53 protein-coding genes (1 of these 53 only partly in view) are annotated in these 56,484 nt (G+C 71.4%); 31 read left to right on the top strand and 22 right to left on the bottom strand.

Annotated features, from left to right (window positions below):
- Positions 1-74: the end of an SDR family oxidoreductase gene (locus tag WA640_RS15780; RefSeq protein ID WP_335988834.1), read on the top strand. Its footprint begins 778 nt before the window's first position; only the last 74 of its 852 coding nucleotides appear in the window; its start codon lies off the left edge, out of view; the stop codon is at positions 72-74.
- A 12-nt stretch (positions 75-86) separates the two neighbouring features.
- Here the strand turns inward: WA640_RS15780 and WA640_RS15775 are convergent, their stop codons facing one another.
- From WA640_RS15775 to WA640_RS15765, 3 genes are all read right to left on the bottom strand, one after another.
- Positions 87-509 (bottom strand): hypothetical protein, encoded by a 423-nt coding sequence (locus tag WA640_RS15775; protein ID WP_335988833.1) that lies wholly within the window; start codon positions 507-509, stop codon positions 87-89.
- Between the two features lie 75 nt (positions 510-584).
- Positions 585-1,595: an S-adenosylmethionine:tRNA ribosyltransferase-isomerase gene (locus WA640_RS15770; RefSeq protein ID WP_335988832.1), complete on the bottom strand. Its 1,011-nt coding sequence runs from the start codon at positions 1,593-1,595 to the stop codon at positions 585-587.
- Positions 1,592-2,287 (bottom strand): SDR family oxidoreductase, encoded by a 696-nt coding sequence (locus WA640_RS15765; protein ID WP_335988831.1) that lies wholly within the window; start codon positions 2,285-2,287, stop codon positions 1,592-1,594. Before WA640_RS15765 ends, WA640_RS15770 begins: the two co-directional genes overlap by 4 nt.
- A gap of 124 nt (positions 2,288-2,411) precedes the next feature.
- On the opposite strand from WA640_RS15765, the gene WA640_RS15760 reads away from it, so the two are divergent.
- The 3 genes from WA640_RS15760 to WA640_RS15750 are packed head-to-tail and all read left to right on the top strand — an operon-like array spanning position 2,412 to position 5,275.
- Positions 2,412-3,551, top strand: a complete 1,140-nt coding sequence (locus WA640_RS15760; protein ID WP_335988829.1) for a GAF domain-containing sensor histidine kinase — start codon at positions 2,412-2,414, stop codon at positions 3,549-3,551.
- The gene (locus tag WA640_RS15755; RefSeq protein WP_335988827.1) at positions 3,544-4,164 is read left to right on the top strand and encodes a response regulator transcription factor; all 621 of its coding nucleotides are present in this window, start codon (positions 3,544-3,546) and stop codon (positions 4,162-4,164) included. The genes WA640_RS15760 and WA640_RS15755 overlap by 8 nt, the downstream gene beginning before the upstream one ends.
- A 58-nt stretch (positions 4,165-4,222) precedes the next feature.
- Positions 4,223-5,275: a hypothetical protein gene (locus WA640_RS15750; RefSeq protein ID WP_335988826.1), complete on the top strand. Its 1,053-nt coding sequence runs from the start codon at positions 4,223-4,225 to the stop codon at positions 5,273-5,275.
- A 50-nt stretch (positions 5,276-5,325) separates the two neighbouring features.
- Here the strand turns inward: WA640_RS15750 and WA640_RS15745 are convergent, their stop codons facing one another.
- From WA640_RS15745 to gmd, 3 genes are read right to left on the bottom strand one after another with little or no spacing between them, the layout of a single operon-like run.
- Complete coding sequence (locus tag WA640_RS15745) at positions 5,326-6,159, bottom strand: aldo/keto reductase (RefSeq protein WP_335988825.1); 834 nt, start codon at positions 6,157-6,159, stop codon at positions 5,326-5,328.
- Between the two features lie 52 nt (positions 6,160-6,211).
- Entirely contained in the window at positions 6,212-7,048 is an 837-nt protein-coding gene (locus tag WA640_RS15740; protein ID WP_335988823.1) for an aldo/keto reductase, read from the bottom strand.
- Positions 7,049-7,067: 19 nt separating this feature from the next.
- Positions 7,068-8,057 carry a GDP-mannose 4,6-dehydratase gene (gene gmd / locus WA640_RS15735; RefSeq protein ID WP_335988821.1) on the bottom strand — a complete coding sequence of 330 codons (990 nt, stop codon included), beginning with the start codon at positions 8,055-8,057 and terminating at the stop codon, positions 7,068-7,070.
- Between the two features lie 169 nt (positions 8,058-8,226).
- Here gmd and WA640_RS15730 point away from each other — a divergent pair, with 169 nt between their 5' ends.
- From WA640_RS15730 to WA640_RS15720, 3 genes are all read left to right on the top strand, one after another.
- Entirely contained in the window at positions 8,227-9,372 is a 1,146-nt protein-coding gene (locus WA640_RS15730; RefSeq protein WP_335988819.1) for an alkaline phosphatase PhoX, read from the top strand.
- A 124-nt stretch (positions 9,373-9,496) separates the two neighbouring features.
- On the top strand, positions 9,497-10,471 hold the full coding sequence (locus WA640_RS15725; protein ID WP_335988817.1) for an NAD(P)/FAD-dependent oxidoreductase: 975 nt from the start codon (positions 9,497-9,499) through the stop codon (positions 10,469-10,471).
- A gap of 101 nt (positions 10,472-10,572) precedes the next feature.
- Complete coding sequence (locus WA640_RS15720) at positions 10,573-11,538, top strand: NAD(P)H-quinone oxidoreductase (protein WP_335988815.1); 966 nt, start codon at positions 10,573-10,575, stop codon at positions 11,536-11,538.
- Between the two features lie 211 nt (positions 11,539-11,749).
- Here the strand turns inward: WA640_RS15720 and WA640_RS15715 are convergent, their stop codons facing one another.
- Positions 11,750-12,184 (bottom strand): MerR family transcriptional regulator, encoded by a 435-nt coding sequence (locus WA640_RS15715; protein WP_335988813.1) that lies wholly within the window; start codon positions 12,182-12,184, stop codon positions 11,750-11,752.
- Between the two features lie 203 nt (positions 12,185-12,387).
- Here WA640_RS15715 and thrS point away from each other — a divergent pair, with 203 nt between their 5' ends.
- The gene (gene thrS / locus WA640_RS15710; protein ID WP_335988812.1) at positions 12,388-14,424 is read left to right on the top strand and encodes a threonine--tRNA ligase; all 2,037 of its coding nucleotides are present in this window, start codon (positions 12,388-12,390) and stop codon (positions 14,422-14,424) included.
- Between the two features lie 50 nt (positions 14,425-14,474).
- On the opposite strand, the gene WA640_RS15705 is transcribed toward thrS, so the two are convergent.
- A complete protein-coding gene (locus WA640_RS15705) occupies positions 14,475-15,968 on the bottom strand; it encodes a potassium/proton antiporter (protein WP_335988811.1) in 1,494 nt (497 codons plus the stop codon).
- A gap of 81 nt (positions 15,969-16,049) precedes the next feature.
- On the opposite strand from WA640_RS15705, the gene WA640_RS15700 reads away from it, so the two are divergent.
- The 6 genes from WA640_RS15700 to pdxS all read left to right on the top strand — a co-directional run bounded on the left by WA640_RS15700 (position 16,050) and on the right by pdxS (position 20,875).
- Positions 16,050-16,589 carry an HIT family protein gene (locus tag WA640_RS15700; RefSeq protein WP_335988810.1) on the top strand — a complete coding sequence of 180 codons (540 nt, stop codon included), beginning with the start codon at positions 16,050-16,052 and terminating at the stop codon, positions 16,587-16,589.
- Positions 16,590-16,701: 112 nt separating this feature from the next.
- Positions 16,702-17,331, top strand: a complete 630-nt coding sequence (pgsA, locus tag WA640_RS15695; RefSeq protein ID WP_335988809.1) for a phosphatidylinositol phosphate synthase — start codon at positions 16,702-16,704, stop codon at positions 17,329-17,331.
- On the top strand, positions 17,324-18,208 hold the full coding sequence (locus tag WA640_RS15690) for a phosphatidylinositol mannoside acyltransferase (RefSeq protein WP_335988808.1): 885 nt from the start codon (positions 17,324-17,326) through the stop codon (positions 18,206-18,208). Before pgsA ends, WA640_RS15690 begins: the two co-directional genes overlap by 8 nt.
- 8 nt (positions 18,209-18,216) lie before the next feature.
- Positions 18,217-19,335 carry a glycosyltransferase family 4 protein gene (locus WA640_RS15685; protein WP_442904766.1) on the top strand — a complete coding sequence of 373 codons (1,119 nt, stop codon included), beginning with the start codon at positions 18,217-18,219 and terminating at the stop codon, positions 19,333-19,335.
- 43 nt (positions 19,336-19,378) lie between these two features.
- The gene (locus WA640_RS15680; protein ID WP_106365437.1) at positions 19,379-19,858 is read left to right on the top strand and encodes a hypothetical protein; all 480 of its coding nucleotides are present in this window, start codon (positions 19,379-19,381) and stop codon (positions 19,856-19,858) included.
- Between the two features lie 96 nt (positions 19,859-19,954).
- The gene (gene pdxS / locus WA640_RS15675) at positions 19,955-20,875 is read left to right on the top strand and encodes a pyridoxal 5'-phosphate synthase lyase subunit PdxS (RefSeq protein WP_106365436.1); all 921 of its coding nucleotides are present in this window, start codon (positions 19,955-19,957) and stop codon (positions 20,873-20,875) included.
- Between the two features lie 49 nt (positions 20,876-20,924).
- Here the strand turns inward: pdxS and WA640_RS15670 are convergent, their stop codons facing one another.
- Positions 20,925-21,344: an SSI family serine proteinase inhibitor gene (locus WA640_RS15670; protein ID WP_106365435.1), complete on the bottom strand. Its 420-nt coding sequence runs from the start codon at positions 21,342-21,344 to the stop codon at positions 20,925-20,927.
- Between the two features lie 60 nt (positions 21,345-21,404).
- On the opposite strand from WA640_RS15670, the gene WA640_RS15665 reads away from it, so the two are divergent.
- On the top strand, positions 21,405-21,704 hold the full coding sequence (locus WA640_RS15665) for a hypothetical protein (RefSeq protein WP_106365434.1): 300 nt from the start codon (positions 21,405-21,407) through the stop codon (positions 21,702-21,704).
- Here WA640_RS15665 and WA640_RS15660 read toward each other — a convergent pair.
- Both WA640_RS15660 and WA640_RS15655 read right to left on the bottom strand, forming a co-directional pair.
- Positions 21,701-22,315, bottom strand: coding sequence for a hypothetical protein (locus tag WA640_RS15660; protein WP_335988806.1), 615 nt, complete (start codon positions 22,313-22,315; stop codon positions 21,701-21,703). The genes WA640_RS15665 and WA640_RS15660 overlap by 4 nt on opposite strands.
- Positions 22,316-22,348: 33 nt before the next feature.
- The gene (locus WA640_RS15655; RefSeq protein ID WP_106365432.1) at positions 22,349-22,759 is read right to left on the bottom strand and encodes a hypothetical protein; all 411 of its coding nucleotides are present in this window, start codon (positions 22,757-22,759) and stop codon (positions 22,349-22,351) included.
- Between the two features lie 177 nt (positions 22,760-22,936).
- On the opposite strand from WA640_RS15655, the gene pdxT reads away from it, so the two are divergent.
- Together pdxT and WA640_RS15645 are read left to right on the top strand one after the other, a co-directional pair.
- Positions 22,937-23,551 carry a pyridoxal 5'-phosphate synthase glutaminase subunit PdxT gene (gene pdxT, locus WA640_RS15650; protein WP_335988805.1) on the top strand — a complete coding sequence of 205 codons (615 nt, stop codon included), beginning with the start codon at positions 22,937-22,939 and terminating at the stop codon, positions 23,549-23,551.
- A 40-nt stretch (positions 23,552-23,591) separates the two neighbouring features.
- On the top strand, positions 23,592-24,353 hold the full coding sequence (locus WA640_RS15645; RefSeq protein ID WP_335988803.1) for a YebC/PmpR family DNA-binding transcriptional regulator: 762 nt from the start codon (positions 23,592-23,594) through the stop codon (positions 24,351-24,353).
- A 54-nt stretch (positions 24,354-24,407) separates the two neighbouring features.
- On the opposite strand, the gene WA640_RS15640 is transcribed toward WA640_RS15645, so the two are convergent.
- Complete coding sequence (locus WA640_RS15640; protein WP_335988801.1) at positions 24,408-25,658, bottom strand: multidrug effflux MFS transporter; 1,251 nt, start codon at positions 25,656-25,658, stop codon at positions 24,408-24,410.
- A 282-nt stretch (positions 25,659-25,940) separates the two neighbouring features.
- Here WA640_RS15640 and ruvC point away from each other — a divergent pair, with 282 nt between their 5' ends.
- The 6 genes from ruvC (at position 25,941) to secF (ending at position 31,922) form a co-directional block, all read left to right on the top strand.
- Entirely contained in the window at positions 25,941-26,486 is a 546-nt protein-coding gene (ruvC, locus tag WA640_RS15635; protein ID WP_106365428.1) for a crossover junction endodeoxyribonuclease RuvC, read from the top strand.
- Positions 26,483-27,082, top strand: coding sequence for a Holliday junction branch migration protein RuvA (gene ruvA, locus WA640_RS15630; protein WP_335988799.1), 600 nt, complete (start codon positions 26,483-26,485; stop codon positions 27,080-27,082). Before ruvC ends, ruvA begins: the two co-directional genes overlap by 4 nt.
- A gap of 3 nt (positions 27,083-27,085) precedes the next feature.
- Positions 27,086-28,156 carry a Holliday junction branch migration DNA helicase RuvB gene (gene ruvB / locus WA640_RS15625; RefSeq protein WP_335988798.1) on the top strand — a complete coding sequence of 357 codons (1,071 nt, stop codon included), beginning with the start codon at positions 27,086-27,088 and terminating at the stop codon, positions 28,154-28,156.
- A 67-nt stretch (positions 28,157-28,223) separates the two neighbouring features.
- On the top strand, positions 28,224-28,700 hold the full coding sequence (yajC, locus tag WA640_RS15620; protein ID WP_335988797.1) for a preprotein translocase subunit YajC: 477 nt from the start codon (positions 28,224-28,226) through the stop codon (positions 28,698-28,700).
- Positions 28,701-28,862: 162 nt separating this feature from the next.
- Entirely contained in the window at positions 28,863-30,701 is a 1,839-nt protein-coding gene (secD, locus tag WA640_RS15615; RefSeq protein WP_335988796.1) for a protein translocase subunit SecD, read from the top strand.
- 6 nt (positions 30,702-30,707) lie between these two features.
- The gene (gene secF / locus WA640_RS15610) at positions 30,708-31,922 is read left to right on the top strand and encodes a protein translocase subunit SecF (RefSeq protein ID WP_335988795.1); all 1,215 of its coding nucleotides are present in this window, start codon (positions 30,708-30,710) and stop codon (positions 31,920-31,922) included.
- Positions 31,923-32,003: 81 nt separating this feature from the next.
- Here secF and WA640_RS15605 read toward each other — a convergent pair whose 3' ends face one another.
- Positions 32,004-32,195 carry a YtxH domain-containing protein gene (locus WA640_RS15605; RefSeq protein WP_106365423.1) on the bottom strand — a complete coding sequence of 64 codons (192 nt, stop codon included), beginning with the start codon at positions 32,193-32,195 and terminating at the stop codon, positions 32,004-32,006.
- 167 nt (positions 32,196-32,362) lie between these two features.
- Here WA640_RS15605 and WA640_RS15600 point away from each other — a divergent pair, with 167 nt between their 5' ends.
- Positions 32,363-33,550 (top strand): FAD-dependent monooxygenase, encoded by a 1,188-nt coding sequence (locus WA640_RS15600; RefSeq protein ID WP_335988794.1) that lies wholly within the window; start codon positions 32,363-32,365, stop codon positions 33,548-33,550.
- A gap of 48 nt (positions 33,551-33,598) precedes the next feature.
- Here the strand turns inward: WA640_RS15600 and WA640_RS15595 are convergent, their stop codons facing one another.
- From WA640_RS15595 to WA640_RS15580, 4 genes are all read right to left on the bottom strand, one after another.
- Positions 33,599-34,075 (bottom strand): hypothetical protein, encoded by a 477-nt coding sequence (locus tag WA640_RS15595; protein ID WP_335988792.1) that lies wholly within the window; start codon positions 34,073-34,075, stop codon positions 33,599-33,601.
- 54 nt (positions 34,076-34,129) lie between these two features.
- Positions 34,130-36,415: a RelA/SpoT family protein gene (locus WA640_RS15590; RefSeq protein ID WP_106365488.1), complete on the bottom strand. Its 2,286-nt coding sequence runs from the start codon at positions 36,413-36,415 to the stop codon at positions 34,130-34,132.
- A gap of 226 nt (positions 36,416-36,641) precedes the next feature.
- Positions 36,642-37,538 (bottom strand): peptidylprolyl isomerase, encoded by an 897-nt coding sequence (locus WA640_RS15585; RefSeq protein WP_146148169.1) that lies wholly within the window; start codon positions 37,536-37,538, stop codon positions 36,642-36,644.
- 32 nt (positions 37,539-37,570) lie between these two features.
- Complete coding sequence (locus WA640_RS15580) at positions 37,571-37,906, bottom strand: hypothetical protein (RefSeq protein WP_335988791.1); 336 nt, start codon at positions 37,904-37,906, stop codon at positions 37,571-37,573.
- 124 nt (positions 37,907-38,030) lie between these two features.
- Here WA640_RS15580 and WA640_RS15575 point away from each other — a divergent pair, with 124 nt between their 5' ends.
- Together WA640_RS15575 and hisS are read left to right on the top strand one after the other, a co-directional pair.
- The gene (locus WA640_RS15575; protein ID WP_335988790.1) at positions 38,031-38,699 is read left to right on the top strand and encodes an MBL fold metallo-hydrolase; all 669 of its coding nucleotides are present in this window, start codon (positions 38,031-38,033) and stop codon (positions 38,697-38,699) included.
- Between the two features lie 50 nt (positions 38,700-38,749).
- The gene (gene hisS, locus WA640_RS15570; protein WP_335988789.1) at positions 38,750-40,072 is read left to right on the top strand and encodes a histidine--tRNA ligase; all 1,323 of its coding nucleotides are present in this window, start codon (positions 38,750-38,752) and stop codon (positions 40,070-40,072) included.
- 49 nt (positions 40,073-40,121) lie between these two features.
- Here the strand turns inward: hisS and WA640_RS15565 are convergent, their stop codons facing one another.
- The 5 genes from WA640_RS15565 to WA640_RS15545 form a co-directional block, all read right to left on the bottom strand.
- On the bottom strand, positions 40,122-40,964 hold the full coding sequence (locus WA640_RS15565; RefSeq protein ID WP_335988788.1) for an SDR family NAD(P)-dependent oxidoreductase: 843 nt from the start codon (positions 40,962-40,964) through the stop codon (positions 40,122-40,124).
- Between the two features lie 96 nt (positions 40,965-41,060).
- On the bottom strand, positions 41,061-42,257 hold the full coding sequence (locus WA640_RS15560) for an NAD(P)/FAD-dependent oxidoreductase (protein WP_335988787.1): 1,197 nt from the start codon (positions 42,255-42,257) through the stop codon (positions 41,061-41,063).
- Between the two features lie 102 nt (positions 42,258-42,359).
- Positions 42,360-43,307, bottom strand: a complete 948-nt coding sequence (locus WA640_RS15555) for an RNA polymerase sigma-70 factor (RefSeq protein WP_335988786.1) — start codon at positions 43,305-43,307, stop codon at positions 42,360-42,362.
- 53 nt (positions 43,308-43,360) lie between these two features.
- Complete coding sequence (locus WA640_RS15550; protein ID WP_335988785.1) at positions 43,361-44,197, bottom strand: hypothetical protein; 837 nt, start codon at positions 44,195-44,197, stop codon at positions 43,361-43,363.
- Between the two features lie 135 nt (positions 44,198-44,332).
- Positions 44,333-45,277, bottom strand: a complete 945-nt coding sequence (locus tag WA640_RS15545; protein ID WP_335988784.1) for a hypothetical protein — start codon at positions 45,275-45,277, stop codon at positions 44,333-44,335.
- A 366-nt stretch (positions 45,278-45,643) separates the two neighbouring features.
- Here WA640_RS15545 and gltB point away from each other — a divergent pair, with 366 nt between their 5' ends.
- From gltB to WA640_RS15520, 5 genes are all read left to right on the top strand, one after another.
- Positions 45,644-50,122, top strand: a complete 4,479-nt coding sequence (gene gltB / locus WA640_RS15540; protein WP_335988783.1) for a glutamate synthase large subunit — start codon at positions 45,644-45,646, stop codon at positions 50,120-50,122.
- Positions 50,115-51,584 (top strand): glutamate synthase subunit beta, encoded by a 1,470-nt coding sequence (locus WA640_RS15535; protein ID WP_335988782.1) that lies wholly within the window; start codon positions 50,115-50,117, stop codon positions 51,582-51,584. Before gltB ends, WA640_RS15535 begins: the two co-directional genes overlap by 8 nt.
- A gap of 168 nt (positions 51,585-51,752) precedes the next feature.
- Positions 51,753-53,162 carry a pyruvate kinase gene (pyk, locus tag WA640_RS15530; protein WP_106365410.1) on the top strand — a complete coding sequence of 470 codons (1,410 nt, stop codon included), beginning with the start codon at positions 51,753-51,755 and terminating at the stop codon, positions 53,160-53,162.
- Complete coding sequence (locus WA640_RS15525) at positions 53,162-54,055, top strand: acyl-CoA thioesterase (protein ID WP_106365409.1); 894 nt, start codon at positions 53,162-53,164, stop codon at positions 54,053-54,055. Before pyk ends, WA640_RS15525 begins: the two co-directional genes overlap by 1 nt.
- 209 nt (positions 54,056-54,264) lie before the next feature.
- On the top strand, positions 54,265-56,445 hold the full coding sequence (locus tag WA640_RS15520; protein ID WP_335988780.1) for an acyltransferase family protein: 2,181 nt from the start codon (positions 54,265-54,267) through the stop codon (positions 56,443-56,445).
- The last annotated feature ends 39 nt before the right edge of the window (positions 56,446-56,484 follow it).

The following is a 56,484-nucleotide window of genomic DNA, read 5'->3' as shown; positions in this document are numbered from 1 at the left end:
GGGTCACCGACCTCGACGAGTACGCGGTCGTGCCGGGCACGACCGACTTCCAGCCTGACATCTACGTCGATTAGAGGCGCGGTCGGCTACGTGCGCGGGAAGTCCTCGTCGGTGAGCCGCTCCAGGGCCGCCAGCTCCTCGCGGCGCCGCTCGGCGACCTGCTTGGGGATGCCGGCGATCACGACGGCGGCGCCTGCGGCGAGGACGCCCGCGATCACGAGCCTGACGACGCCCCAGCCGGTCTCGCGGGTCTCCCACTCGCCGAGCTCGGCGCAAACGCCCATCTCGGTGCCGCCGTCGGGCGCGGGCGTCTCGCACAGCGCGGACGGGCTGACCCGCTCGCCGTCGTAGTAGAGGACCCGCTCCTCACCCGGCATCGCGGTGAGGAACAGGACCACGGCGAGCGCGAGCGTCACGGCCGCGGTGACCGCCGAGACCAGGGGCGTGTCGGGGATCGCGAACCGGCGCCTGCCGCTGCGGCCCTGGGGAGCTTGACCCCTGTTGAACATCCCGGCCCTCTCGCGTTCGGTCCGGCGGCCGGTGCGGCCGCCGGACCGATGGTAACGCGCAGGTCCGGGCCGGGTTCACGCGATGAGGTGGACGTCGCCGAACTCGTGCCACAGGTACTTCCCGCCGATCGCGGCCTCGTACGAGTCGCGCAGCAGCGCGGTCGGGCAGATCGCCTCCAGCATCGACAGGTGGGTCGAGCGCGGCTCATGGAAGCCCGTGAGCAGGCCGTCGACCACGGCCACCGGGTTCGCGGGGGAGATGATCCGCTCGGTGTGGCCTGAAGCGCCCACGACGCAGCCGTCCTGGACGGCGCTCTCCAGCGCCCGGACCACCGTGGTGCCGACGGCGATGACGCGCCCGCCCGCGGCCTTCGCCGCGTTCACGGCCCGCGCCGTGTACTCGCCGACCTCGAACCACTCCGGGTACGGGTCCTCGTCGCTCTCCAGCGACGCGACCCCGGTGTGGAGCGTGATGGGGGCGATCCCGACCCCGGCCGACACCAGGCGCGTCACGATCTCAGACGTGAACGGCCTTGCGGCGCTGGGCATCTCGGCCGATCCGGGGACCGTGGCGAACACGGTCTGGTAGGCGCCGATCGGCCACTGCTCCTCGACGTACGAGTAGCGGATGGGCCTGCCGTACCGCGCCAGGTAGTCGGGGACGGAGGCGAACGGCGGGCGGACCACCCACAGCCGCTTGCCGAAGCGCCGCTCCAGGTACAGCTGGTAGCCGCCGGGGAGGTCGACGATCCGGCCGAGGACGTCCCCGAGGTAGGGCTTGTCGCGGTCGCGCAGCTCCACGAGCCACGACCCGTCGGGCCGCACCGAGGAGAAGTGGACGCGAAGGCCCTGGCGGGTGACCACGGCGGCCGGGAGCGTCCCGGAGTTGTTGACGACGAGGAGGTCACCGGGGCGCACGAGCGCCGGAAGGTCCTCGAAGCGGCGGTGGGTGATCTCGCCGGTCTCCTTGTCGGTCACCAGCATCCGCACGTCGGAGCGGCCGGAGCCGCGCACCTCGGCAGGCCTGCGGGCCTCCAGGGCGGCGTCGAGCGCGAACGCGAACGGCTCGGACAACGTGGTGCTCATTCCCCTGTCCCTTCTCGGAAATCCTTGGCCTCGTAGCGGCCGCTCTCAGGTCTCGCCGCGATGAGCCGCACGATCGCGGCCGCCGCGTCCGCAGGGTCCCCGGCCTCGGCCGCGTCGGCCTCGCCCACGGCGTCGGCGAGCATCTGCGTGCGCATCTCGCCGGGGTCGACGGCCCACACGCGCACGCCCGGCTCCTCGGCGGCGAGCACGTTCGACAGCTGGTCGAGCGCGGCCTTGGACGCGCCGTAGACGCCCCAGGTCGCGTACGGGCCGGTCGCGGCGTCGGAGGTGATGTTGACGACCGCGCCGCCGCGTTCGCGCAGCGCGGGGAGCGCGAGCTGCACCAGGTGGAGCGGCGCGCGCATGTTCAGCTCGAACACCTCCGGCAGGCGCGACAGGTCGGCGTCGGCGAGGGTCGGGAGCGGCAGTTCGCCGAGCGTCGACGCGTTGTTGACGAGCAGGTCGATCCGCCCGTCGGCCAAGGCGATCAGGCGCTCGCGGTGCTCGGGGTCGTACGCGAGGTCGCCGGCGAGGTATGCGGCACCGAGGCGGTCGGCGGCCTCCTTGAGGCGCGCTTCGCCGCGGGCGGTGAGGATTAGGTGCCAGCCGTCGGCGGCGAGCCGCTCGGCGAGGGCCAGGCCGAGCCCGGCGGACGCCCCGGTGACGACGGCGGTTCGGGTTTCGTTGGTCATGGCAGCGACGCTATTGCCGCCCGGGGCCGCGCACATCGGCCCGAGGTCGCAGCCGGTCCCGGTCCGCAGGTCTTAAGACCAGCGACCGAGCCGCGGCCGCCCGATCCTGGGCTAGATTCGTGCCGTGACCGCCTCCCACTCTGATCCCGCCGCCCTGCTGCACGAGGTGTCGGCGGCCGTCGGCGCGATCACCAGGCACCTGTCCGTGCACCAGGTCCTCGAAGTGATCGTCTCCTCGGCGCGGCGCCTCGTGGGCGCCGACTACGCCGCGATCGGCATCCCCGACGACGACGGCGGGTTCGCGGAGTTCATCACCGACGGCATCGGCGAGGAGCAGCGCCTGGAGATCGGCCCCCTCCCGCGCCAGCACGGCATGCTCGCGGCGATCCTCGCCGAGACCGAGCCGATCCGCCTCGACGACCTGCGCCGCGACCCGCGCTTCCGCTGGTGGCCCAAGGCCCATCCCGCGATGGCCGCGCTCCTCGGCGTCCCCATCCGCGACGGCGACCGCATCCTCGGCATCGTCGTCCTCACCAACGACCTCGGGAAGCCCGGGTTCACCGAGGCCGACACCGACCTCATCGAGCTCCTCGCCTCCCACGCGGCCATCGCGATCACCAACGCCCGCCTCTACGAGCGCAGCCGCGAGCTCACCGTGGTCGAGGAGCGCAACCGCCTCGCCCGCGAACTCCACGACGCCGTCATGCAGCGCCTGTTCTCCCTGCGCCTGTCCGCCCGCGCCGCCGGGAAGCTCCTCCCCGAGGACCCCGCGGCCGCCCGCGAGCGCCTAGACGAAGTGGAGCAGCTCGCCGCCGAGGCCGTGGCGGAGCTGCGCGGCGTCATCGTCGAACTCCGCCCCGCCGACCTCGACGCCCACGGCCTCGTGGAGACGCTCCGGCGCCACACCGCGCTCCTCGACCGCCTCCACGACACCAGCGTCCACTTCGCGGTCCGCTCGCCCGTCGACCTCTCCCGCGACGGCGAGGTCGAAGTGCTCCGCCTCGTCCAGGAAGCCCTCGGCAACGCCTTCCGGCACGCCAAGGCCCGCAACGTGACCCTCACGATCGAGTCCGAACGCATCACCATCGCCGACGACGGCCTGGGCTTCGACGCCGACGAGGCCGCCACCCGCGGCCTCGGCCTCCTGTCGATGCGCGAGCGCGCCAAGGCCCTCGGCGGCGACCTCCACCTCGCCACCGCCCCCGGCGAAGGCACCGTCGTCACCCTGATCCTCGACACCGAAAGAGACGGCAGCGATGTCTGACCCGATCCGCCTCCTCCTCGTCGACGACCACCCCGTCGTCCGCCGCGGCCTGCGCGGCTACCTCGAACTCGAACCCGACCTGGTCGTCGTCGGCGAAGCGGGCGACGGCGAGGAAGCCCTCGCCGCCATCGCCGCCCTCGACCCCGACGTGGTCCTCCTCGACCTGAAGATGCCCGGCCTCGACGGCCAAGGGGTCCTCGACCGCCTCGGCGAGTCCCGGTCCCGCATCCTCGTCCTCACCTCGGCCACCGACGCCGAGCGCGTCCCCTCCGCGATCGCCTCCGGCGCAGCCGGGTTCGTCTACAAGGACATCGACCCCGACGCCCTCGCCAGCGCCATCCGCACCGTCCACTCCGGGCAGCTCCTCCTCTCCCCGGTCGCCATGCGCGGCTTGATGAACGGCTCCACCGCCCCCGCCGCCCCCAACCTCACCCCCCGCGAGAGCCAGGTCCTCGGCCTCATCGCCAAGGGCCAGACCAACCGCCAGATCGCCCGCGCCCTCGGCGTCTCCGAGAAGACCGTCAAGACCCACGTCACCAACCTCCTCCGCAGAATCGGCGCCGCCGACCGCACCCAGGCCGCCCTCTGGGCCGTCCGCCACGGCATCGGCTGACCCCGGACCGTGACCGTCTACTGAGTCATGACCGAGAGTGCTCGACTATCTTCACCGGGTGCAAACAACACAAGACAAATTCATCAAACCCCTCATCCCCCTCACCCTCCTCACGCTGGCCGCTTCGGGCTGCTCGCTCCTCGGCGAGAAGACCGAGGCCTACGAGCTCGTCACCGGCGATGGCGCCTCCGCGCTCTGCACCAACGGCGACGACCTGTGGTTCTTCGACCAGGACGCGGCCATCGTCGGCCCGCACTTCTCCCTCGCGCTCCTCTGCCACCACGCGGGCGCAGCGATCCCCGAGGCGCTGGCCGCGGCCGAAGGACTCGGTGAGCTGCCGGAAGCCGCGGGCGACGTGGAATGGCTCGTCAACCAGTTCGCGCTGTCGCCGGACCTGGTCGCCGAGTCGCAGATCGACCCTGACGACCCCGCGGCGCTGGAGTCCGAGGCGGTCGGGCTGGCCGCCTGGATCGAGGCGGGGGAGGAGCGGATCGAGCTCGACGCCGTCCCGGCGCCGGGCGCGCACCTCGCCGTGGCCGTGCCGGAGGGCGAGGACGCGGTCCTGTGGGTCGAGGAGGACGGCCGCGCCCAGGGCCTGAGCCTGCGCAGCGGGGAGCGGGTCGATCCGGTCGCCGCCTACTACGACGGCCGCACCCTCGGCCCGGTCATGGGCGACGAGTTCGGATACGAGGAGGTCGCGGTCGCCAACGGCGACAACGCGTGGCGCCTCACCTGCGGCAGCAGTTTCGTCGAGAGTGACCGCTCGGCCTGGCGGCCCGAGGAGGGCTGGGCCGAACCGGGCACGGTGTTCCTCGACGTCAGGTTCAACTGGTGCAGCTACGCCGACGCCGCGCTGCGCTGGAACCTCGACGAGTCCGCGCTGACCGTCCAGGCGGGCGGGGAGCCGGTCGCGGCGACCGCCTGGTCCTCCGAGGAGCTGCCGGACACCGACGGGACCATGCGGTACACGGCCGTGTTCGCCGTACCGGAGGACGCCGCGGGCGCGACGCTCGTGTTCACCCCGGTCGGCGACCTGGAGAACCTCGACGGCGGCGACGGCTACGCGTTCGTCGACACGCCCGCCGCGACCGAGCGCGAACTCGTGTTCTGACGGCGAACCGAAGGGCCCCGCGCATTCCGCGCGGGGCCCTTTTCTGTTCGCTAGTCGTTGCCGACGACGAGGGGGTCGCCGCCCTGGCGGACGCCCGTGTCGAGGGCGTCGATCGCGGCCAGGTCCTCGTCGGTGAGGGTGAAGTCGAGGACGGCCCAGTTCTCGCGGATGCGGTCGGGGGTCACCGATTTGGGGATGACCACGTTGCCGCGCTGGAGGTTCCAGCGCAGCGCCACCTGGGCGGGGGTGCGGCCGTGGGCTTCGGCGACGGCCTGGAGGGCCGGCTCGTCGAAGAGGGCGCCGCCGCGGAGGGCGAGCGGGCCCCAGGACTCGGTCGCGATGAGGTGCTCGGCGTGGTAGGCGCGCAGTTCGGGCTGGGCGAAGTACGGGTGCAGCTCGACCTGGTTGAGCTCCGCGGCCGCGCCGGTCTCCGCCTCGATGCGGTCGAGGTGCTCGATCGTGAAGTTCGAGACGCCCGCGGCGCGGATGAGGCCCTCGGAGCGGGCGTCGAGGAGCGCCCGCCAGGACTCGACGTACAGGTCCACGTTCGGGCGAGGCCAGTGCAGCAGGTACAGGTCGAGGTAGTCGGTGCCCAGCCGCTCCAGGGACTCGTCGAGGTTGCGGCGCACGTCGTCGTAGCCGTGCTCCCAGACCTTGCTGGTCAGGAACACCTCTTCGCGCTTGAGGCCGGACGCGGCGATGGCGCGGCCCACGCCCTCCTCGTTGCCGTAGCCGACCGCCGTGTCCAGGAGCCGGTAGCCGGTCTCCAGGGCGGTCTCGACGGCCGCCTGCGTGTCGCCGTCCTCGATCCTGAAGGTGCCGTAGCCGAACCGCGGGATGCTCGCGCCGCCGGTCAAAGTGATTGCCGTGCTCAGTTCGCTCATGTGCGCAAAGCTACTCACCTGCCGGCCGGTTTGCCCAGTCCGCCGCCGCGCCCTACCGCTCGCCGCTGGCGGGGTCGATGCCCTGCCGCCGCCCGGTCTCCAGGGCGCTGATCGCGGCCACTTCCTGCGCCGTGAGCTCGAAGCCGAAGACGTCGAAGTTCTCGGCGATGCGGCTGGGCTTCGCGGACTTGGGGATCACGATGCACCCGTTCTGGAGGTGCCAGCGGATGACGACCTGCCCGGGGGTCTTCCCGTGCGCCTCGGCGGCCGCGGTCACCGCGGGCTCGGCGAGGACCGAGCCGGTGCGCTGGCCCAGCGGCCCCCACGACTCGGTGGCGATGCCGCGCTCGGCCTGCCAGGCGCGCAGCTCCGGCTGGTTGAAGTACGGGTGCAGCTCGACCTGGTTGACCGCGGGCCACACCCCGGTGCCCTCGTGGATCCGCTCCATGTGCTCGGGCAGGAAGTTCGAGACGCCCGCGGAGCGGATGAGCCCCTCGTCCTTCGCCTGGAGCAGCGCCTCGTAGGTCTCGACGTACAGGCCCTGCTTCGCGTTGGGCCAGTGGATCAGGTACAGGTCGAGGTAGTCGGTGCCGAGGCGCTCCAGCGAGGCTTCGAGGGCTTCGCGGGCGGCCTTCGCGCCGTGGTGGTCGTTCCAGACCTTCGTGGTCAGGAACACCTCCGAGCGCGGGACGCCGGAGCCGTCGACGGCCCGGCCCACGCCGACCTCGTTGCCGTACATCTCGGCGGTGTCGATGAGCCGGTACCCGGTGGCGAGGGCCGCCTCGACGGCCTCCTGCGCCTCGTCGTCGCCGACCTTGTAGGTCCCGTACCCGAGCCGGGGCATCGACGCGCCGTCGTTGAGCTTCACCGTGTCGCTGAGCTGAGTCATGCCCGCGATGGTAGCCGCGTCAGGAGCCCTCGCGCAGGGCCTTGCGGTCGGCGTCGACCATGATGCGGGCCAGTTCGTCCCAGTGGACGCGGGCCCGCCAGCCGATCTCGCGGGCGATCTTGGCGGGGTCGCCGACGAGCTCGGGGACCTCGGCGGGGCGCTCGTAGCGGTCGTCGTGCTCGATGTGGTCGCGCCAGTCGAGCCCGGCGTGGGCGAACGCGGCCTCGGCGAACTCGCGCACGGTGGCGGCGCGGCCGGTGGCGAGCACGTAGTCGACGGGCTCGGTGTGCTGGAGCATGAGCCACATGGCCTCGGCGTACTCGGGCGCGTAGCCCCAGTCGCGCACGGCGTCGAGGTTCCCCAGGTAGACCTTCTTCTCCAGGCCGGCGGCGATGCGCGCGACGGCGCGCGTGATCTTGCGGGTCACGAACGTCTCGCCGCGCCGGGGGCTCTCGTGGTTGAACGCGATGCCGTTGACGGCGAACATCCCGTACGACTCCCGGTAGTTCACGGTGGCCCAGTGCGCGAACAGCTTCGCGACCCCGTAGGGGCTGCGCGGGTGGAACGGGGCGGTCTCGTCCTGCGGCGGGGCGGTGGTGCCGAACATCTCCGAGGTGGACGCCTGGTAGATCCGGGCGTCGATCCGGCTGGCGCGCACGGCCTCCAGGAGCCTGATGGCACCGAGCGCGGTGACGTTCGCCGTGTAGTCGGGCAGGTCGAAGCTCACGCGCACATGGGACTGCGCGGCGAGGTTGTAGATCTCGTCGGGCTCGATGTCGCGGATGAGGTTGACCAGGAGGCCCGCGTCCGTGACGTCGCCCTTGTGGAGGAACAGGCGCCGCCCCGACTCGTGCGGGTCCTGGTAGACCGCCTCCAGGCGGGAGGTGTTCGCGATGAGGGAGGACGCGTGCCGCACCACGCCGTGCACCGTGTAGCCCTTCGCGAGCAGCAGTTCGGCCAGGTAGGAGCCGTCCTGCCCGGTGATCCCGGTGATGAGTGCCGTCTTCACGGGCCTGAGTCTAGTTCGTGCCCGGGAGGACCCCGCGCGTTCAGGCGCAGGCCCGCAGCCCGTCACGCGAACGTTTCGTGAAAGCTACTCGCAAAAGCCGCAAAGTCCCTACGCTGGCCTGCGGCAGCGGTTCCGCTGCGTCCCATCCCGTCTCAAAGGACTGCCAACCATGCAACGACGGAACGTCATGCGCGCCGCGGTCGCCGGCGCCGGATCGGTCGCGCTCGGCTTCACCATGACCAGGCCCTCCTTCGCCTACCCCGCCGTCCCCGGCACCAGCCCGTACGGCGCCCTCCAGGCCGCCGACGCCCGCGGCGTCCAGCTGCCCGCCGGGTTCACCTCCCGGATCGTGGCCCGCTCCTCGCAGGTCGTCACCGGCACCTCGTACACCTGGCACGCCGCGCCCGACGGCGGCGCGTGCTTCGCCGACGGCAACGGCTGGATCTACGTCTCCAACTCCGAGGTCTCCACCGGCGGCGGGGTCGGCGCGCTCCGCTTCGACGCCGCCGGGAACGTCGTCGACGCCTACCGCACCCTCGACGGCACCCGCACCAACTGCGCGGGCGGCGCCACCCCCTGGAACACCTGGCTGTCCTGCGAGGAGGTCGACCGCGGCTACGTCTACGAGACCGACCCGTTCGGCGCCGACGCGGCCGTGCGCCGCGACGCCATGGGCCGCTTCAAACACGAGGCCGCCGCGGCCGACGCCGACCACGGCGTGATCTACCTGACCGAGGACGTCTCAGACGGCGCCTTCTACCGCTTCCGGCCCACCACCTGGGGGAACCTCGCCACCGGGACCCTCCAGGTCCTCACCCAGACCGGCTCGACGCTCGCGTGGGCCACCGTCCCCGACCCCGATGGCTCCCCGACCGCCACCCGCAACCAGGTCGCGAACACCAAGCGCTTCAACGGCGGCGAGGGCTGCTACTACCACGGCGGCATCTGCTTCTTCACCACCAAGGGCGACAACAAGGTCTGGGCCTACGACGCCGACGCGAACACCCTCGCCACGGTCTACGACGACAACGTCTCCGGCGCGCCGCTCACCGGCGTCGACAACATCACCGGCGCCTCCGGCTCCGGCGACCTGTTCGTCGCCGAGGACGGCGGCAACATGGAGATCTGCATCATCACCCCCGACGACGTGGTCGCCCCGTTCCTGCGCCTCACCGGCCAGAGCGGCTCCGAGATCACCGGCCCCGCGTTCAACCCCGCCGGGGACCGCCTCTACTTCTCGTCGCAGCGCGGCACCAGCGGCTCCTCCAGTGGCGGCATCACCTACGAGGTCACCGGCCCCTTCCGCGGCATCTGACCCCGAATCAGACCCGGCCTCCGACCCCGGCCGGGGCCGCACGCGAGCGATTTGTGCGGCCCCACCGGGCCTCCGCCGCCGCTAGGATCGTGGGAACTGCCGCCAACCCGAAGCCGGTGACGCCATGCCCCTAGCCACAGTGGACCTCGCGATCGTCGGCGCCGGGCCGACCGGCCTCTTCGCCGCCTACTACGCGGGCTTCCGGGGCCTGCGCACCGCCGTGATCGACACGCTTCCCGAAGCGGGCGGCCAGATCACCGCCATGTACCCCGAGAAGCAGATCTTCGACGTCGGCGGCTTCCCCGAGATCAAGGGCCGCGACCTCGTCGAGAACCTCCTGCGCCAGGCCGCCCCCTTCGAGCCGCTCTACCTCCTCGGCCACCAGGCCCTCAAGCTCCAGCACGTGGACGGCCTGCCCGTGCTCGACCTCACCGGCGACCTCCGCGTCGAGGCGAAGGCCCTGCTCATCACCGGCGGTCTCGGCAGCTTCACGCCCCGGCCCCTCCCTGCGGCCGAAGGGTTCCGCGGCGCCGGGATCGTCTACTTCGTCCCCGAGCTCGCCGCCCACGCCGGGCAGGACGTCGTCATCGTCGGCGGCGGCGACTCCGCGTTCGACTGGGCCCTCGCCCTCCACGGCGTGGCCCGCTCCACCGTGATCGTCCACCGCCGCGAGCGCTTCCGCGCCCACGCCGCCACGATCGACCGTGTGCGCGCCCTCGGCGTGCCGATCATCGTGAACGCCCAGGTCACCGCGATCCATGGCACCACGCATGTCGACGGCGTCGCGATCGACGTCAAGGACGAGGGCCCGCGCGAGCTCCCCGCCGACGCGATCGTCGCCGCGCTCGGCTTCACCGCCGACCTCGGGCCGCTGGGGGAGTGGGGCCTGGACCTCGACCACCGCACGATCAGCGTCGACTCCACGATGGCCGCGAGCCTCCCGCGCGTGTACGCCGCGGGCGACATCGCCGCCTACTCCGGCAAGGTCAAGCTCATCGCGACGGGCTTCGGCGAGGCCGCCACGGCCGTCAACAACGCCGCCGTCGCGATCGACCCGGCCGCGCACCTCTTCCCCGGCCACTCCAGTGAGAACCCGTAAACCGTTGTGGCACAAAGGAATCCGTCGATCTCTGGGGTCCTGATATGACTTACTGACGGGTATGTCGCTTTGGGCTCCAGCGGCAGTCATACTATGCGGGAATGCTTGCCATGACCGTGTCCGGCGGGAGCCTGACCGCCGCCCAGGTGCCCGAACCCGCGCCCGGCCCCGACGAAGTGCTCATCGAGGTCGCCGCCGCCGGCGTCAACCGCGCCGACCTCCTCCAGGTCGCGGGCCACTACCCGCCCCCGCAAGGCGCCCCGGCCTGGCCCGGCCTGGAGGTCTCCGGGACCATCGTCGACGTCGGCAGCGCCGACAACGCCACCCTCCTCGGCGCCGAGGTGTGCGCCCTGCTCCCCGGCGGCGGCTACGCCCAGTACGTCGCCGTCGACGCCGGGCTCGTCCTGCCCACTCCCGAGAACGTCGACCTCGTCGAGGCCGCGGGCCTGCCCGAGGCCGCCGCCACCGTCTACTCCAACCTCGGCTACCTGCTCGGACAGGACGCCCCCGGCAAGCGCCGCGTCCTCGTCCACGGCGGCGCGGGCGGCGTCGGCACCTTCGCCGTCCAGTTCGCCCGCAAGCTCGCCGACGCCGAGACCTGGACCACCGCCCGCGCCGAGCACGCGAAGAAGCTCGAAGCGCTCGGCGCCGACCGCGTCGTCGACTACCGCAGCGAGGACTTCGCCGCCCTCGCCCAGGAGGCCGGCGGCGCCGACGCGATCCTCGACGTCATCGGCGCCGCCTACTTCGAGCCGAACCTCAAGGCCCTGGCCCAGGACGGCCGCCTCGCCATCATCGGCCTCCAGCAAGGGAACGCCGCCCAGATCCACCTCGGCGGCCTCCTCGCCAAGCGCGCCACCATCACCGGCACCACCCTCCGCGCCCGCCCCCTGGAGCAGCGCCGCCAGATCCTCGCCGAGGTCTTCGAACGCGTCTGGCCCGCCCTCGACACCGGCGACGTCAAGCCCGTCGTCACCACCCGCCTCCCCCTCGGCGACGCCGCCGAAGCCCACCGCCTCATGAACGCGGGCGGCCACTTCGGCAAGATCGTCCTCACCGCGAAGTAGGCTGTCGGACCCGGCGGGCACCATCGAAGCCGGGGGCGCCTGCGAACGCCCGATTCGCGCAGAACCGCCGAGACACGCCCGAGGCCGGACCCGTTCGGGTCCGGCCTCGGTTCGCGTGCGGGCTACTTCTCGCAGCAGCCGTGGCAGCAGTCCTCGCCCGCGCACTTGCAGGCGTCGTCGTTGCAGCAGTTGCAGCACTCGTCGCTCATCATCACTCGCACTCACCTCCATCGACCGCTCTCGGGGGACACCAGTTCTCGGGCAGCGGGCCCTCACACGTGCCCGCCTCCACCGCGCCGAGCATCGCCGTCAGCTGCGAGCGCAGCGACTCCAGGCGCGCGATCTCCGCCGTCACCTCCGCGATGCGCCGCTCCAGGTGCGACCCGGCGGGCTCGCACGGGCACGCGCCCGTGTCGCGCACCGCCAGGAGATCGCCGATGTCGGCCAGGCGCAGCCCGGCGCGCTGGCACGCGCGGATGAAGCGGGCGCGGTCCAGCTCGGCGGGCCCGTAGTGCCGGTACCCGGCGGCGCTGCGCTCGGGCGCGGGGAACAGGCCTTCGCGCTCCCAGTGGCGGATGGCGTCGGTGGTCACGCCCGCCGCCTCGGCGAGACGGCCCACGGTCAACGGTGCTGTCGCGGTGGTCATGGAACGAAGGTAAACCCCGGTGCCGGGACCAAGGTCAAGTCCGATCCCGGAGTTTCCCCGGCCACGCCTCATCAACCTGCCCCGCCGACATGCCTCACCCGCCGGTAATGGGCTCGATCGCGCCCCCGGGCGGCGACTACCATGGACCCGAACGTCAAGCGCCGGCCGCTCGACCGGCCCATTCCCATTCCATGAGGAGAACCGTGGCTTCCGCAGCACCGAACCAGAGTCCAGTCGTCGTCGAACCCCTCTGGGTGACGGCCGGCACGACCGGTGCCGACGCGGTGGCCGAGGCCGGCCTGCCCGTCGCGGGCCCGAACGCCATCGTCGTCCTCCGCGACGCCGAGGGCCAGCTCCGCGACCTTTCGTGGGCCCCGGAGACCGACGCGAAGGTCGAGCCCGTCCCGCTGAACAGCCCCGACGGGCTCAACGTGCTGCGCCACTCGGCCGCGCACGTCATGGCCCAGGCCGTCCAGGAGCTCCACGAGGCCAAGCTCGGCATCGGCCCGCCGATCACCGACGGCTTCTACTACGACTTCGACGTCGCCGAGCCGTTCAACCCCGACGACCTCAAGGCCGTCGAGAAGCGGATGCTCCAGATCATCAAGCAGGGGCAGACCTTCCACCGCCGCAAGTACGCCTCCCTCGACGAGGCCCGCGCCGAGCTCGCGAACGAGCCCTACAAGCTCGAACTCATCGACACCAAGGGCGAGGGCACCGACGCCGACGAGGTCATGGAGGTCGGCGGCGGCGAGCTCACCGCCTACGACAACCGCGACCGTAACGGCGAGAAGGTCTGGTCCGACCTCTGCCGCGGCCCGCACCTGCCCTCGACCAGGCTCATCGGCGCCGTCAAGCTCATGCGCTCGGCCGCCGCGTACTGGATGGGCTCCGAGAAGAACCCGCAGCTCCAGCGCATCTACGGCACCGCGTGGCCCACCGTCCAGGAGCAGAAGGACTACCTCGCGCGCCTCGCCGAGGCCGAGAAGCGCGACCACCGCAAACTCGGCCAGCAGCTCGACCTGTTCTCGTTCCCCGACGAGATCGGCCCGGGCCTGCCGGTGTTCCACCCCAAGGGCGGCATCATCCGCTACGAGATGGAGTCCTACCTGCGCGAACGCCAGCGCGAGGCCGGGTACGAGCTGGTGAACACCCCGCACATCACCAAGGAGCAGCTGTTCCACACCTCAGGGCACCTGCCGCACTACGACGAGGGCATGTTCCCGCCGATCGAGCTCGAAGGCGCGAACTACTACCTCAAGGCCATGAACTGCCCGATGCACAACCTGATCTTCCGCTCGCGCGGGCGCTCCTACCGGGAGCTGCCGCTGCGCCTGTCGGAGTTCGGGACCGTGTACCGGTACGAGAAGTCCGGCGTGGTCCAGGGCCTCACCCGCGTGCGCGGCCTGACCCAGGACGACGCGCACATCTACTGCACCCAGGAGCAGGCGCCCGGCGAGATCCGGAGCCTCCTGGAGTTCGTGCTCCAGCTGCTGCGCGACTACGGCCTGAACGACTTCTACCTGGAGCTGTCCACCAAGGGCGACTCCGACAAGTTCATCGGCGACGACGCCCAGTGGGAGGAGGCCACCGCGGTCCTGCGGCAGGTCGCCGAGGAGTCGGGCCTCGACCTGGTCCCGGACCCGGGCGGGGCGGCCTTCTACGGGCCGAAGATCTCCGTGCAGGCGAAGGACGCGATCGGCCGGACCTGGCAGATGTCGACCATCCAGCTCGACTTCAACCAGCCCGCCCGCTTCCACCTGGAGTACTCGGCGGACGACGGCACCCGCAAGCAGCCGGTCATGATCCACCGGGCGCTGTTCGGCTCGATCGAGCGGTTCTTCGGGGTCCTCACCGAGCACTACGCGGGCGCGTTCCCGGCGTGGCTCGCGCCGGTCCAGGCCGTCGGCATCCCCGTGCGCGACGAGAACGCGGACCACCTGGAGGCCTTCGTGTCGCGCCTGCGCGCGGAGGGCCTGCGCGCCGAGGTCGACCACTCGGACGACCGGATGCAGAAGAAGGTCCGCAACGCGCAGCTCCAGAAGATCCCGTTCATGATCATCGCCGGCGACGACGACCAGAACGCCGGGACCGTGTCCTTCCGCTACCGCGACGGCTCCCAGCGCAACGGCGTGCCCGCCGACGAGGCGGTCGCCCACGTCGCCGAGGTCGTGCGCTCCCGCGTGAACGAAGGCCCTTCGGCCGCAACCGAGACCGCGGGCGAGGACGCCGCGGAGTAAGACCTCGACCGTCGGGGGCCGAGGCGATCCGCCCCGGCCCCCGACGGCGTTCAGTCTCTTCCGGTCTCGCCGAGCCAGCGGGCGAGGCGGCCGGCCCGTGCGAGAGCGGTGAGGCGCTGCTCGGTGGCCTCGCGGAGCTTCGGGGTGGTGACGACGATGAGCTGGTCCCCGGAGCGGAGCCGGTCCGCTTTGGCGGGCACGAAGAGCCGGTCGACGCGCACCACCCCTGCGATGGCGGAGCCCTCGGGGAGCCGCAGCTCGAAGATGCGGATGCCCGCGAGCCCCGATCCCTTGGGGACGGTGATGGTGAGGACCTCGCCGTCCACGGCGTCGAGCGGCGCGGTCTCGATGTCCACTTCCTGCACGACACCGGTCTGGGCGAGGCCGAGGCGCTTCGCGGCCCACGGCAGGGTCGGCCCCTGGAACAGGGTGAACACGACGACGAGGATGAACACGAGGTCCCACAGCGACTGCGACCCGGGCAGGTGCTCGGACTGCGGGATCGTGGCGAGCATGATGGGCACGGCCCCGCGCAGGCCCGCCCACGACAGGAGCGTCTTCTCCCGGCCGGAGAACCGGAACGGGATGAGCGACAGCCACACCGACACCGGCCGCGCCACGAGCGTCAGGACCGCGCCGAGGACCAGCGCCGGGACGAGCATGCGCAGCAGGTTCTCCGGGGACGCGAGGAGCCCGAGCATGACGAACATGCCGAGCTGCGCCACCCAGCCGAGGCCCGACGCGAACGACTGCGTCGCGGCCCGGTGCGGCAGCCGCGAGTTCCCCAGCACCAGCGCCGCGAGGTACGCGGCGATGAACCCCGACGCGTGCAGCGTCCCCGCCGCCGCGAACGCCGCCATCCCCAGGCTGAACACCGCCAGCGGGTAGAGGCCCGACACCGGGAGCGCGAGGCGCCGCAGCAGCCACGCCCCGCCCGCGCCCACCGCGAGGCCGATGACCGAGCCGGCGGCCAGCTCCCACACGAGCAGCCCCAGCAGCTCGAACGTGTTCGGCAGGCCCTCGGCCGCGGAGAACGCGAGCACCAGGATCACCGCGGGCGCGTCGTTGAACCCCGACTCGGCCTCCAGGGTCCCGCTGAGCCGCTTCGGGAGTCCGATGCCGCGCAGCTCCGAGAACACCGCCGCCGCGTCCGTGGACGCCACGACCGCGCCCATGACCAGCGCGGTCTGCCACGCGAACCCCAGCAGGAAATGCGCCCCGAGCGCAGTCACCGTCACCGAGACGCCCACGCCCACCGTCGCGAGCATCGACGCGGGCGCGAGCTGCCCCGAGATCGCCCGCCACCTGGTCGACAGGCCGCCCTCGATGAGGATGAGCGCCAGCGCGAACGTCCCCAGCACCTGCGCGAGCTCGAAGTCCTCGAACGGGATGCCCACGCCGTCCTCGCCGAGGACCATCCCGGCCCCGAGGAACACCAGCAGCGCGGGCAGCCCGAGCCGGTGGGTGGCGCGGATCGCCGCGATGGACACGAGCACGGTGACGCAGCCGATGAGCACGACTAGGTACAGCTGGGGCAACGTCACGATCGGAGCTTATCCGAGGTGGAGTGTCCCGGGCGTTTCGTCGCGTTACCGCTTTCCATCGCAGTGGCCTAGGATCGTCCCGTGGAACAGCGCGAAGGACCAGGCGTCCCCGACGGGTACGAGCGGCTGTGGACGCCGCACCGGATGGCCTACATCCAGGGGGAGGGCAAGCCCACCGGCGACGACGCCGACATCGAGGGCTGCCCGTTCTGCGAGATCGCCAAGCAGGGCGACGCCGAGGGCAACATCGTCGCCCGCGGGCAGACGATGTTCGTGGTGCTGAACAAGTACCCGTACAACTCCGGGCACGTCATGGTCGTCCCGTTCCGGCACGTCCCCGACTACACCGACCTCGACGCCGACGAGGTCGCCGAGATGGGCGCGCTCACCCAGCGGGTCATGACGGTCCTGCGCTCGGCGATCGGCGCGCACGGGTTCAACATCGGCATGAACCAGGGCCAGGTCGCGGGCGCCGGCATCGCCGGGCACCTGCACCAGCACGTCGTCCCCCGCTGGGGCGGCGACGCGAACTTCATGCCGATCATCGGCCGCACCAAGACCCTCCCGCAGTACCTCTCGGACACCCGGGAGCAACTGGCGGCCGCATGGGAGCGGGTGTGACCGGCCGGGCACGGTTAGAGTCAAAGGCACAGCCCCGCTCCGGCCGGCCGGAGCGGGCCGCACCCACTTGCCCGAACACCCACTTGGGCGCTGCCGAGAAAATCAGGAGACCATGGCGAAGTTCCTTCGGACCTCCGGCCGAGCGGGCGTGCGCCGCTACGTCGACGCCGCCGCGAGGCTCCTCATCCGCGTCGGCGTGTCCGCCAACGCCGTCACCGTCGCCGGGACCGCCCTCGTGGTCGCCGCCGCCGTCCTGCTGCTGTCGCAGGGCCACCTGCTCGCCGGGCTCATCGTCGTCGGCCTGTCCGTGCTCACCGACATGCTCGACGGCGCCATCGCCCGCGTCAAGGGCACCTCCAGCCGCTTCGGCGCGCTCCTCGACTCGACGTGCGACCGCCTCGCCGACGGCGCGATCTTCGCGGGCCTCGCCTACTACCTGCTCGCCGAGGACCGCTACCTCGGCGCCGCGCTGGCGCTGACCACCGTGGTCGTCTCCCAGCTCGTGTCGTACGTGAAGGCCCGCGCCGAGAGCCTCGGCGCGGAGTGCAACGTCGGCATCGTCGAGCGCCCCGAGCGGCTCATCATCGCCGGGCTCGCGGTCCTCGTCGAGGTCTTCCGCGTCCCGTTCGCCCTGGAAGCGGGCCTGGGCCTGCTCGCGGTGCTCTCCACGGTCACCGTCGTGCAGCGGCTCGTCCACTCCCACGCGGCCCTCGCCGCGAGCGAGGAGCCCGTCGATGCCTGAGCGCCTCACCGAGCTGGCCTACCTGGCGGCCTGGCGGGGCGTGCGGCTCATGCCCGAGTCCGCCGCCTACGCCCTGAGCCGCCGCTTCGCCGACCGCGCCGCCCGCAAGAACGGCCGCGGCGTGCAGCAGCTGCGCAAGAACCTCGCCCGCGTCGTCGGCGGCGAGCCGGGCGAGGACCTGGTCCGGGACGCGATGCGCTCGTACGCCCGCTACTGGATCGAGGCGTTCCGCCTCCCGTCGATGAGCGACGAGCACCTGCTGCGCCGCTTCGAGATGAACGGCTTCGAGCCCGTCCACGAACGCGCGCAGCAAGGGCTGGGCTCGATCGTGGCCCTGCCGCACTGCGGGAACTGGGACCTCGCCGGGGCCTGGGTGCCGCGCATCTCCGGCGACCCGCTCACCACCGTCGCCGAGCGCCTCAAGCCCGAAGGGGTCTACCGGCGGTTCCTCGAATACCGCGAGTCCCTCGGCATGACGATCGTCCCGGCCTCCGGCGGCGACCGCAACCCCCAAGCGGCCCTTGGGGAAGCACTCGACGCCGGGCACGTGGTGGCCCTCGTCGCCGACCGCGACCTGGGCCGCTCGGGCACCGAGGTGAAGTTCTTCGGCGAGGCCACGACCTTCCCGTCGGGCCCGGCGCTCCTGGCGATCCGCAACCGCGTCGAGCTGTTCACCGCCGCCATCCACTACGAGGACGACCGGGCCGTCTGCCACATCTCCGGCCCCGTCGACACCGGCTCCGGGACCCTCCGCGAGCGCCTCGCCGCCACCACCCAGCGCGTCGCCGACGCGTTCGAGGAGGGCATCCGCGCCCACCCCGCCGACTGGCACATGCTCCAGCGGTTCTGGACCGCCGACTTCCCGCCGAGGCCGTGATGGGGACCCTGCGGATCGGGATCGTCAGCCCCTACTCCTTCGACGTGCCCGGCGGCGTCCAGTTCCACATCCGCGACCTCGCCGAGACCCTCATCGACGCCGGGCACGACGTGTCCGTGCTCGCGCCCGCCACCGAGACCGAGGGCCTGCCCGACTTCGTCGTCCCCGGCGGGAAGGCCGTCGCCGTCCCCTACAACGGGTCCATCGCCCGACTCGCCTTCGGCCCCCGCTCGGCGGCGCGGGTCCGCAAGTGGTGCAACGAAGGCGGCTTCGACGTCATCCACGTCCACGAGCCGCTCACCCCGAGCCTCGCGTGCCTCGCCGTCCTCAACGCCCGCTGCCCCGTCGTCGCCACGTTCCACACCGCGATGACCCGCTCCCGCATCCTCGCCGCCGGGAAGCACATGGCCCAGCTGGTCCTGGAGAACCTCTCCGCGCGCATCGCCGTCAGCCCCTACGCCAGGAAGGTCCAGGTGGAGCACCTCGGCGGCGGCGCCGTCGAGATCCCCAACGGCGTCCCCGTCGCCTTCTACCGCAAGGCCGCGCCCCTCGACGGCCTCCCCGACGGCCCCACCATCGGCTTCATGGGCCGCTTCACCGAGCCCCGCAAGGGCTTCCCGATCCTCCGCGACGCCTTCGCCGCGCTCGCCGCCGACCGCCCCGACCTCCACCTCGTCGTCGTCGGCCGCGGCGACCCCGAAGCCGCCGTCGCCGGACTCGACCCCGACATCGCCCGCCGCATCCGCTTCCTCGGCGCCGTCTCCGACGAGGAGAAGGCCTCCATGCTCGCCGGCGTCGACCTGTACGTCGCCCCCAACACCGGCGGCGAGTCCTTCGGCATGATCCTCACCGAGGCCATGGCCGCGGGCACCTGCGTGCTCGCCAGCGACATCGAGGCGTTCTCCGCGGTCCTCGACGAGGGCCGCGCGGGGGAGCTGTTCGCCGTCGGCGACGCCGCCGACCTCGCCGCGAAGGCCGCCCGCCTCCTCGACGAGCCCGGCGTCCGAGGCGCCTATGTGGAGCGCGCGAACGAATGGGTCAAGCGCTACGACTGGCCCGAGGTCGCCGCCCGGCTCCTGGAGGTCTACCGCGCCGCCATCGAAGCGGGCGTCGAGCGCCGCAGGTGATCCCGGCCCGCCCGCCAAGCCGTATGCCCGTACGATGATCCCGATGTGGTGGTTGGCCGTGCTCGTGACGATCGCGGCCGTCGCAGGAGCGTACGCGACCTGGACGGTCGCGCGGGTCGAGCGTCTCCACCGCCGCGCCCGCGCCGCCGAGACCGCGCTCCTCACCAAGCTCGACGACCGCGCCGAGACCGTCCTCCGCTTCGTCGGCAACCCCGGCTTCGAAGAGGTCGTGGCCCTCGCGCTCTCCGTCGTCGCCGTCCCCGCCGACACCCAGCGCCAGCGCGAGCTGCGCGAGTACGCCGAGAACGACCTCACCCGCGCCCTCCGCGAGCTCGCCCAGGACCCGATCTGGACCGACGACCTCGAATCCGCGAACCGCCGCGTCGCCCTCGCCCGGCAGATCCACACCGACTTCGTGCGCGACGCCGTCGCCTCCCGGTCCCTGCGCGTCGCCGTCCTGCTGCGCCTCCACCACCGGCTCCCGCGCCCCCAGTACTGGGACATCGACGACCCCGTCCAGTGACCGGTCACTCCCTCACCGGTTTGTATCAAGGGGCCTGTGAGACGGGTCGCGGCGTAGAATCGGCCAGGTCAGCACCCCTAGCCGCGATGTACCCAGATGGAGCCGGTGACCGTGTCAGAGACCCAGAAGACCGAGGCCGAGGTCGGGACCGCCCGCGTCAAGCGCGGCATGGCCGACATGCTGAAAGGCGGCGTCATCATGGACGTCGTCACCCCCGAGCAGGCCAGGATCGCCGAGGACGCCGGGGCCGTCGCGGTCATGGCCCTCGAACGCGTCCCCGCGGACATCCGCGCCGAGGGTGGCGTCTCCCGCATGTCCGACCCCGACATGATCGACGGCATCATCGAGGCCGTGTCGATCCCGGTCATGGCCAAGGCCCGCATCGGCCACTTCGTGGAGGCCCAGGTGCTGGAGTCCCTCGGCGTCGACTACGTCGACGAGTCCGAGGTCCTCACCCCCGCCGACGAGGCCAACCACATCGACAAGTGGAAGTTCAACGTGCCGTTCGTGTGCGGCGCGACGAACCTCGGCGAGGCCCTGCGCCGCATCGCCGAAGGCGCGGCCATGATCCGCTCCAAGGGCGAGGCCGGCACCGGCAACGTCGTCGAGGCCACCCGCCACATGCGCCAGATCCGCCAGGACATCGGCCGCCTCAAGACCCTCGACGAGGCCGAGCTCTTCGCCGCCGCGAAGGAGCTGCGCGCCCCCTACGAGCTCGTCGCCGAGGTCGCCAGGCTCGGGAAGCTCCCGGTCGTGCTGTTCACCGCGGGCGGCATCGCCACCCCCGCCGACGCGGCCATGATGATGCAGCTCGGCGCCGAGGGCGTCTTCGTCGGCTCCGGCATCTTCAAGTCCGGCGACCCCGCCAAGCGCGCCGCCGCGATCGTCAAGGCCACCGCCTTCCACGACGACCCGAAGATCATCGCCGAGGTCTCCCGCGGCCTGGGCGAGGCCATGGTCGGCATCAACGTCGACACCCTCTCCGAGGAGCAGAAGCTCGCCAAGCGCGGCTGGTAGGACATGCGAAAGGGCCCGGAGCGGATCGCTCCGGGCCCTTTACGCCGCATCAGCTCTCGACGATGTCGAAGACCGTCCCGCCCGTGGCGAGGACCCCTTCGCACTGGTTCCCGAACGTCTCCTCGTAGTACTTGAACTTCCCGTCCCAGAACCCGAAGCCCTTGAACGTCACCGGCGCGAACATCTTGTTGCAGATCCCGTCGGCCGCTTCGAGCGAGCCGATCTCCCCGTCGACGGCCGTCAGCTGGAGGCACGCCTCCTCGCCGCGCGAGTGGCCCTGCCCGCCGGGGCACGACAGCACCGCCCGCTCGGTCGGGCCGTCCTCGGGGGCGATCTCCAGATACAGGAAGCCGGTGTCGACGCCGCTGCCGATGCCCGGGTCCACGGGGATCGGATCGGCTTGTGCGGGAGCGGGAGTCATCACCGCGAAGGCTGCGGCGCCGAGGGCGCCGACCGCGAGTTTGCGCATGGGCAGATCCTAAGAACCGGACCGGCTCCGATCGGGCTCCGACACGCCTACGCTAGGCGCATGAACGCAACGGACCTGGACCAGTACGACACTCCCGACCTCCAGCGCCGCGCCTTCGCGCTGGCGCGCGACCGCCACGACTGGCGGTTCTTCATCGACCTGTTCCGGCACACCCCGACCGCCCTCGAAGCCGAGGACCTGGACCCCGACGTCGCCGAGATCGGCGTCGCCATCGACGACCTGGTGGGGATCTGGCGCGAGGCCACGAAGGGCGACTGGGGCGGCGCCGAACCGCTGGCCCGGGCCGCCTTCATCGACTACATCCGCGAGCACGGCAACGGCGACGACGCCGCGAACTAGTCCTCGTCGGCGCCTTCGTCGTCCTGCTGCCGCTTCCTGCGCGGCTCCGCCGCCGGGGCCGCGCTGCCGTCCATCCAGTAGCGGATGTCTGCGGAGAACAGCCACCACAGGGCCAGGATCGAGGCGAACACCCACGGGCCGACGTAGAGGCCGAAGATCGTGGACATGAACATGCCGACGATGAACAGGACCGCGGTGGCGCCGACCGCCCACCAGCGGACGGCCTTCTGCCGGGACTTGAGGCGGACCGCGCACAGCGCGGCGACGATCGCGGCCACGAGCGCGAAGCCCGCGATGACGAGGTTCGAGGCGAGGAAGTTCGTCGACTGGTAGAAGTCGTGCGCGGCCTGGGCGGTCTCGGCCGGGGTCTGGTCGAGGTCCATGTTCGAGTTCTCGTACACGTCCGTCAGCTCCGCGACCGACGCCGAGCGCAGCGAGAACGTGTAGAACGCGAGGATGTTCCCCGCGACGACGGCGCTGACGACCTCGACCCACAGGGCGATCTGGAGGCGCAGGAGCTTCTTGGGCTTCGCGTTCGGGTCGTCCCCCTCTGGCTCGGGCGCGCCCTTGCCTGGATCGCGGTCGCGGCCGAAGTTCGGTTGGGGGAGCATCTCGTGCCTCTCAGACGGGGATCGGACGTCGCCCTAGTGGTTGAACCACCGGCGGGCGAAGCGCTCGGTAAGCGTTCCCAGAATCGTAATCGGCACGATGGCGAGACCGATGCACAGCGCCCAGTACAGTCCGCTGGTGAACAGCAGCCAGCCCAGCCCGACGAGGGCGGCGGCCTGCACGAGCAGGTTCAGGAGCCACAGGATCCGCCACTGGAAGCGCATGAGCAGCGTCGAGAGCAGCAGGAACACCGCGAGCGCGCCGAGGCCGACCGCGCCGCGGTAGACGTCGTGCTCGGCGGCGGGCGGCACGAACTCCTTCGCGGAGTGGTGCAGGAGCACGATGAGGCCGCCGGCGACGAGGGCGATGGCCGCCTCCAGCCACATCGTGTTCCGCGCGGCCCGCACCGAGCGGGGCATCGGGTTGCGCTTCGAGGTCTTCGCCATTGCTTACTCCCGGGCATGAAGGGGTGCGTCACGTTCGATCGGTGACTTTAACGGATCGTCACCCAACACCCGAGTTCAGGCCGGTTTCGGTCACAGCCGCGATCTTCCAGCTAGGCGCCCCGCCGGACCGCCATTACGCTTGAACGGCCCGACGCCGCCTAGTTTTGGAGTTCTCTGATGACCGTGCCCCGGATCGGCGTGCTCGCCCTGCAAGGCGACGTGGTGGACCACATGCGCGCCTTGGAGGCCGCGGGGGCCGAGGCCGCGCCGGTGCGGCGCGCCGCCGAGCTCGACGCGGTCGACGGCCTGGTGATCCCCGGCGGGGAGTCCACCACGATGAGCAAGCTCCTCGACATCTTCGACCTGTTCGACCCGGTCAAGAAGCGCCTCGACGAGGGGATGCCCGCGTTCGGGTCGTGCGCGGGCATGATCATGCTCGCCGATGAGGTCCTCGACGGCCGCCCCGACCAGCGCTCCTTCGGGGTCATCCCGATGACCGTGCGCCGCAACGCGTTCGGACGCCAAGTGGACTCCTTCGAGACCGAGATCGGCATCGACGGGATCGACGGCGGCCCGTTCAAGGCCGTGTTCATCCGCGCGCCGTGGGTCGAGCGGACGGGCGACGGGGTGGAGGTGCTGGCCCGGGTGGACAGCGGTGAGACAGGCCTCGATGCGTCGGGCGGTAGGATCGTCGCGGTACGTGCGGGCGCCTGCCTGGCCACCTCCTTCCACCCGGAGGTGACCCCCGACGCGCGGGTGCACCAGTACTTCGTGGACATGGTCCGAGGCTGAGAGCCGGACCGGACGAGCAAGAGGAACGAGGAACGCCGGGATGAGTGGTCACTCCAAGTGGGCGACGACCAAGCACAAGAAGGCCGCGATCGACGCCAAGCGGGGCAAGATCTTCGCGAAGCTGATCAAGAACATCGAGGTCGCGGCGCGTACCGGCGGTGCCGACCCCGCGGGCAACCCGACGCTCTTCGACGCGATCCAGAAGGCCAAGAAGAGCTCGGTCCCCAATGACAACATCGACCGCGCCGTCAAGCGCGGCGGCGGGCTCGACGGCGCCGGCGTCGACTACGAGACCCTCATGTACGAGGGGTACGCCCCGGGCGGCGTCGCGGTCCTCATCGAGTGCCTCACCGACAACCGCAACCGCGCCGCGGCCGAGGTCCGCGTGGCCCTGACCCGCAACGGCGGCTCCCTGGGCGAGGCCGGCTCGGTCGGCTACATGTTCTCCCGCCGCGGCGTCATCATGGTCCCCGCCGCGGACGGCCTCACCGAGGACGACCTGCTCATGGCGGTCCTCGACGCGGGCGCCGACGAGGTCAACGGCCTCGGCGAGGACGGGTTCGAGGTCCTCTGCGAGCCCACCGACCTGGTCGCGGTCCGCACCGCCCTCCAGGACGCCGGGATCGACTACGACTCGGCCGAGGCCGGCTTCCAGGCCTCCACGAACATCGAGCTCGACGTCGAGGGCGCCCGCAAGGTCATCCGCGTGGTCGACGCTTTGGAAGACTCCGACGAGGTCCAGAACGTCTGGACGAACGCCGACATCTCCGACGAGGTCCTCGCGAAGCTCGACGAGGAGTAGACGGACACACGAAGGGGCCCGGAGCGAACGCTCCGGGCCCCTTCCGCTTGCCTCTTAGACGATCCCGGGGACAGGGTCGCGGCGGTAGACGACGATCGTCCACGCCAGCGCCGCGGCCGTCGCGACCGCGTACACGGCGATGCCGAACGTCATGCTCGCGAGGGTCACGCCGCCGACGGTGACCAGGGCCGGCAGGACGCCGCCCGCGGCCATCTGGGTCGCGCCCATGAACGCCGACGCGGTGCCCGCGATCTGCGGCGGCTGCGAGGACATCGCGGCCGCACCGGCGTTCGGGAAGACCACGCCGCAGCCGAACATCATGAGGACGATGCCTGTCGGGACCGTCCACAGGTTCGCGGCGCCCGCGAGCTGCACCACCGTCAGGAACGCGACGCCCCCGAGCGAGATCGCCATGCCGGTGATCATGCGGCTGGAGGACTTCGTCCGGTCGATGGCGAGCATGTTCGCCTGGTTGCCCGCCAGGAGCGCGAGCGTGCCGACCGCGAACAGCAGCGAGTAGAACCCGGGGGAGGCCCCGAGCTCGTTCTGCGAGATGAAGCTGAACGTCGACACGTACGTGAACAGCATCGAGAAGTTCATGAGGACCGCGATCGTGGGCGCGATGAAGTGCGCGTCGCGCACCAGCGTCGCCACGGTGGACCCGAACTCGCGCACCGTCATCGACCGGCGCTCCTCGGCCGGAAGGCTCTCGGGCAGGTACTTCCACACCAGGAACGTCGACAGCGCCGACAGCGCGGCCATGAACAGGAAGATCGTGGGCCACGGGCCGAACCTGATCAACTGCGCACCGACGATCGGGCCGAGCATCGGAGCGAGCATCGTGACGAACATCATCTTCGCCGTGAAGCGGGTCATGTCGTCCCCGGCGAAGTGGTCGCGGATGACCGCGCGGGCCACCACGACACCGGCCGCGCCGGACAGGCCCTGCACGAAGCGCAGCGCGATGAGCAGGTCGGCGCTCGTGGCGACCGCGCACAGCAGCGACACGAGCGTGAACACCGACATGCCGATGAGCAGCGGCTTGCGGCGGCCGAACCGGTCCGAGAGCGGGCCGACGACGGCCTGGCCCACGCCCATGCCGATCATCATGGCGGTCAACGTGAGCTGGATGCGGCTCTCGGGGGTGCCGAGGGCCTCGGCCATCGCGGGGAAGGCCGGGAGGTACAGGTCGATGGCGATCGGCGCGGTCGCGGACAGGGCGCCGAGCACGAACACCATGGTGGCTATGAAGCGTCGGGAGTGGCCGTCGGCGGCGACGGGCGGCATGAAGGCGGCAGCAGACACAGTTGTTCCCAACCAGTGGTTCGCAGGTGCGGAGGAAGAGGCGGCCGGGCCCGCGGTCGCCTCGTTGCGCCGATGGGTGGCGGATGCGGTGCTACCGGCCGACTACAACGAAATCACGTGACTTGCCGACCGGCAAGTGGTTTATGGGCAAGGCCACCAGTCCGATTCCCGACCATCCGGTGTCGCTCCAGGTCGTCTCGAACACCCTCCGCAGTGGCGGTTGCAAGCGGACGTCGGACCGGCCGGATAAGCTGACGCGAAGCCGAGCGACAGGAGGAACGCGTGCGCGTCATGGGGATCGACCCGGGCCTGACCCGCTGCGGCGTCGGGGTCGTCGAAGGGCGCCCCGGAGCGCCCGGCACCATGATCGCCGTCGGCGTCGTGCGCACCGATCCCGAAGCGGGCCTTGCCGACCGCCTCCTCGCCCTCGACGACGGCCTGCGCGCCCTCCTCGACGAGCACCGGCCCGAGGCGGTCGCCGTCGAGCGCGTCTTCAGCCAGCACAACGTCGCCAGCGTCATCGGCACCGCCCAGGCCTCCGGCATCGCGCTCCTCGCCGCCGCCCGCCTCGGCCTGCCCACCGCCACGTACACGCCCTCCGAAGTGAAGAACGCCGTGTGCGGCAACGGCACCGCCGACAAGCGCCAGGTCACCACCATGGTCACCCGCATCCTCCGCCTCAAGCAGGCCCCGAAGCCCGCCGACGCGGCCGACGCGCTCGCCATCGCCGTCTGCCACTTGTGGAGGGGCGGCGTCAAGTCCCGCATCGCCGAGGCCGCCGCCTCGCAGGCCGCGGCCGTCGCCGCAGCGAAGGAGCGCACCCGATGATCGCCCAGCTCACCGGCACGATCGCCGCCGTCGGCGAAGCCTACGCCGTCGTCGACGTGAACGGCGTCGGCTACGCGGTCCACGCCGGGGCCCACACCCTCGCCAACCTCAAGGTCGGCTCCGAAGCCGTCCTCGCGATCTCCACGATCGTCCGCGAGGACTCGATCACCCTGCACGGCTTCAACACCGCGGAAGAACGCGACCTGTTCGAACTCCTCCAGGGCGCCCAGAAGATCGGCCCGCGCATCGCCCGCGACGCCATCGAGGCCCTCCGGCCCGACGTCATCCGCCACGCCATCGCCACCGGCGACACCGCCACGCTCTCCCGCATCCCCGGCGTCGGCAAGAAGAGCGCCGAGCGCATCGTCCTCGACCTCGCCGACAAGATCGGCCCCGTCGACCTCCACGGCGTGCCCAAGCAGACCGGCGGCCGCCCCGGCGGCTGGCGCACCCAGGTCAGCCAGGGCCTCCAGGCCCTCGGCTGGTCCGCGAAGGAAGCGGAGACCGCCGTCGAGAAGCTCGACGCCGAAGGCGCCGACGGCCAGGACGTCCCCACCCTCCTCAAGCAGGCCATCCGACTCCTCGGGAAGCGGTAACCCATGGCAGACGAGATCGACGACATCGAGTACTCCGCCGAAGAGTGGGACCGGGCCCTCACCGCCGCCGAGGCCACCGAGCTCGAACGCAAGGCCGAAGCGGGCATCCGCCCCGGCAAGCTCGACGAGATCATCGGCCAGGGCCGCGTCCGGGAGCAGATCGGCCTCATCCTCGAAGGCGCCCGCCACCGCGGCACCCCGCCCGACCACATCCTCCTGTCGGGCCCGCCCGGCCTCGGCAAGACCACCCTCTCCATGATCATCGCCGCTGAGCTCGGCGTGAGCCTGCGCCAGACCTCCGGGCCCGCCCTCGAACGCTCCGGCGACCTCGCCGCGATCCTCACCAGCCTCGAACCCCGCGAAGTCCTCTTCATCGACGAGATCCACCGCATGGCCCGCCCCGCCGAGGAGCTCCTCTACACCGCCATGGAGGACTACCGCGTCGACGTCGTCGTCGGCAAGGGCCCCGGCGCCACCGCCATCCCCCTCGAACTCGAACCGTTCACGCTCGTCGGCGCCACCACCCGCGCCGGGCTCCTCACCGGGCCCCTCCGCGACCGCTTCGGGTTCCTCGGCCAGCTGGAGTTCTACGCCGAGGACGAGCTCGAAGCGATCGTCAACCGCTCCGCCGCCATCCTCGACGTCGGCATCACCCCCGAAGGCGCCGCCCAGATCGCCGGGCGCTCCCGCGGCACCCCCCGCATCGCCAACCGCCTCCTGCGCCGCGTCCGCGACTTCGCGCAGGTCCGCGCCGCCGGCACCATCACCGAGAAGGTCGCCGTCGACGCGCTCCACCTCTACGACGTCGACACCCTCGGCCTCGACCGCCTCGACCGCGCCGTCCTCCGCGCCCTCGTCCAGACCTTCAACGGCGGCCCCGTCGGCCCCAAGACCCTCGCCGTCGCCGTGGGGGAGCAGCCCGACACCGTCGAGGAGGTCTGCGAGCCCTTCCTCGTGCGCGCCGGGCTCGTCGCCCGCACCCCCCGCGGCCGCGTCGCCACCGACGCCGCCTGGCAGCACCTCGGCCTCCGGCCCCCGAGCGCCGACGGGCTGTTCCGCAGCGGCGACGCGTAGGGTGGGCCGTGGAGACGGGGCGACACCACGTATTGGATAGACTCCGCGCACGCCACCCTCCCAGACCGTGACCACCACGACGAAAGGCACCACCGTGCTCGCAACCGCAGACGTCCTCGCTCAGGAAAGCGCCGGCGGCTCCAACATCATGTTCCTCATCATGATCGTCGGCTTCATCGCGCTCATGTACTTCGTGATGATCCGCCCGCAGCGCAAGCGCCAGCGCGAGCAGCAGGACATGCAGTCCAACGTCCAGCCCGGTGCCCGCGTCATGACCATCGGCGGCCTCTACGGCACCGTCGTCGACTCCGACGACGAGACCATCACCATCGAGGCCAGCGACGACACCTTCCTCGTCTTCGCCCGCCAGGCCATCGCCAAGGTCGTCACCCCCGCCGAGGCCGACGCCGAGCCCGAGGCCGCCGAGACCGTCTCCGACGAGGAGGCCACCCTCTCCGACGAGGACCTGGAGAAGCTCGCGAACGGCGACGAGAAGACCGACGGCGACAAGCACTCCGGGAACCCCGACCGCAAGGAGTACTAGGCCGTGCATGCCCTTTGAGGCACCCGTCCTAGAATGAGCCCCGCCGAAGGTGCGTGTGCGAGCCCACTCCCTCCGGCCCGCGAGCGCGGGCCGGCGCCCGCCACCGTCTGCGCGGTCGCTTCGCGCCCGCCCCTGTCCGAGTTCTGAGGAAGAGACCGACCATTGGCTTCAGTAACGGGCGCTGACCGCCCACGGAAGAAGATCCAGCGCAAGCGCCTGGCAGTCGCCCCGTACTTCGTGGCCCTGCTCCTCGTGCTCGCGGTCCTGTGGGTGTCCGCGCTGGCGGGTTCCGGGTGGAAGTTCCCCACTCCGAAGCTCGGGCTCGACCTCCAGGGCGGGCTCTCCATGACGCTCACGGCGTACCAGCAGGGCAGCGACGAGCCGCCCTCGGCCGAGACGATGGAGCAGGCCCGCCAGATCATCGAGAGCCGCGTCAACTCGACCGGCGTCTCCGAGCCCGAGGTGTTCGTCGAGGGCAGCGAGAACATCGTCGTGAACGTCGCGGGCGACGACATCGACGAGCAGGCGCTCCGCGACGTCGGCGCGCCCGCGGAGCTGCGGTTCCGCATCGTCACGAACTCGACGATGGACACCTCCGCGCTGGAGGACGCCCTCGCCGAGGAGACCCCGTCCGAGGAGCCCACCGACGGCGCGTCCGAGGAGCCCACGGCCGAGTCCACCGAGACGCCGACCGCGGACGCGTCCGAGACGCCGACCGAAGAGGCCACCAGCGAGGACACGTCCGGTTCGGGCCAGGCGCCCACCAGCGACGACGCCGACGTCACGCTCGACGACGTGTGGGCGAAGGTCGGCGCCGACGCCGCCGCGACCGCGCAGGCCCTCACCGCGGCCCCCGCCGACGAGGCGACCATGGCGCTCCTGGAGCCGTTCGGCGAGCTCACCGCCGAAGAGGTCTCGCTGCTTCCCGCGAACGTGCAGTTCTTCGTCCCGCAGGTCACCTGCTCGCAGCTGGACTCCCGCCCGCCGGGCGCCGTGCAGCAGGCGGACGTCGAGGTCGTGGCGTGCTCGGCCCCCGAGCCGTACTCGCCCGACGACCCGTCGCTGAAGGTCTCCTACAAGTACCTGCTCCAGCCCGCGACCGTGCTCGGCTCGGACGTCACCTCCGCCGACGTCGGCAACGACCAGGCCAACCCGAACCGCTTCGTCGTGAACGTGGCGTTCTCCTCCGCGGGTGCCGAGAAGTGGGGCACGCTCACCACCGAGAACGTCGGCTCCCAGGTCGCGATCGTCCTCGACAACGAGGTCGTGTCGGCCCCGGAGATCCAGGAGGCGTCGAGCAACTCCACGCAGATCTCGGGCGACTTCACCGCCGACGAGGCGAACCAGCTCGCCGACCAGCTCAACTTCGGCTCGCTGCCGACGACGTTCGTGGTCGAGACCGTCAACGAGGTCACCGCGACGCTCGGCGTGGACCAGCTCGAAGCGGGCATGTACGCCATGTTCCTCGGCCTGATCCTGGTGTTCCTGTACTCGATGGTCTACTACCGGCTCATGGGCTTCGTGGTCCTCGGCTCGCTCATCGTCGCCTCCGCGGTCCTGTACCCGGCGATCGCGCTCCTGGGCTCGCAGGTGGGCCTGACGCTGACCCTCGCGGGCGTGGCGGGCTTCGTGGTCTCGATCGGCATCACCGCGGACTCGTTCATCGTGTACTTCGAGAGGATCAAGGAGGAGATGGCCGGGGGCCGCTCGGCCCGCTCGGCGATCCCGCGCGCGTGGGTCCGCGCCCGCCGCACGATCCTGTCGGCGAACGCCATCTCGATGATCTCCGCGGTCGTCCTGTACATCCTGGCGATCGGCCCGGTCCGCGCGTTCGCGTTCTCGCTCGGCATCTCCACGATCGTCGACGTCATGATCGTCTTCCTCTTCACCCACCCGATCGCCGAATGGCTCTCGCGCGGGAGGGTCCTCAACAGCCAGGCCCTCTCCGGCCTGCACACCAAGACCGCCCCGGCCACCGGCGACGCGGCCGCGAAAGGCTAAGGACCGATGAGCACCAAGCAGACCGAGAAGCGGCCGAGCGTCCTCAGCCAGCTCTACCGCGGCGAGACGAACTTCCAGTTCATCGCCAACCGCCGGAAGTTCTACCTCGCCTCCGGGATCGTCATCGCCGCCCTCGTGGTCGTCATGATCTTCAAGGGCTTCGTCCTCGGCATCGACTTCGCGGGCGGCGTCCAGTACGCCGTGCCCGCCGCGAGCACCTCCGCGTCCCTCGAAGACGTCGAGAACGCCGCGGAGGCCGCGGGCGCCGAGGTCGGCACCGGCCAGGTCGCCGGGACCGGCGACGGCCGGTCGTACATCATCCGCGTCGGCGAGCTCGAAGGCGACCAGTCCACGCAGGTCCGCGACGCGATGGCCGCCGAGGCGGGCATCGGGGCTGACTCGATCTCCGTCTCCGAGGTCTCCGCGACCTGGGGCGCGGCCGTGTCCAAGCAGGCGCTCATCGCGCTCATCGTGTTCCTGGTGCTGGTCTCGGCCTTCATCTGGATCAGGTACGAGCGGCGCATGGCCATCGCCTCGCTGGGCGCGCTCGCGCACGACATCATCATCACCGTCGGCATCTACTCGCTCGTCGGCTTCGAGATCACGCCCTCCACGATCGTCGGCCTCCTGACGATCCTCGGGTACTCGATCTACGACACCGTCGTCGTCTTCGACAAGGTCCAGGAGAACACCGCGCAGCTGCTGAAGTCGCGCAACCAGACCTTCGCCGAGGCGGTCAACGACGCGGTCAACCAGACGCTCATGCGCTCGATCAACACCTCCGTGATCGGCGTGCTGCCGGTGGCGGCGCTGCTGTTCGTCGGCGTGGGCGCGCTCGGCGTCGGCACGCTGAAGGACCTGGCGCTCGTGCTGTTCGTCGGCATGGTCGTCGGCGCGTACTCCTCGATCTTCCTGGCCGCCCCGTGGGTGGTGGACCTGGCCGAGCGCAGTGCCGCCGTCCAGCGCCACAACAAGAAGGTCTCCACGGCCCGCGGCCGCGGCGAGGACGACGCCGAGAAGGCCGAGAAGCCCGCCCGCAAGCCCGCCGCCGCGGACGACGACGAGGACGAGGACCGCCTGGAGACCGCCAAGATCGACGACCTCCCGCTGGAGCTGCTGGAGGAGCCCGTCAAGTCCGGCTCCAGCACCGTCAGGTCCGGCCCGAACCGGTCCGCGCAGTCGCGGCCGAGCAGCAACAGCAAGAAGCGCAAGCGGCGCTAAGAGGCGATACGAAAGCGGCGGGCGGACCTGGTGGTCCGCCCGCCGCTTTGCAGCTGGCTGGCTCGCTACGGGAGCCTCAGGTCACTCGGGGCCTTTGTCGCCCTTGAACTTCGAGATCAGGCCCTGGGCCTTCTCCTTGACCTGGTCGGTGACGTCGTCCAGTTTGTCGCCCACCGGCGACTCCTTGGCCTTGTTGTACAGATCTTCGGCCTTGTCCTTGGCGTCGTCGGCCATGTCGCCGGCCTTGTCCTTCATCTCGTTGAACTTGTCCACGAGAACCCCTCCCTACGTGAGTCGATCTCACTATAAGAGCGGATCCAGGAGCCCGCGGCGATTCGCCGGACAATCGCTTGCACCACCGCGTCGTACAACCGTGGTCGAATCCCGAACGCTACCCCAGGATGACGCCGCCCGCGCCGATTGCGCCCTACGCTCCCGCTATGACGAACGAACAGCACCGCAGGGCCACGACCGCGCTGGTCATCGGCGGCGGCGTCGGCGGCCCCGTCGCCGCCCTCGCCCTGCGCAAGGCCGGGATCGACGCCCAGGTCTTCGAGGCCTACCGGCCCGGCACCGGCTCCAAGGGCGGGCCCCTCGGCCTCGCCTCGAACGGCCTGAACGCCCTCAGCGTCGTGGGCGCCGACGCCGACCTGGCCGCCGCGGGCATGCCCACGCCGCGCATGGTCATCTCCTCGGGCACCGGGAAGGTCCTCGGCACCATCGACACCGACCCGTCCCTGCCCGGGCGCGTCACGCTCCCGCGCGGCCGCATCTCGGAGCTCCTCCAGGCCCGCGCCGAAGCCGACGGCGTCCCGATCACCTACGGCAAGCGCTTCGAGGGCGCCGTGGACACCGGCCGCAGCGTCATCGCCCGCTTCGACGACCGCACCACCGCCGAAGCCGACATCCTGATCGGCGCCGACGGCATCCGCTCGGCCGTCCGCGGCGTCATCGACCCGTCCGTCAAACCCCGCTACACGGGCCTGGTGGGCCTCGGCGGCTACATCGACGGCCCCGCGGGCATCGAGCCCACCGGCGGCGACTTCCGCATGATCTTCGGCCGCCGCGCCTTCTTCGGGTACCTCTCCGACGGCGCGCAGACCGGCTGGTTCGCGAACATGCCCTACCGCCGTCTGGAGGACGCCGACCTGCGGAACACCACCTTCGACCAGTGGATGGCCCGCATGAGGGCCGCCTTCGCCGACGACGCCGGACCGGCCATGACCATCCTTGACCACGTGACGCCCGACGGGTTCATCCCGCCGTCGCCGCTCGAAGACCTCCCGCACGTCCCCGTCTGGTCCAAGGGCCGCATCGTCCTCCTCGGCGACGCCGCCCACGCCACCTCGCCCTCTTCCGGCCAGGGCGCCAGCCTCGCCGCCGAGTCCGCCGTCGAACTCGCCAAGTGCCTTCGCGACCTCCCCGTCGACCAGGCCTTCCAGGCATACGAGTCCCGCCGCCGCGCCCGCGTCGAACGCGTCATCGCCGAAGCCGCCCGCACCAACCAGTCCAAGGCCGCCGGCCCCGTCGCCGCCCGCTTCCGCGACGCCTTCATGCCCTTCTTCATGTCCCGCTTCACCACCCCGGAGAAGACCGCCTGGCAGTACGCCCACACGATCGAGTGGTGACACGCCGAAGGCCCGCGCCCGACCAGGGTGCGGGCCTTCGGCGTCGGTCTAGGCGGTCAGGGCCTGGTGGAGGTCGTCGAGGAACATGCGCTCGCCCTCGTTGATCGCCACCTTCTTGGAGAAGAGGCCGCCCTGGCGGGTCTTGACGGCGCCGGCGACTTCGGTGGCGAGGTGGAGGAGCCAGGCGGTGTAGGCGGCGGCGTCGTCGGGGGTCGCCTTGCGGCGCAGGAGGTCGGCGACCTCTGCGGCTAGCTTGAGGGCCTCGGACATGGCGACGTCGTCGACCGGGAGCTCGTCCTCTGAGGACTCGGGGTCGCGTTCGCGCAGGGCCAGGGCCACGGACTTCACGAAGGCGTTCTCGTGCTTGCGGGCCTCTTTGAAGACCTTCGCGCCCGCGGTGACCTCCTTGAGGAACACGAGGGCGTTCTTGGACCCGTCGGAGACCACGGTCCCCTTGAGGACGACTCCGGGGGTGTTCAGGATCAGGGCGCGCTCGTCGTCGTCGAACTGGGACAGTTCCGTCATGGCCTTGCTTTCTGGTGGGCGGGTTGGCGACCGGCCCACCATATATCGCGAGGACTAGGTGCGTTCGGCCCCGGTGAGGCGGTAGGCGTCGTAGACGCCGTCGACCTTGCGGATGACCTTGATGATGTGGTCGAGGTGCTCGGGGTTCGCCATCTCGAACGTGAAGCGCGACAGGGCGACCCGGTCGCGGGTCGTGGTCACCGTGGCGGAGAGGATCGAGACCCGCTCGCCCGAGAGGACCTGCGTGACGTCGGCGAGGAGGCGGTGCCGGTCGAGGGCCTCGACCTGCACCGTGGCGACGAACGTCGCCTGGTCGTCCTCGTGGGACCAGTGGACTTCGAGGACCCGGTCCGGCTGGAGCTCGATGCGCTCCTCGGCGTTCTCGCAGTCCCTGCGGTGCACCGAGATCACGTGGTAGCGGGTCGCGAAGCCGATGATCGAGTCGCCCGGGATCGGGTTGCAGCAGTGGGCGAGGCGCACCGGCATCTCGCCCTCCTCCATCCCGGCGACGGTGACGGCGGCGTGGATGTCGCCGTGCGCCTCGGGCACGATGCGGGCGGGCTGGGTCGGGGCCGTGGCCTCGGCCATGTCCTCCGCGGCGCCCTCGGCCCCGCCCTGGACCTCCAGGAGCTTCTGGACCACGGCCGACGCCGAGATGTGGTGCTCGCCGAGCGCCGCGTACAGCGCCTCGACGTCCTTGAGGTTGAGGTCCTTCGCGAGGGACGTTAGGTTGTCGTGCGAGAGCATCCGCTGGAGCGGCAGGCGCCGCTTGCGCATCGCCCGCGTCAGCTCGTCCTTGCCCAGCTCGATGGCCTCTTCGCGGCGCTCGCGCTTGAAGTGCTGCTTGATCTTCGTGCGGGCGCGCGGGCTCTTGACGAACGCGAGCCAGTCCTCGCTGGGCGTGGCGTTCTCGGAGTTCGAGGTGAACACCTCGACCACGTCGCCGTTCGACAGCGTCGACTCCAGCGGCACGATCTTGCCGTTGACCTGCGCGCCGATGCAGCGGTTGCCGACCTCGGTGTGCACGGCGTACGCGAAGTCCACGGGCGTCGAGCCCGCGGGCAGCGCGATGACGTCGCCCTTCGGCGTGAACACGTACGCCTCGGAGGAGGCCAGGTCGAAGCGGAGCGCGTCGAGGAACTCCGACGGGTCGGCGGCCTCGCGCTGCCAGTCGAGGAGCTGGCGCAGCCACGCCATGTCGTCGATGTGCGCGGGCGGCCCGGCCACGGTGGAGTTCTTGGTCTCCTTGTACTTCCAGTGCGCGGCGATGCCGTACTCGGCGGTGCGGTGCATCGCCCACGTGCGGATCTGCATCTCGACCGGCTTGCCGTTCGGGCCGATCACCGTGGTGTGCAGCGACTGGTACATGTTGAACTTCGGCATCGCGATGTAGTCCTTGAAGCGCCCCGGCACCGGCTGCCAGTTCGCGTGGATCACCCCGAGCGCCGCGTAGCAGTCCCGCTCGTCCTCGACGAGGATGCGCAGGCCCACCAGGTCGTAGATGTCGTTGAAGTCGCGGCCGCGCACGATCATCTTCTGGTAGATCGAGTACAGGTGCTTCGGCCGCCCGGAGACCTCCGCCTTGATGCGCGAGCCCTTCAGGTGGTCCTTGACCTGGGCCACGACCTGCTGGAGGAGCATCTCCCGCTGCGGGGAGTGCTCGGAGACCAGGCGCGCGATCTCGGCGTAGCGCTTCTTGTAGAGCGTGGCGAACGACAGGTCCTCCAGCTCCCACTTGATCGTGTTCATGCCGAGCCGGTGGGCCAGGGGCGCGAGGATCTCCAGCGTCTCCCGGGCCTTCTGCTCCTGCTTCTCGGGCGGCAGGAACGTCAGGGTGCGCATGTTGTGGAGCCGGTCGGCGAGCTTGATGACCAGGACCCGCGGGTCCTTCGCCATGGCGACGACCATCTTGCGGATCGTCTCGGCCTTCGCGGCGTCGCCGAGCTTCACCTTGTCGAGCTTCGTGACGCCGTCGACCAGGAGCGCGACCTCCCCGCCGAACTCGTCGCCGAGCTCGTCGAGCGTGTAGTCGGTGTCCTCGACGGTGTCGTGCAGGAGCGCCGCGACCAGCGTGTTCGTGTCCATGCCGAGTTCGGCGAGGATCGACGCGACCGCGAGCGGGTGCGTGATGTACGGGTCGCCGGACTTGCGGAACTGCCCGTTGTGCAGCTGCTCGGCGCGCGTGTACGCCTGCTGGAGGAGCCGCACGTCGGCGCGGGGGTGCGCGGCCCGGTGGGCCGCCACGAGCGGCTCAAGGACCTCGGGGAGGGTCGAGGACTGCCACGGCGCGTTGAAGCGCGCCAGCCGGGCCCGCATGCGGCGCCCCGTGGGCGGGCCCATCGGGCCGCCCGAGGTGGGCGCGGCGTCGGCGGGATTGCCGGACGCGGCTCGCTCGGTCACCACGCACGCCTCCTCGGTCTCGCACGGCACTTCGGCTTCTCAAAGCCTCAACAAGGCTCCGATACGCATTAATCCTAGCCGCGGGGCGCCGCCGGGGCCGCCTGCGCTGCCCCGACCGCGCCCGCGACTGAGTCACATCGAGAACGCCGTCGCGTCCAGAGCGCCACTACATGACGCCCGCGGCCGCGACCTGCTCGACGATGTCCAGGCCCGAGGTGATCTGGCCGAGGATCGTGTAGTCCGCGCCCAGCGTGGTGTCCTCGTACACGATGAAGAACTGGCTGCCCGTGGTCCCGGCGCCCGCGTTCGCCATCGCGATGGTCCCGGCCGGGTAGTTCGCCTCGGCCTCGACCGGGGTGTTCTCCTCGCCGTACTGGTAGCCGGGGGAGCCCGCGCCGGCGTTCTCGGGCGTGCCGGCCTCGATCGCGGCGCGCGCGTCGGGGTCGCCGCACTGGAGGACGTAGATGCCGTCGGTGGTCAGGCGGTGGCACTGCTGGTCGTCGAAGTAGCCGTCCTTCGCGAGGAACGTGAAGGACCCGGCGGTGCACGGGGCCTCGGCGGTCTCGATGTCGGCGGTGATGACGCCGAGGTTGGTCACGATGGTCATCTCCTGCGACCCGGCGGCGGGCTGGGTCGCGAGCGGGACCGGGCTGGTCCCGTCCATCGAGGTGTACATGCACGGCGCGGTCGAGGAGGCGTCAGGCGCCGACATCTGGAGGCATTCGAGGTAGACGTCCTGCACGGGGCGGCCGTCGGTGAGGCCCTCGGTCGCGGTGCCCGTGGCGCCCTCGCCGCTGGGCTCGACGTCGCCGCAGCGGTCGGCCGCCGCCTCGGCGTCCTTCACCAGCTGCTGCACGTCCGGGTCGCTGGACCCGCCGCCGTCGCCGTCGGGGCCGAGCCACGCGAACGCGCCCCACGCCAGGAGCACGAGGGCCGCGAGGCCCGCCACGCCGCCGACGCTCCACGCGACGGTGCGCCTGCGGCGCTCCTCCTCGGCCTTGACGGCCATGCGCTGCTGCAACTGCTGCCGGGCCGCCAGTCGCTGAGCCTGTTTCGACGCCACCGTCGGTTCTCCTTCGCGCGGGTTGGGGGTGCTTACTCGGTCTCGGTGTCGGTCGGGGTCTCGGAGGACTCCGCCGTCGGGTCGGCGGTCGGGTCGGCCGTCGCCGTCTCGGTGCCGTCGGTGGGCGCCTCGGTCGCCAGCGGGTCCGTCGTGACCTCGGCCGTGGGCTCCTCCGTCGCGGGCTCCTCGTCCTTGAAGAACCCGTCCTGCCAGAGGTAGACCAGCGTCAGGACCGCGGCGACGGCGAGGAGTCCGCCCAGCGCCTGGAGCTGGCGCCGCCTGCGCAGCTTGCCCGCGAGGCGCGCGTTCTTCTTCGCGTTCGCGATGCGCTGCTTGCGCTGCTCCATGTGCTTGGACTTCGCGGGCACCTGGACTCCTCATGACGTTCGCTTGTGTTGGGGGTTACGAGTTCCGCAGTCTAACCGGGTCAAGTCAGACGCGTCACCGCAGGATGCCCCGTGTATTCTGAGCCCGCGAAGGGAGGGGGGAGCGGTGCTCATCGAGACGCTGGTGGCCGATGCGTTCGGGACGAACTGCTACGTGCTGTCCTCCGGTCCCGGCGCCGAGTGCGTGGTCGTGGACCCGGGCATCGGCATCGCCCCGCGCCTGGAGGCCCTGCTCGGCGAGCGCGGCCTCAAGCCCGTCGCTGTGGTCCTCACCCACGGGCACCTCGACCACACGTTCTCCGTGACGCCCGTGTGCGGCGCGAACGACGTCCCCGCGTACATCCACGCCGACGACGCGCACCTGCTCGCCGACCCGACGCAGGGCTTCGGGCCGAACATGATGTCGCTCGTGGGCACCGGCCTGGACTGGACCGAGCCCGACGACGTGCAGGTCCTCGCCGACGGCGGCGCCGTCGAGCTCGCGGGGATGCGCTTCACCGTGGACCACGCGCCCGGCCACACCGCCGGGTCCGCGATGTTCCACACCAGCGGCGACGAGGCCGCGTACACGCTCACCGGCGACGTGCTGTTCCGCGGCGCGATCGGCCGCACCGACCTGCCCGGCGGGTCCGACGCGGCCATGCAGGAGACGCTGCGCACGAAGGTCCTGCCGCTCGACGACGGCACCGTCGTCCTCCCCGGGCACGGCCCGGCCACCACGATCGCGGCCGAGCGCGCCCGCAACCCGTACCTGAAGCGCCTGACCACCCATTAGGGACGGTCCCGCTTCCCATCCGATCGATCGATTCGCGCGAGGAGACACCCATGTCACGACCCCAGCCGCTCTCGGGCTTCCCCGAACTGCTGCCCCGGCAGCGGATCGTCGAGCAGCAGGTCGTGGACCATCTCCGCCGCGCCTTCGAGCTGCACGGCTTCGCGAACCTCCAGACCCGCGCCGTCGAGCCCATGGACCAGCTGCTGCGCAAGGGCGAGACCTCGAAGGAGGTGTACGTGCTGCGCCGGCTCCAAGCCGACGCGGACGGCGGGGACGCCGGGCTCGGCCTGCACTTCGACCTGACCGTGCCGTTCGCGCGGTACGTCCTGGAGCACGCCGGGAAGCTGAACTTCCCGTTCCGCCGCTACCAGATCCAGCCGTGCTGGCGCGGTGAGCGCCCCCAGGAGGGCCGCTACCGCGAGTTCATGCAGGCCGACATCGACATCGTGGACCTCGGGGAGCTCCCGGCCCACTACGAGGTCGAGGTCGCGCTGGTCATCGCCGACGCGCTGCGGGGCCTGCCGCTGCCGAAGGTCACGATGCACGTGAACAACCGTAAGCTTTCGCAGGGCTTCTACCAGGGCCTGGGCATCCGCGACACCGACGAGGCGCTGCGGATCATCGACAAGCTCGACAAGATCGGCCCCGACGCGGTCGCGAAGCTCCTCATCGACGAGGTCGACGCGACCCCCGAGCAGGCCGAGGCGTGCCTGAAGCTCGCCTCGATCAGCGCGGCCGACACCTCGTTCGTCGACGAGGTCCGCGCTCTGGGCGTGTCCGACCCGCTCCTGGAGGAGGGGCTGACCGAGCTGGCCGCCGTCGTGGATGCCGCCGCGAAGGAGGCACCCGGGTTCGTCGTCGCGGACATGAAGATCGCCCGCGGCCTCGACTACTACACGGGCACCGTCTACGAGACGGTCATGGAGGGCTTCGAGAGCCTCGGCTCGATCTGCTCGGGCGGGCGTTACGACAAGCTCGCCTCCGACGGCAAGAACACGTATCCCGGTGTGGGCCTGTCGATCGGCGTCTCGCGCATCCTCGTGCCGCTGCTCCAGTCCGGGAGGCTCGACGCGACCCGTGAGGTCCCGACCTGCGTCCTGGTCGCCCTCAACCACGAGGACGACCGCCCGGCCGCGAACGCGACCGCCCAGCGCCTGCGCGCCCGCGGCATCCCCGTCCAGGTCTCGCCGTCGGCCGCGAAGTTCGGCAAGCAGATCAAGTTCGCCGACAAGCGCGGCATCCCCTTCGTGCTCTTCACGAACGACGAAGGCGACCAGATCAAGGACATCCGCTCCGGCGACCAGGCCACCGTCGACCTCGACACGTGGAACCCCCCGGCGGAGGACCTCCACCCGCGGATCACCGCGGAGTAGACGCAGCGAAGCGGGCGCCCCGAGGGGCGCCCGCCTCTTTCTGTTTCCCTTAAGCGCTCAGCTCGCCCTGGGCCTCCAGTGAGAGGTCCTTCCAGTCCTCCCAGTTCTGGAGCCGAGCCGCGTAGGCCTGCTTGAGCATCGGGTGGAAGCCGAGGCCCCACAGGACGCGCAGCGGCGGCTGTTCGAGGTCGACGAGCTTGAGCATCGCCCGCGCCGAGGCGGCCGGGTCGCCCGCGGGCTGGCCCTTGACCGCCTGGGCGAGCTTCTCGCGCAGCGGCACGTACGCGGGGTGCGCGGCGGCCATGTGGCCGTTGTCGAGCGGGTCGGGGTTCTTGCCCTGCCTGGTGGCGAAGCCGCCGGGCTCGACAATGGTCACCTTGATCCCGAACCCGGCGACCTCGCCCGCGAGGGCCTCGTTCAGCCCTTCGAGAGCCCACTTCGACGCGTGGTACGCGCCGCCGAGCGGCATCGCGATGAGGCCCGCCGCCGACGACAGCTGCACGATGTGGCCCGAGCCCTGCGCGCGGAGCTGGGGGAGCACGGCCTGGATCACCCAGACGGCGCCGTAGAAGTTGGTCTCCATCTCGTCGCGAAGCTCCGCCTCGGACAGCTCCTCGACGGCGCCGACCTGCGCGTACCCGGCGTTGTTGACCACGACGTCGATCCGGCCGAAGTGCCCGACGGCCGCTTCGACGGCCGCGGCGACTGCGGCCTTGTCGGTGACGTCCATGGCGAGCGGCAGGATCGCGTCGCCGTACTTCTCGGCCAGCTCGCCGAAGGACTCGGTGCTCCGCGCGGTGGCGGCGACCTTGTCGCCGCGGCCCAGGGCCGCTTCGGTGAACTCCCGGCCGAGGCCGCGGGACGAACCGGTGATGAACCAGACCTTGCTCATGGCAGTGTTCCTTTGCATTGTGTGCGTTAGTGATGCGAGAAAGTGGGGGGGGGGTGGGCCGGGCGGCGCGGGCCGCCCGGCCCGGGGGAGGGAGATTCAGGCCAGGGCCTTGACGGCGGTCCCGGTGCGCTCGGCGGCCCGCGCGGTGCGGCGGCGCCGGACCGGCATGCCGTAGGTCGGGTTGGCGACGCCCCAGGCGGCGCCCTTGCAGATGAGCTCCTTGTACCGGGCGGCGAACCGGCCGCGCAGCGACACCGAACGCGCCTGGTCGTCGGCGGTCACGTACTGGATCAGGCCCTCGGTGCGGCCCAGACTGATGCACTGGTTGAAGTACCCCAGCGGGACCTTCCCGGCCTTCGCGCCGGTGAGGCGGGCGGTGATCGCGTCGGCCGCGACCTGGGCCATCGGGATGCCCGAGGCGCACGACATGCGCAGCGGCACACCGGCGTCGCCGATCGCGTAGCCCGCGTCGCCCACGGCGAACACGTCGGGGTGCGAGACCGACGCCATGTCGCGGTCGACCACGATCTGGCCGCGGTCGGTGGTCTCGATCGCGGTGGCGGCCGCGATCGGGTGGACGGCGAAGCCGGTGGTCCACACCGTCGCCGCGCTGGCGATCTCGGCGCCGTCTGCGGTGACGACCGCGTCGGCGCGGACTTCGGCGACGTCGGCGTGCTCGTGGACTTCGATGCCGAGCTTCGCGAAGACCTTCCGCATGTGGGCCTGGGCCTTCGGTGAGACCCAGTCGCCGAGGCCGCCGCGGGCGACGAGCGCGACCTTGAGGTCGGGCCGGGCCTCGGCGAACTCGGTGGCCGCCTCGACCCCGGTGAGGCCGCCGCCGACGACTGTCACCGTGGCGCCGGCGTCGAGGCGGGCCAGGCGCTCCCGCAGCTTCAAGGCGCCGGGGCGGCTGGCGATCTGGTGGGCGTGCTCGGCGGCGCCGGGGACGCCGTGGTCGGTCCAGCCGCTGCCGAGGGCGTACACCAGGGTGTCGTAGGCGAGGGTCTCGGCGCCGCCGGCACCGGTGACCGCGACGGTCTTCGCGTCGGCGTCGACGGCGGTGACCTTCGCGAGCTTCAGTTCGACGCCGGTGCCCGCGAACATCTCGGCGAAGGGCCGGGGCTTGAGGTCCTGTCCGGCGGCGACCTGGTGCATCCGGACGCGCTCGACGAAGTCGGCCTCGGCGTTGACGAGGGTAATCTGCACGTCCTCGGGGTGCAGCCGCCGCGCGAGGCGGCCGGCGGCGAACGCGCCGGTGTAGCCGGCGCCGAGGACGATGATGCGGTGCTGCATGGGCTTGCTCCTGTCTGCTCCGTGTTCGCGACCTGAACCGGGCAGGTCCGCGAAAGCTGACAGGAATAAGCAGTGAAGCACGTCACATAACGTCAGGAGGCGTCAGAACGCCTGCTCGACCAGGGGTTCCCCGTGGTCGAGCGTCGCCCACAGTGCCGTCGCGCGTTCGAGCTTGTCGGGGTTGACCTGGGTGCGGCATGCGGCGACGCCGCCCTCCGCGATCTCGACCGCCATGATGCCGACGACCTGGCCGCCGACGACCGCGACGAGTCCCGGCTCGCCGTTGACTGGCCACGCGTACAGGTCGGCGGCGCCGCCGATCATGTCGCGCTTGGCCGCGGCGGGCCGGAACATGCCCCACAGGAACTTCGCGACCGCGGTCGCGCCTTCGAACGCCTTCGCGCGGGCCGGGACCTTCCCGCCGCCGTCGCCGATCGCGATCGAGTCGTCGGTGAGCAGCTCTAGCAGCGGCGCCACCGAGCCGCCGGTGGCCGCCGCGAGGAACTCCTCGACGATCCTGCGGGCGGCGGCCTGGTCGATCTCGACGCGGGCGCGCCCGTCGGCGACGTGCTTCTTGGCGCGGTGGAAGATCTGCTGGCTGCCCGCCTCGGTGATGTCGAGGATCTCGGCGATCTCCTTGTGCGGGTAATCGAACGCCTCGCGAAGCACGTAGACGGCGCGCTCGTTGGGGGACAGGCGCTCCATGAGCGTCAGGACCGCGTACGACACCGACTCGCGCTGCTCGGCGGTGTCGGCCGGGCCGAGCATCGGGTCGCCGCCGAGGACGGGCTCGGGCAGCCATTCGCCGACGTAAGTCTCGCGCCGCGCCCGCGCCGAGGTGAGCTGGTTCAGGCACAGGTTCGTGAGGACCTTCGTCAGCCACGCCTCGGGGACCTCGATCCGCTCCACGTCGGCGCCCTGCCAGCGCAGGAACGCCTCCTGGACGGCGTCCTCGGCCTCCGCGGCGGAGCCGAGCATGCGGTAGGCGATGGCCGCCAGGCGCGGCCTGGCGGCCTCGAAGCGGTCGACGTCGTCCAGGGTCAGGGTCATGGCCCGATCCTAGCGCCGCCCGTGCGGGTCGGCTCCTTCGTTGGGGCCGTGGCTTACTCAACCTCGCGGACGCAGTAGACCGCGGTGATCGAGTCGATGTCGGGGTCCCAGTCGCGGCTCGCGGCGATTGCGGTGTCGGTGTAGTAGTACTGGGTCCACTCGTAGCCCTCGCACGCGTCGGCGGCGGCCACGGCGTGGGTCGGGTCGCTCGGGTCGGCGTCGGCGGGGTTCTGCACGATGTGCACGACGTACCAGTAGGCGGTCTCGGCCTCGCAGTCGACGACGTAGAAGCCGGTGGTGACGTTCTCGATGCACTCGCCTTCGGCGGGCACCCGGTACTCGGACTCGCCCGCGCTGGTCTCGGTCTCGGTGGGCTCCTCGGAGCTCTCCTCGACGCCCGCGCCGGTGGTCTCCTCCTCGGCCGCCTGGCTGGTGGACTCGTCGGCGACGGGGTCGCCTTCGTCGCCGCCGAGGCTCAGGGCCAGGACGGTGCCGCCGACGGCGACGGCGAGGACCACGGCGACGAGGGTGACGATGAGCTTGGTGTTGCCGCCGGTCCGCGGCGGCGGGGGTGCGGCCTGGCCGGGGACGAACGCGCCGCCGGGCGGGCCGGGCGGCGGGGGCGGCTGGAACCCGGCGGGCTGACCGGGCGCGTAGCCGGGGGCGCCGGGGGAGTACGGCTGGCCGGGCGGGGCGCTGCCGGGCTGCACGTTGAGCGGCGGGCTGCCGTAGCCGGTGCCGGGGCCGTACACGTCGGGGCGGGAGTACGGGTCGGCGTCGGTCGTGTAGTGCTGCGGCGCGGAGGGCTGGCCGAACTGGGGCGCGGACGGCTGGCCGAAGCCCGGCTGCTGCTGCGAGGGGTCGTAGGGGTTCGGGGGCGGGTAGGTCATGGCGGCTCTCCGTCGGGTGGCCGTGCTCGGGGCGGTTCTGCTCCATCATAGGCGGGTCCGGCGAACAGAGCCCGCTGGTGAACGGGCGAGGGCCGCCCCCGCAGTGCGGGGGCGGCCCTCGATGTCGTTGCGGCGCTAGGCGTTGTCACTGGAGCAGTAGGCGCCCCAGACGAGTCCGTCGCCGCCGATCAGGGACGTGGCGTAGTAGCCCGAGTTGGGGCACCCGCCGACCGCGGTGGTGTAGTCCCACGAGGCCTCGTCGACCGGCGGGTCGTAGGTCTCGGTCTCCTCGACGATGTAGAGCGCGCCCGCGGCCGAGCAGTCGATCTTGAGCCCGTTGGCGTCGGCGCAGTCGCCGGTGTTCGGGGTGACCGGGAGCGCGCCGTCGGCGTTCTCCTTCTCGATCGCGGTCAGGCACAGCAGGTAGTCGACCTTGCCGCCGTCCCAGTCGTACACGTAGAAGTACGACTGCCAGACCTCGCCGAACGCGCCGCGCAGCGCCACGGCGCCGCACTCGGTCTCGACGCCCGCGTAGTCCTCCAGCTCGCCGAGCGAGTCGGCGCGCAGGTCGGGGTCGTCGACGAGCTTGTTGACGGTCCAGTACGCCTCGGCGGCCTCGCACTCGGCGGTGAGGCCGGCGGTCGGGTCCGAGTCGGTGGAGGTGGTGGTCGAGTTGAGGTCCTCGATGAGGCAGTCGCCTTCGGCGACGGACGCCGACGTGTCGGAGTCGGTCATGTCGTCGAGGGTGTTGCCGACGTCGCCGTCGTTCGACATGAGGCGGACGACGAACACGACGCCGATGATGAGGACGACCGCGATGGGGGCCAGGATCTTCCACACCAGGCCGCCGTTGCCGCCGCCGCCCGACGGCGGGATGGGCGGGGGAGCGCCGTAGGGGCCCCCGGGCGTTCCGGGAGGAGGCGGGTAGCCGCCGGGCTGCTGCTGGCCGTAACCGGGCTGCTGCGGCTGCGAAGGCTGGCCGTAGCCGGGCTGCTGGGGGGCGTACCCGCCCGGCTGCTGCGGCGGGTAGCCCGGCTGCTGCGGCTGCTGTCCGTAGCCAGGGGGCGGGGGATAGGTCATTGGAAGAAGACTCCTTGCGAACGTACTCTGGTCGAGGGGTGCCTGCACGGGATGGGCACCGTGCGATATGGGGATCACTCTAACCACCCGTGTCCACCGGCCCGCACGGCCCGGTCCCGGTGCTAGGTGCTGTTACACCTCCATTACGCGAAGGTTGCGCACTTGCCGGGGGTCCGCCTGAGGGCTCGTTCAGAAAAACCGCGCGACCTGCTCGGATCGTAGGACGATGGTGTCCGAAAGATGAGCGATGCATTACACTCGGCTGACACTTTGCATTCTCTCGGGCCGACGTCGTCCCGTATGAAACACCGCCGTGCACGGGCATCCCCACATGCCGTGCGCGCTTGACGACGAAGGAGGCCACGGTTGGTTTCTGCCCTGAACCCCGCACCCGGTCTTTACCGCCCCGCCTGGGAACACGACGCCTGCGGCGTCGCCTTCGTCGCGGACATGCAAGGCCGGGCCGCCCACAGCGTCATCGAGCGGGGCCTGTCCGCGCTCGTGCGCATGGAGCACCGCGGCGCCACCGCCCCCGACCCCGACTCGGGCGACGGCGCCGGCATCATGCTCCAGATCCCGGACGCCTTCTACCGCGACGCGGTCGACTTCCCCCTGCCCGCCGCCGGCCACTACGCCGCCGGCCTGGTCTTCACCCCCGAGGACGACGACGCCGTCCAGCTCACCCGCGCGATCGTCGAGAAGTACGCCGTGGCCGAGGGCTGCCGCGTCCTCGGCTGGCGCGACGTGCCCACCGACCACTCCGGGCTCGGCGCGGCCGCGCTCGCCTCCAAGCCCCGCGTCTCCCAGGTGTTCCTCGCCGCCGAGGACGCCTCCGCCGCCGGGATCGAGCTCGACCGGCTCGCGTTCTGCGTCCGCAAGCAGGCCGAGCGCGAGATGCGCGAGCGCCAGCTCGACGGCGCCGCGATCGTCAGCCTCTCCGGCCGCACCGTCGTCTACAAGGGCATGCTCACCCCCGCGCAGGTCCCGCAGTTCTACCCCGAGCTCGCCGACGAGCGCCTGACCTCCGCCATCGCGCTGGTCCACTCCCGGTTCTCCACCAACACGTTCCCGTCGTGGCCGCTCGCCCACCCGTTCCGGATGGTCGCCCACAACGGCGAGATCAACACGATCCGCGGCAACCGCAACTGGATGACCGCCCGCCAGGCCGAGCTCGCGACCGAGGCCCTGCCCGGGCGCCTGCGCCGCCTGTTCCCGATCAACACGCCCGGCGGCTCCGACTCCCTCAACTTCGACGAGGTCGTCGAGCTGCTGCACCTCGGCGGGCGCAGCCTGCCGCACGCGATGCTCATGATGGTCCCGGAGGCGTGGGAGCACAACGCCACCATGGACCCCAAGCGCCGCGACTTCTACCGCTACCACGCGTCCATCATGGAGCCGTGGGACGGCCCGGCCGCGGTCTGCTTCACCGACGGCGTCCAGATCGGCGCGGTCCTCGACCGCAACGGCCTGCGCCCCGCCCGCTGGTGGCGCACCACCGACGACCTCGTCGTCCTCGCCTCCGAGTCCGGCGTCGTCGACATCGACCCCGCGAAGGTCGCCCAGAAGGGCCGCCTGGAACCGGGCCGCATGTTCCTCGTCGACACCGAGGCCGGACGCATCGTCGACGACGAAGAGGTCAAGGACGCGCTCGCGAAGGAGCACCCCTACGGGGACTGGCTCCACGCCGGGCTCATCCGCCTCGAAGAGCTGCCCGAGCGCCGCCCCCGCACCTACGACGCCGAGTCCGTGCGCCGCCGCCAGCTCACCTTCGGGTACACCGACGAGGAGCTGCGCATGTTCCTCGCCCCCATGGCCTCCAACGGCGAAGAGCCGCTCGTGTCCATGGGCTCCGACACGCCCATCGCCGGGCTCTCGAAGCGCCCGAAGCTCCTGTTCGACTACTTCACGCAGCTGTTCGCGCAGGTCACCAACCCGCCGCTGGACGCCATCCGCGAGAAGCTCGTCACCGCGCTCGGCACCACCGTCGGCCCCGAGGGGAACCTCCTCGAACCCGGCCCGCACTCGTGCCGCCAGATCGAGCTCGCCCGCCCGATCCTCACGAACGAGGAGCTCGCGAAGATCCTCCACATCGACGAGGATGGCGACATGCCCGGCTTCCAGGCCGTGCGCGTCTCCGGGGTCTACAAGGCCCGCCACGGCGCCCGCGGCATGAAGGACCGCCTGGTCGAGATCTGCCGCCACGTCTCCGAGGCCATCGAGGACGGCGTGCGCATCCTCGTGCTCTCCGACCGCGACTCCACCGCCGACCTCGCGCCGATCCCCTCGCTCCTGCTCACCGCCGCCGTGCACCAGCACCTCGTGCGCGAGCAGACCCGCACCAAGGTCGCGCTCCTGGTCGAGACCGGCGACTGCCGCGAGGTCCACCACGCCGCGGTCCTCCTCGGCTACGGCGCCGCCGCGATCAACCCGTACCTCGCGTTCGACTCCGTCGAGGAGCTGAGCGCCCAGGGCGTGGTCGCCGCCGAACCCGCGCAGGCCGTCGAGAACTACATCAACGCGCTGTGCAAGGGCGTCCTCAAGGTCATGTCGAAGATCGGCATCTCCACGATCGCGTCCTACACCGGCGCGCAGATCTTCGAGGCCGTCGGCCTCGACGCCGACTTCGTCGACCGCTACTTCACCGGCACCGACTCCTCCATCGGCGGCATCGGCCTCCAGACCCTCGCCAAAGAGGTCGCCGAGCGCCACCGCGCCGCCTACGAGCGGACCGTCGAGGCCACCGAGCCGCTGCCCCCGGGCGGCGACTACCAGTGGCGCCGCGAAGGCGAGGTCCACCTGTTCAACCCCGAGACGGTGTTCCTGCTCCAGCACGCCACCCGCTCGGGCCAGTACGAGGTGTTCAAGCGCTACACCGACAAGGTGAACGCCATCGCCGCCGACTCCGGGCTCCTGCGCGGCATGCTCGGCTTCGAAGACGACCGCCCGGCCGTCCCGCTCGCCGAGGTCGAGCCCGTCGAGGCCATCGTCAAGCGGTTCCACACCGGCGCGATGTCCTACGGCGCGCTCTCCTCGGAGTCCCACGAGACCCTCGCCGTCGCCATGAACCGCCTCGGCGGCCGCTCCAACTCCGGCGAGGGCGGCGAGGACGTCGACCGGCTCTACGACCCCGAGCGCCGCTCGGCGATCAAGCAGGTCGCCTCCGGCCGCTTCGGCGTCACCTCCGAGTACCTCGCCACCGCCGACGCCATCCAGATCAAGATGGCCCAGGGCGCCAAGCCCGGCGAGGGCGGCCAGCTGCCCGGCAACAAGGTCCACCCGTGGATCGCCAAGACCCGCAACGCGACCCCGGGCGTGGGCCTCATCAGCCCGCCCCCGCACCACGACATCTACTCCATCGAGGACCTCGCGCAGCTCATCCACGACCTCAAGCATGCCGGAGGCGGCGACGCCGAGGTCCACGTGAAGCTCGTGTCCGAAGTCGGCGTCGGCACCGTCGCCGCGGGCGTCTCCAAGGCCAAGGCCGACACCATCCTCATCTCCGGCTACGACGGCGGCACCGGCGCGTCCCCGGCGAACTCGATCAAGCACGCGGGCACCCCGTGGGAGATCGGCCTCGCCGAGGCCCAGCAGACCCTCATCCGCAACGGCCTGCGCGACCGCGTCCGCCTCGAAGTCGACGGCGCCATGAAGACCGGCCGCGACGTCGTCGTCGCCGCGCTCCTCGGCGCCGAGGGCTTCGGCTTCGCCACCGCCCCGCTCGTCGTCGCCGGCTGCGTCATGATGCGCGTCTGCCACCTCGACACCTGTCCGGTCGGCGTCGCCACCCAGGACCCGGTCCTGCGCAAGCGCTACACCGGCAAGCCCGAGTTCGTGGAGAACTTCTTCCGCTACATCGCCGAAGAGGTCCGCGAGCTCCTCGCCGAGCTCGGCTACCGGAGCCTCGACGAGGCCATCGGCGACGTCGAGCGCCTCAAGCAGCTCCCCGCGCCCGGCCGGAAGGCCGCCCGCGTGGACCTCGCCAACGTCATCGCGCCCCCCGTCGCCGGGCCCCGCGTCCAGGCCACCGTCCAGGACCACGGCGTCCACGCCACGCTCGGCGCGGCCCTGGTCGACCTCGCCCGCCCCGCCATCGAATCGGGCGAGCGCGTCGAGGCCGACCTGCCGATCCGCAACACCGACCGGTCCGTCGGCGCGCTCCTGGGCGCGGCCGTCTCCCGCGCCCACCGCGAGGGCCTCCCCGACGACTCCGTGAAGCTCACGTTCCGCGGCACCGCCGGGCAGTCCTTCGGCGCGTTCCTCACCAGGGGCGCGACGTTCAAGCTCGTCGGCGACGCCAACGACTACGTCGGCAAGGGCCTCTCGGGCGGGCGCCTCGTGCTCACGCCCGACGCCGGGGCCCCTTTCAAGGCCGAGGACAACATCATCGCCGGGAACACGCTCCTGTACGGGGCGACCTCCGGCGAGGCGTACATCCGCGGCAAGGTCGGCGAGCGCTTCGCCGTCCGCAACTCCGGCGCCGTCGCCGTCGTCGAAGGCGTGGGCGACCACGGCTGCGAGTACATGACCGGCGGCACCGTCCTCGTCCTCGGGCCCACCGGCCGCAACTTCGCGGCCGGCATGTCCGGCGGCACCGCCTACGTGTGGCGCCTCGACGAGTCCCGCACCAACACCGCGCTGGCGGACCTCGACCCGCTGTCGGCCTCCGACATCGACCTGGTCCACTCGCTGCTGCTGCGCCACGGCCGGGCCACCGGCTCGGCGGTCGCGTCCGAGCTGCTCGGCAACTGGCCCAAGGCCGCCAGCGGCTTCACGAAGGTCATCCCGCGCGAGTACAAGGCCGTTCTCGCCCTCCAGCAAGCCCAGACGGAGGCCGACAATGCCTGACCCCAGCGGATTCCTCCAGCACCAGCGCGAGGTCCCGAAGAAGCGCCCGATCCCGGTGCGCATCCTCGACAACCGCGAGGTGTACACGCGCACGTCGAACGAGCTCGTGACTGCCCAGGCCTCGCGGTGCATGGACTGCGGCATCCCGTTCTGCCACAACGGCTGCCCCCTCGGGAACCGCATCCCCGAGTGGAACGACCTGGCGCGCACCGACCGGTGGGGCGCCGCGATCGAGCAGCTCCACGCGACGAACAACTTCCCGGAATTCACCGGGCGGCTGTGCCCGGCGCCGTGCGAGGCCGCGTGCGTCCTCGGCATCGGCGACGACCCGGTGACCATCAAGAACATCGAGGTCGAGATCATCGACCGGGCCTTCGACGACGGCAACGTCGAGCCGCGCCCGGCCGCCTTCGCGACCGGCAAGTCCGTGGCGGTCGTCGGCTCGGGCCCGGCGGGCCTGGCCGCGGCCCAGCAGCTCGCCCGCGCGGGCCACGCGGTCACGGTGTACGAGCGCGACGACGCCCCCGGCGGGCTCCTGCGCTACGGCATCCCCGACTTCAAGCTGGAGAAGCACCACATCGACCGCCGCGTCGCCCAGATGCGCGCCGAGGGCGTGGAGTTCCTCTGCGACGTGAACGTCGGCGTCGACATCACCGCCGAGGACCTGCGGGAGCGCCACGACGCGGTCGTGCTCGCCGTGGGCGCCCTCGAAGGCCGCGAGACCGACCAGCCCGGCCGGAACCTCGCCGGGATCCACCAGGCCATGGAGCACCTCGTGGGCGCCAACCAGGTCGCGGCGGGCAAGGCCCCGTTCGCGCCGATCGACGCCAAGGGCAAGCACGTGGTCATCATCGGCGGCGGCGACACCGGCGCGGACTGCCTGGGCGTGGCCCACCGGCAGGGCGCGGCCTCGGTCCGCCAGCTCGACCTGTACCCGATGCCCCCGGCCGACCGCGACGCCGCGAAGGACCCGTGGCCGACCTGGCCGGTCATCGTCCGCAACTACCCGGCGCACGAGGAGGGCGGGGAGCGCAACTACGGCTCCGCGGCCGCCGAGTTCGTCGGCGACGAGCACGGGCACGTGCGGCAGATGCGCCTCTCGGAGGTCACCGTCGACAAGTCCCAGGGCCGCCGCGACGTGATCCCGGTGCCCGGCACCGAGCAGCTCGTCCCCGCCGACCTGGTGCTCCTCGCGATCGGCTTCGCCGGGACCGAGGACCAGCCGCTGCTGCGCCAGCTCGGCATCGAGCGCACCCGCCGCAACGTGATCGACTGCGGCGAGGACTGGCAGACGGACGCGCCCGGCGTGTTCGTCGCCGGGGACGCCCACCGCGGCGCCTCGCTCATCGTGTGGGCGATCGCGGAGGGCCGCGCCGCGGCCGCCGCCGCGCACCGGTACCTCGGCGGCCAGACGGCGCTCCCCGCGCCCGTCGCGGCCTCCGCACAACCGCTCGCCGCATAACGTGCAATAGGCGGAATTGAGCGCAGTGAATATGTCGGGACACTGGAGTCCCGGACGCACTGCGCTCAATTCCGCCTACGCTTTTTCCGTATTCACATACGGTGAATCACAGCTCTCAACTGCGGTGACCCCCTGAGTGCGAGTGAGCGTCCGATATAACATCGCAGGGTGACTCGTAGAGCAAAAATCGTCTGCACCATCGGGCCTGCGACCGCCACGCCCGAGCGCATGGCCGGCCTGATCGACGCGGGGATGAACGTCGCCCGCATGAACTTCTCGCACGGCGCCCAGTCCGACCACGAGGCCGTGTACCAGATGGTCCGCGACGCCGCCGCGGCCGCCGGGAAGCCCGTCGCGATCCTCGCCGACATGCAGGGCCCCAAGATCCGCCTCGGCACCTTCGCGAACGGCTCGGAGCAGTGGAACGCGGGCGACCGCATCAAGATCACCTCCGACGACATCGACGGCACCCACGACCGCGTGTCCTGCACCTACAAGAAGCTGCCGGCCGAGGTCACCAAGGGCGACCGCCTCCTGGTCGACGACGGCAAGCTGGCGCTCGAAGTGCTCGGCGCCGACGACACCGACGTCGAGTGCCTCGTCGTCGAGGGCGGCCCGGTCTCCAACAACAAGGGCCTGTCGCTCCCGAACGTGAACATCAGCGTCCCGGCACTCTCCGAGAAGGACATCTCGGACATGAAGTTCGCGCTGAACCTGGGCGTGGACCTCATCGCCATGTCGTTCGTGCGCACCCCCGACGACGTCCGCCTGGGCCACAAGGTCATGGACGAGGTCGGCGTGCGCCGCCCGATCATCGCGAAGATCGAGAAGCCCGAGGCCGTCGCGCGCCTCGAAGAGATCGTCCTGGCCTTCGACGGCGTCATGGTCGCCCGCGGCGACCTGGGCGTCGAGATGCCCCTCGACGAGGTCCCGATCGTGCAGAAGGAGATCGTGCGCCTCTGCCGCGAGAACGCGAAGCCGGTCATCGTCGCCACCCAGATGCTCGACTCGATGATCGAGAACGCCCGCCCGACCCGCGCCGAGGTCTCCGACGTCGCCAACGCCGTCCTCGACGGCACCGACGCCGTGATGCTCTCCGGCGAGACCTCGGTCGGCAAGTACCCGATCGGCACCGTCCGCACCATGGCGAAGATCGTGGAGACCACCGAGTGCGGCCCGATCCCGCTCGCCGAGCTCAAGCACGACCCGCGCACCAAGTCCGGCGCCGTCACGCACGCCGCCGCCGAGATCGCCGACGCGATCGGCGCGAAGGCCCTCGTCGCGTTCACGCAGACGGGTGACACGGTCAAGCGCCTCGCCCGCCTGAAGCCGAACCGCCCGATCTTCGGCCTCACCCCGATCGAGTCGGTCCGCAACCAGATGGCGCTCTCGTGGGGCACCGACGCGTACCTCGTCGAGCACGTCGACCACACCGACGCGATGTTCGCGCTGGTGGACAAGACCGTGCAGGAGCACCACCTGGCCGCCCCCGGCGACCTCGTGGTCATCGTGGCGGGCACCCCGGCGGGCACGCCGGGCTCGACCAACACGGTCCGGGTCCACCAGATCGGCTCCTGATGGTCGAGGTCCTCGTGGGCCAGGACGCCGTGGACTCGCTCCTCGGCGTCCTCGACCTGGAGCGCATCGACGCGGGCCTGTTCCGCGGGCCGCGCGCCGAGGTCGGCCTCCAGCGGGTCTTCGGCGGCCAGGTCGCCGGGCAGGCGCTGGTGGCCGCCGGGCGGACCGTCCCGGCCGACCGGCGCGTCCACTCGCTGCACGGGTACTTCGTGCGCCCCGGCGACTCGGACAGGCCGATCATCTACCAGGTCGAGAACATCCGCGACGGCCGCTCGTTCTCGGTGCGGCGCACGGTGGCCCTCCAGGGCGGGCAGACGATCTTCTTCATGTCCGCGTCGTTCCACACCGGCGAGCCGGGCCTGGAGCACGCGGACCCGGCCCCGCCGGACCTGCCCTCCCCTGAGTCGATCCCGCCGCTGAGCGAACAGCTCAAGTCGCACCCGGACCGGCTCGGCATGTGGGCGCGGGTGCCGCGCCCGATCGACGTGCGGTACTTCGGCGGCTCGGGCTTCTCCGCCTCGGGGGAGCGCCCGGCCCTGGAGCGGCAGCGGGTGTGGATGAAGGCCGACGGGAAGCTCCCCGACGACCCGCTCATCCACGTGTGCGTGCTCACGTACGCCTCTGACCTGACGCTCCTGGACTCGGTCCTGTCCCGCCACGGCGCCGTCTGGGGCCCCGGCGGGTACCTCGGGACGAGCCTGGACCACGCCATGTGGTTCCACCGCCCGTTCCGGTTCGACGACTGGGTCCTGTACGACTCGGTCTCCCCGACCGCGGCCGACGGCCGCGGGCTCGCCCAGGGCCGCTTCTTCGACGCCGCGGGACAGTACCTCGCCTCCGCGACCCAGGAGGGCCTGCTCCGGCAGACCCCGGAGTCGCCCGGCGTCCCGTAGACCGGTACCCCGTCCCGCGATCCAGGACGGGCCTTACGCGCGGTAATCGACCCCCTTGAGACTGATTTCACCGGTTTCGAGGGGGTCGGTCCGGGTAAGAACTGAATGCTAGGGTCGGCGTTCGTCCCCGGTACGATCCCCATCGCCAGAAGCCGGTCCTGCCCGACCGGCACGTCCCTGCCCGGTGAACCTTTGCGGAGACCCGACATATGCGTCTGACCAACGCGGAACCAACGGCGACGCCCCCGAGCGGCGCCCCCATACTCGAAGCGGCCGGTTCCCCGGCCGCACCACGGAAGGCCCCCAGCGCGCGCCCCAGCCACTGGAGACCGGACATCGAGGGCCTCAGAGCCCTGGCCGTCGGCGCGGTCGTCGCGTCCCACATCGGCTTCTTCTACTCAGGAGGCGGCTTCGTCGGCGTCGACGTCTTCTTCGTCATCTCCGGCTTCCTCATCACCTCGCTGCTCCTGCGCGAGATCGACCGCACCGGCCGCGTCTCCATCACCGGGTTCTACGCCCGGCGCGCCGTGCGCCTCCTCCCCGCCGCCGTCGTGGTCCTGGCCGCGACGCTCGCCGCCGCCTGGATCTGGCTGCCGCGCACCAGGCTCCCCGACATCGCCACAGACGCGGCGGCCGCCGCGCTCAACGTCGTCAACATCCGCCTGGCCCGCGAGGGCACCGAGTATCTGAACGCGGACGCAGTGCCCTCCCCGCTCCAGCACTTCTGGTCCCTCGCGGTCGAGGAGCAGTTCTACATCGTCTGGCCCCTCCTGCTGCTCGGGATCGCCCTCCTCGCGCGCCGAATCTGGGGCGGCCGGTTCGCGCCGGAGGCGCATCTCCGCCGCCGCCGGACGGCGGCCGTCGCCGTCGCCCTGACCGTGATCGGCGCGGTCTCGCTGTACCTGAGCGCCACCCAGTCCGGATCCGACCCGACGTGGTCCTACTTCGGCATCCACACGCGTGCTTGGGAACTCGCGGCAGGCGCGGGAGTCGCGGTCGCCGCGGCCCGCCTCAAGCGGCTTCCCGGCCCGGTCGCCGCGCCGCTCTCGTGGGTCGGCCTCGCGCTGGTCGTCGCCTCGGTGTTCCTCATCGACGAGCAGACCGCCTTCCCCGGGACCGCCGCGATCCTGCCGGTCGCGGGGACCGCCCTGATCATCGCCGCAGGCTGCGCGCCGCACCGCTTCGGCGCCACGATGCTCCTGGGGATCGCGCCCGCGCAGTACGTCGGGAAGATCTCCTACGGCCTGTACCTGTGGCACTGGCCCCTGGTCATGATCGGCCCCGCGATGCTCGGCGTCGACGAGCCGCGCCTGCGCCACTACCTGGTGCTCATGGCCGCGGCGTTCCTCCTGTCGGTCGCCACGTTCCACCTGGTGGAGAACCCGATCCGCACCCGGAAGAACCTCGTCAGGGTCCCGTCGCGGGCGCTCGCCATGGGCGGCGGGCTCATCACCACCGCGCTCGCCCTGTCGATCCTGGCCTCGCTCCAGCCGATGCCGACCGCGTCCAACGAGGAGGCCGCCGAGATCACCGGGAACGACTCGACCGTGTGGGAGCTCCTGGACGAATCTTCCGATGTGGACATCGTTCCGGCGAACCTCACGCCCGCCCTCGAAGACGCCCGGCTCGACGAGCCCGCGCTCTACGACGACGGCTGCCAGGTCGACCGCGACGACCCCGAGGTCAACCCCGACTGCTGGTACGGCGACCCCGACGGCGACAAGACCGTCGTCCTGTTCGGCGACTCCCATGCAGCGCAGTGGTTCCCCGCGCTCAACCAGCTCGCAGAAGCCTCCGGCTGGAGGCTCCTGGTCCAGACCAAGGCCAACTGCTCGGTCCCCGCCGTCGACACCTACGACCCGTACCTCAAGCGCGAGTACACCGAGTGCCCCGAATGGAAGGACGGCGTCTACGACCTCCTCGATGAGGTGCAGCCCGACGTGGTCGTCGCCGCCGCATGGGACAAGAAGGACATCCTCGCCGACGACCCCCAGCAGGCCTGGGTCGACGGCTGGACCGAGTCCGTCGAGCGCCTCCAGGACACCGGGGCCGAGGTCTACTACCTCGCCGACTCGCCCGACGTCCAGATCAACGTCCCCGACTGCCTCACCAGCCATCCCGAAGCCGCCACCGAATGCGTCGCCGACCTGGACGACTCCGTGATCGACCCCCCGCGGCGCGAAGCCACCTCGGCGGCCGTCGCCGAGGCCGGCGCGACCGTCGTCGACCCGATTCCCTGGATCTGCGACACCGACGGCGGCACCTGCCCCGTCATCGTCGGCGACCTCCTCGTCTACCGCGACGCCAACCACCTGACCGCCCGCTTCGTCGCCGAACTCGCGCCCCAGCTCGCGGCCGCGATCCCGCTCGAACCCGCAGAGTCGCAGTGACAACCTGCACAGGCAGGACCCGAGGCGGGCCTACCGCCG

It is taken from the genome of Glycomyces sp. MUSA5-2, from assembly GCF_037034145.1.
GTDB lineage: Bacteria > Actinomycetota > Actinomycetes > Mycobacteriales > Micromonosporaceae > Glycomyces > Glycomyces artemisiae.
The sequence above is the reverse complement of the archived record's forward strand: the minus strand, read 5'-3'. Positions and strand labels throughout refer to the sequence as shown.

Excerpts from the sequence above, each read along its gene's own strand:
- WA640_RS15680 (WP_106365437.1), top strand. The coding sequence starts at position 19,379 with ATGTGGTGGTTGGCCGTGCTCGTGACGATCGCGGCCGTCGCAGGAGCG.
- pdxT (WP_335988805.1), top strand. The coding sequence starts at position 22,937 with ATGACCGTGCCCCGGATCGGCGTGCTCGCCCTGCAAGGCGACGTGGTG.
- hisS (WP_335988789.1), top strand. The coding sequence starts at position 38,750 with ATGTCACGACCCCAGCCGCTCTCGGGCTTCCCCGAACTGCTGCCCCGG.
- WA640_RS15545 (WP_335988784.1), bottom strand. The coding sequence starts at position 45,277 with ATGACCTATCCCCCGCCCCCTGGCTACGGACAGCAGCCGCAGCAGCCG.
- ruvA (WP_335988799.1), top strand. The coding sequence starts at position 26,483 with ATGATCGCCCAGCTCACCGGCACGATCGCCGCCGTCGGCGAAGCCTAC.
- ruvB (WP_335988798.1), top strand. The coding sequence starts at position 27,086 with ATGGCAGACGAGATCGACGACATCGAGTACTCCGCCGAAGAGTGGGAC.
- WA640_RS15590 (WP_106365488.1), bottom strand. The coding sequence starts at position 36,415 with ATGGGCCCGCCCACGGGGCGCCGCATGCGGGCCCGGCTGGCGCGCTTC.
- WA640_RS15665 (WP_106365434.1), top strand. The coding sequence starts at position 21,405 with ATGAACGCAACGGACCTGGACCAGTACGACACTCCCGACCTCCAGCGC.
- WA640_RS15595 (WP_335988792.1), bottom strand. The coding sequence starts at position 34,075 with ATGACGGAACTGTCCCAGTTCGACGACGACGAGCGCGCCCTGATCCTG.
- WA640_RS15690 (WP_335988808.1), top strand. The coding sequence starts at position 17,324 with ATGCCTGAGCGCCTCACCGAGCTGGCCTACCTGGCGGCCTGGCGGGGC.
- WA640_RS15660 (WP_335988806.1), bottom strand. The coding sequence starts at position 22,315 with ATGCTCCCCCAACCGAACTTCGGCCGCGACCGCGATCCAGGCAAGGGC.
- WA640_RS15765 (WP_335988831.1), bottom strand. The coding sequence starts at position 2,287 with ATGACCAACGAAACCCGAACCGCCGTCGTCACCGGGGCGTCCGCCGGG.
- WA640_RS15670 (WP_106365435.1), bottom strand. The coding sequence starts at position 21,344 with ATGCGCAAACTCGCGGTCGGCGCCCTCGGCGCCGCAGCCTTCGCGGTG.
- WA640_RS15525 (WP_106365409.1), top strand. The coding sequence starts at position 53,162 with ATGGTCGAGGTCCTCGTGGGCCAGGACGCCGTGGACTCGCTCCTCGGC.
- WA640_RS15555 (WP_335988786.1), bottom strand. The coding sequence starts at position 43,307 with ATGACCCTGACCCTGGACGACGTCGACCGCTTCGAGGCCGCCAGGCCG.
- WA640_RS15565 (WP_335988788.1), bottom strand. The coding sequence starts at position 40,964 with ATGAGCAAGGTCTGGTTCATCACCGGTTCGTCCCGCGGCCTCGGCCGG.
- WA640_RS15645 (WP_335988803.1), top strand. The coding sequence starts at position 23,592 with ATGAGTGGTCACTCCAAGTGGGCGACGACCAAGCACAAGAAGGCCGCG.
- secF (WP_335988795.1), top strand. The coding sequence starts at position 30,708 with ATGAGCACCAAGCAGACCGAGAAGCGGCCGAGCGTCCTCAGCCAGCTC.
- WA640_RS15550 (WP_335988785.1), bottom strand. The coding sequence starts at position 44,197 with ATGACCTACCCGCCCCCGAACCCCTACGACCCCTCGCAGCAGCAGCCG.
- WA640_RS15715 (WP_335988813.1), bottom strand. The coding sequence starts at position 12,184 with ATGACCACCGCGACAGCACCGTTGACCGTGGGCCGTCTCGCCGAGGCG.
- WA640_RS15600 (WP_335988794.1), top strand. The coding sequence starts at position 32,363 with ATGACGAACGAACAGCACCGCAGGGCCACGACCGCGCTGGTCATCGGC.
- WA640_RS15755 (WP_335988827.1), top strand. The coding sequence starts at position 3,544 with ATGTCTGACCCGATCCGCCTCCTCCTCGTCGACGACCACCCCGTCGTC.
- WA640_RS15720 (WP_335988815.1), top strand. The coding sequence starts at position 10,573 with ATGCTTGCCATGACCGTGTCCGGCGGGAGCCTGACCGCCGCCCAGGTG.
- pdxS (WP_106365436.1), top strand. The coding sequence starts at position 19,955 with ATGGAGCCGGTGACCGTGTCAGAGACCCAGAAGACCGAGGCCGAGGTC.
- WA640_RS15655 (WP_106365432.1), bottom strand. The coding sequence starts at position 22,759 with ATGGCGAAGACCTCGAAGCGCAACCCGATGCCCCGCTCGGTGCGGGCC.
- WA640_RS15775 (WP_335988833.1), bottom strand. The coding sequence starts at position 509 with ATGTTCAACAGGGGTCAAGCTCCCCAGGGCCGCAGCGGCAGGCGCCGG.
- WA640_RS15730 (WP_335988819.1), top strand. The coding sequence starts at position 8,227 with ATGCAACGACGGAACGTCATGCGCGCCGCGGTCGCCGGCGCCGGATCG.
- WA640_RS15560 (WP_335988787.1), bottom strand. The coding sequence starts at position 42,257 with ATGCAGCACCGCATCATCGTCCTCGGCGCCGGCTACACCGGCGCGTTC.
- WA640_RS15745 (WP_335988825.1), bottom strand. The coding sequence starts at position 6,159 with ATGAGCGAACTGAGCACGGCAATCACTTTGACCGGCGGCGCGAGCATC.
- WA640_RS15535 (WP_335988782.1), top strand. The coding sequence starts at position 50,115 with ATGCCTGACCCCAGCGGATTCCTCCAGCACCAGCGCGAGGTCCCGAAG.
- WA640_RS15725 (WP_335988817.1), top strand. The coding sequence starts at position 9,497 with ATGCCCCTAGCCACAGTGGACCTCGCGATCGTCGGCGCCGGGCCGACC.
- WA640_RS15740 (WP_335988823.1), bottom strand. The coding sequence starts at position 7,048 with ATGACTCAGCTCAGCGACACGGTGAAGCTCAACGACGGCGCGTCGATG.
- WA640_RS15520 (WP_335988780.1), top strand. The coding sequence starts at position 54,265 with ATGCGTCTGACCAACGCGGAACCAACGGCGACGCCCCCGAGCGGCGCC.
- WA640_RS15770 (WP_335988832.1), bottom strand. The coding sequence starts at position 1,595 with ATGAGCACCACGTTGTCCGAGCCGTTCGCGTTCGCGCTCGACGCCGCC.
- pgsA (WP_335988809.1), top strand. The coding sequence starts at position 16,702 with ATGGCGAAGTTCCTTCGGACCTCCGGCCGAGCGGGCGTGCGCCGCTAC.